This is a genomic window from Dactylosporangium sp. NBC_01737 (assembly GCF_035963215.1).
Lineage (GTDB): Bacteria > Actinomycetota > Actinomycetes > Mycobacteriales > Micromonosporaceae > Dactylosporangium.
In genome coordinates, this window is the sequence record NZ_CP109153.1 from 745,892 (window position 1) to 803,562 (window position 57,671).

Sequence of the window (57,671 nt, forward strand, 5' to 3'; positions counted from 1 at the left end):
TGTCCAACCTGGAGATCGCCTCGACCCTGTACGTGTCGGTCAACACCGTCAAGACGCACGTGAAGAACATCTACCGCAAGCTGCACGCCGGCCGCCGGCGCGAGGCCGTCGAACGGGCGCGGGAACTGCGGCTGCTGTGATGCTGGTCCGGGCCGTCGACGAGGGACCCGGACCCGCCGCGGCGGCGACCCATCGGTGCGTCTGGGGCGCGCTCGCGGCCACCGTGGCCTGGCCGGCGCTCAACGTCGGCGGGGTCGCCCACCCGCAGGCCGCCGCGGTCGGCGTGGGCCTGCTCACGGTCCTGCCGCTGCCAGGGCCTGCGCTGGGCGTGGCCCTCGCCGCCGGCCTGGTCCTGACGTCCGGCCAGCCCCTCGCGCCGCTGCTCGCCCTGGCCGCCGCGTCGCTGATCGCCCTGGTGGGTGTGCCGGCGCAGCACCTGCCGAGCTGGGTGGGGCCGCTGTCACTGCCGGTGCTCGTCGCGACGGCCCTGTTCGCCGGGGTCGTCGGCGGCCTGCCGGGGGTCCTCGCCGGGTTGCTGCTCGCGAGTGCCTGCTCGGCGCTGGTCCGGCGTGCTTGAGTACCTGCGCGGGCGGCGGACCGCGATCGTGCGCCGGCAGGCGTCCCGCGCCCTGGACCGGGCCGTCGACCGGGGACTGGCGGGCGCCGCGGAGCAGCCGCGCAGCGGGCCGTACTGGCCGGCCGACAACTGGGTGTTCGTGGCGTACGCCGCCGCTCTCACCTGCGCCGCGGTCGTGGCCCTGGGGATCCACTGGCTGGACCCGCCGCCGCTGGGCCGCGCCGTCCTCGCCGCCGTCGCCGCGACCGGGTTCCTGCTCGCCGGGCTGCACCTGGTGCGGACGCCGGCGAGCCGGGAGAAGGCGCTGCGGCAGTTCCTCACCGACCCGCGGGACCGGGTCGTGTTCGAGGAGGCCGCCGCGCACGCCGACCGGATCGTGCTGACATGGCCCGTGCTGGAGCGCCTCGGCGACCCGACGGATCCGCAGGAGACCCTGGAACGCACGCTGTGGGATCTCGCGCACGCCCTCGCCGAACGCGGCGAGCTGCGGGCCGCCGCGCGGGAGCTGCGCGCGTCGGTGGGCGAGCCGATCGGCGCCGGGCTGCTGTTCGCCGCCGTCACCGACCGGCAGGCGGAGCTCACGGCCCGGCTGACCGAGGTCGACGCCGAGGTGAGCCGGCGGGCCGGGCGGCTGCGCCACCTCGCCGGGCTGTGCCAGGGGTTCCTGGACCACCGCGCGGCCCAGTCGCGGGCCCGGATGCGGGTCAACGCCGCCGACGTGCTGCTGGGCGCGATCAATGCCCGGCCGGCCCGCGATCCAGAACCCGCTGAAACTCTGACGGAACGGACGGAAACGGTACTTGCCGCATACCGCGAACTGGCAGACGAGTTCGAATAGCCTGAGTGCGCAGCGCAGCGGAGCATGGGGGGTGCGGGGAGGCGCGGCCCCCCATGGAGCCACCGGCGAAGCCGGCGGAGCCGCAAACAGCTACCCTGCCGGGGTGCTGAAAACCAGGCGGTTGACCGGGGTACTGACCGGGTTCGGGATCGCCGTCGCGGCCGTCGGGCTGTTCTTCGCCTACCTGCGGATGGCATACGCGTTCCCGATCAACAGCGACGGCGCGAGCAACGCGATGCAGGCCTGGGACATGTTCCACGGCAATCCGCTGCTGTCGGACTGGACGCTGTCGGACGTCGCGTTCTACCCGAGCGAGCTGATCCAGTACGCGATGATCCAGGTCTTCACCGGCCCGACGGTGGCGCAGATCCACATCGCCGCGGCGATCACGTACACGATGATCGTGCTGCTGGCCGCGATCCTCGCCAAGGGCCGCGCGACCGGGCTGCAGGGCTGGCTGCGGGTCGGGGTGACGGTCGCGATCCTGCTGGTGCCGGTGCCCGGCACCGGATACCAGACGCTGCTGTCCTCGCCCAACCACACCGGCTCGGCGGTGCCGCTGCTGCTGGCGTGGGGCGCGATCGACCGGATGCGCGACACGAAGGCCAAGCCGGTCGTGGTGGCGCTGCTGCTGGCATGGGGCGCGTGGGGCGATCCGCTGGTCACGTTCGTCGGCGCCGTTCCCCTGGCACTCGTGTGCCTGGTGCGGGCGGCGCGGCTGCCCGGGCCGTACCGCAGCCGCCTGATGAGCATGGACTTCCAGCTCGCCGTCGCCGGTGGCGTCTCGGTCGTCCTGTCGCACCTGGCCACCTGGGGGCTGAAGGCCATCGGCGGCTACCACACGCCGAAGCCGCCGATCGAGCTGTCGCCGTGGGACGAGTGGTTCAGCCGGGCGCACATGACGGCCCGCATGCTCGGCGTGCTGTTCGGCACCCACCGGCCCGGCTGGCAGTCCAAGTGGATCCAGCAGGGCGTGTCCTACCTGCACCTGATCGGTTTCCTGGTGGCGCTGGTCGCGGTCGTGATCGTGCTGGTGCGCATGCTGCGCGGCACCGCGGACCGGGTCGAGGAGATCATGGCGATCGCGATCTGCTGCGACATCGGCGCGGAGATCGTCTCGACGCTGCCCGTCGACCTCATGGCGGCGCGGGAGATCTCGCCGGTGCTGCCGATGGCGGCGGTCCTCGCCGGCCGGATCATCGGGCCGCGGCTGACGGTCCGCTGGCGGCAGGGCGTCCTCGCCAGCGTCCTGGCGCTGCTGACGCTCAACCTCGTGGCCTACTCGCCGCCGCGGGCCGAGCCGTCGGAGGGGCAGGTCGTCGCCGACTGGCTGCGGGAGCGCAACCTCACCTACGGTCTCGGCGCCTACTGGGTGTCGAACAACATCACCGTCACCACGAACCGGAAGGTGACGGTCGTGCCGGTCCTCGGCGACGGCGACCGGGTCGCCCCGATGTGCTGGCAGTCCAAGACCAGCATGTACGACGCCGCGCACGACGCCCGGTTCATCGTCTTCGAGAAGGACCGGCCGTTCTACGGCACCCCGGCGCAGGCGGTGAAGATGTGGGGGCCGCCGAAGCAGCGCTTCGACACCGGCCGCTACGCCATCATGGTGTACGACATCAACCTGCTCGTCGGTTTCCCGCCACCCTGCTGACCGCGTGGCGTCGATACGATCATAGGCGTGCGCCGATTCGTCGTCTGGGGCGACAACGCCCTCGCCCGGCGCCTCGTCGGCGAGCTGATCAACAGCTACGGCGCGCAGGTGACGGTCGTCGTGCCGTCGCTGACGCAGAACCTGGCGCCGGAGATCACGGAGCTGTGCGCGCCCGACCCGTGGTCGATGGTCGTGGAGGAGCGGCGGCTCACGGCGGCCACGTTCCTGCGGGCGGAGCTCGCCGAGGCCGAGGCGATCGCGTTCGTCGACGCCGACGACGTGGCCAACGTCGACGCGGCGCTGATCGCCCGCGAGACGCTGCCCGACGTCAGGGTCGTGCTGCGGATGTTCAACACCGTCCTCGGCGAGGGTGTGGCGTCGCGGCTGCGCAACTGCGCGGTGCTGTCCGCGTCGGAGATCGCGGCGCCCGCGTTCGTCGCCGCGGCGCTGGGCGACAACACCCCGACGTCGATCCAGCTGAGCGACGGTCAGCGCCTCATGGCCGTCGACCGGGACGCCGCCAACCCGACCGACGTCCGGTGCGGCCTCGCCGTCACCGGTCCCGCGGACGCGGACCCGGTCAGCCTTCCCGCGCTCGACGACGACGCCGACTTCGTCCTCGTCAGCACCTACGGCCGGCCGGAGCCGGCGCCGCGCCGGGTCGGCCGGCACCCGCTGCGCACGACCCGGCTGGTGCTCAAGGGCGGGCTGCGCCGCGTCCTGGTCGGCGTCGCAGCGCTCATCGCCGCCGGCACCGTCGTCGTCGCCTCCGTCAAGGACCTGAGCCCGTGGCGCGCGCTGTACGTCACCGTCCTGACCACGCTCGGCGGCGCCAATGCCGACCTCGACGCGGGACGCGTCAGCCAGGCCGTCGATCTCGCGCTGGTCATCGCCGGGGTCGCGGTCATCCCGGCCGTCACCGCCGCCGTGGTCAACACGCTCGTCAAGGCCCGGCTGAAGATCGCCGCCGGCGGGCTGGCCGTGCCGGTCGGCAACCACGTGATCGTCATCGGCCTCGGCAACGTCGGCGCCCGGGTCGTCCAGGGCCTGCACGACCAGGGCATCGACGTGGTCGCGGTGGACCGCGCCCCGACCGCCCGCGGCGTCGCCGTCGCGCGGGGGCTCGGCATCCCGGTGATCCTCGGCGACGCCAGGGACCCCGAGACTCTGCAGGCCGCGTCGGTGACCACGGCCCGCTGCCTGGTCATGGTCACCACCGACGACGTCACCAACCTGGAGGCGGCGCTGCTGGCCCGCTCGCTGCGCGCCGACCTGCGGGTGGTGCTGCGGCTGTTCGAGGAGGACTTCGCCCGCAGGGTCAAGGTCGCGTTCGGCATCAACCACTCCCGCAGCGTGTCCTACCTGGCCGCGCCCGCGTTCGCCGCGTCGATGGTCGGCAGCGAGGTGATCGACACGATCCCGGTCGGGCGCCGGGTCCTGCTCGTCGCCGAGGTCCACGTCGGCGCCCGCTCCCGGCTGGAGGGCCGGCCCTTCCACGAGGTCAACGTCGCCGGCGAGATCCGGCTCGTCGCTGTCCAGACCGGCCGCCCCGGACTCGGCCAGGGCGTGCAGACGTTCTGGTGGCCGGAGCGCAACCGCGGGCGGACCCTCGACCGCGCCCACACGATGGTGGTCGTGGCGACCCGCGCGGGCCTCGTCGCGCTGCTGGCACGCGCCGCCGCGCCGTGACCCACCTCCCAGCTCATCCCTGGTCATCCTCTTCGGGTGCTGGCGGGTCACCTGCGGCAGGCGACCGTCTAAGGCATGGCTTACCCACCCATCGAGGGCCACGGCCTCATCGGTGACCTGCAGACCTCCGCGCTGGTCGCCCAGGACGGCACCATCGACTGGTTCTGCGCACCCCGCTTCGACTCGCCCAGCCTCTTCGGATCACTGCTGGACGCCTCCCGCGGCGGCTTCTGCCGGCTGCGTCCCGAACGGGACGACTTCGTGACGCGGCAGCTGTACCTGCCGGGCACGGCCATCCTCATCACCCGGTTCATGAGCCCGGAGGGCGTCGGCGAGCTGCTGGACTTCATGCCCGTCACCGGCGAGGTCGCCGCCGACCGGCACAGCATCGTGCGGATCATGCGGATGGTGCGCGGCCACGGCCGGTTCGTCTTCGAGTGCGAGCCCGCCTTCGACTACGCGCGCGCACCGCACGACACGTCGGTCACCCCGCACGGCGTCACCTTCACCAGCGACGGCGACTCGCTCACGCTCAACCCTGCCCGCACCGACCTGATGGACCGCATCGAGCACAGCGACCGCGGGGTCCGGGTCGTCGTGGAGGCGGGCGCCGGCGACAGCGGCGGCATGATCCTGTCCGCCGGGCCGGCGCACACCGCGACCAAGGTCGGCCTGGAGGAGATCTGGCGCCTGTACGACGAGACCCGCGACTTCTGGCGGTCCTGGGTGGGGCGCTCCACGTACCGCGGCCGCTGGCGGGAGACCGTCGAACGCTCCGCGATCACACTGAAGCTGATGACCTACGCCCCGACCGGCGCGCCCGTCGCCGCCCCGACCGCGGGCCTGCCGGAGCTGGTCGGCGGGGCGCGCAACTGGGACTACCGCTACACCTGGGTCCGTGACGCGTCGTTCTCGGTCCACGCCCTCGTGGGCCTCGGCTACCACGACGAGGCCGAGGCGTTCATGCGCTGGATTCGTGACCGTCTCCTCGCCGGCCACGAGAGGATCATGTATCGCGTCGACGGCAGCGTCGACCTGCCCGAGTTCACCCTCGATCACCTCGACGGCTACCGCGGCTCCCGCCCGGTGCGGGCCGGCAACGACGCCAACGGGCAGTTGCAGCTCGACATCTTCGGCGAGGCCCTGGACGCGGTGTACCGCGCCCACCAGAGCGGCCTGCGGCCCGCCTACGAGGGCTGGGCGGGCCTCACGGAGCAGGTCGACTGGCTGTGCGAGCACTGGGACGAGCCCGACGACGGCATCTGGGAGTCACGCGCCGGCCGCAAGGACCACACCTACGGCCGGGTGATGAGCTGGGTCGCCTTCGACCGCGCGATCCGTCTGTCGCAGGAGCTCGGCCTGCCCGGCAACGTGCCGCGCTGGACGGCCCAGCGCGACGCCGTCTACCGCCAGGTGATGGAGTGCGGCTGGGACCCGGCCGGGCAGACCTTCACCCAGCACTACGACACCTCCGTCGTCGACGCGGCGCTGCTCTACATGCCCCTCGTCGGCTTCGTCTCCCCGCGCGACCCGCGATGGCAGTCGACGCTGCGCGCCATCGACGAGCACCTCGTCTCCGACAGCCTCGTCTACCGGTACGACCCGCAGAAATCCCCCGACGGCCTCGACGGCGCGGAGGGCACGTTCTCGATGTGCACCTTCTGGTACGTCGACGCCCTGGCCCGCTCCGGCCGCCTCGACGAGGCCCGGCTCACGTTCGAGAAGATGCTGACCTACAGCAACCACGTCGGCCTGTACTCCGAGGAGATCGGCCCGACCGGCGAGCAGCTTGGCAACTTCCCGCAGGCGTTCTCCCACCTCGCGCTCATCAACGCCGCGATCCGGCTCGACGAGGCGCTGGCGTGACTACGTGGTCGTCAGGATGACCGGGCCGTCCTCGGTGATCGCGACCGAGTGCTCGGTGTGCGCGGCGCGGGATCCGTCCACCGTGGACACGGTCCAGCCGTCGGCGAGCACGCGGCTGCGGTTGGAGCCGCTCTCGATCACCATCGGCTCGATCGCGAGGACCAGGCCGGGGCGCAGGGTGAGGCCACGCCCGGCGCGCCCGGTGTTGGGCACGTGGGGGTCCTCGTGCATGGCGGTGCCGATGCCGTGGCCGCCGTAGCCCGCGGGCATGCCGTAGCCCGCACCGCGGCAGACCTGCTCCACGGCGAAGGAGATGTCACCGAGGCGGGCGCCCGGCCGGGCGGCGGCGATCCCGGCGGCGAGGGCCTCGGCGCACGTGCCGGCCAGGCGCTGCGCGGCCTCGTCGATCTCCCCGATGCCCACGGTCACCGCGGAGTCGCCGTGATAGCCGTCGATGTGCGCACCGAAGTCGATGGAGAGCAGGTCACCGTCGGCGAGCCGGCGCCGGTCGGGGATGCCGTGCACGATCTGGTCGTTGACCGACAGGCAGAGCACGCCCGGATACGGGATCGGCGCGAAGGACGGCAGGTAGTCCAGGAACGAGGACTTCGCCCCGTGCTCGGCGAGCATCGCTCGGGCCAGGTCGTCCAGCTCCAGCAGGGACACCCCGGCCTTCGCCTGCCCGCTCACGGCGCGCAGCGTCAGTGCCACGATCCGGCCGGCCTCACGCATCGTCTCGAGCTCCGCGGCGCTCTTCAGTACCACCATGGCCAAGATTCTAATACCAGGATTATCATCGTCGCATGGTGCGGAACCCGTTGACCGCAGACGAACGCCACCGGGGCCTCGTCCTGGGCAGACTCCTCCAGCAGGCGCGGGGCACCCGCAGCGCGGCGGCGGTCGCCTACGAGGCCGGCATCTCCCTCGACACGCTGCGCAAGATCGAGCGCGGCGCCATCGCGACACCGGCGTTCTTCACCGTCGCGGCCCTGGCCAAGGCGCTCGGGCTGGACCTGTCGGAGCTGGCCGAGACCCTCGTCTCCGCCGACGACCTCGTGGCCTGAGCCCCTTAGTCTGCGTTGCATGACGTATCTGCGAATCCCGGGCGGCGACCCCGCCGCCACCAACTACGAGCGGGTCTTCTCCCTCGCCCCGGAGGTCTACCAGCACTGGGGCGCGCTGTCGCAGTCGGTGAAGGCCGGCATGGACCTGCGCCGCTACGAGCTGGTCACCCTGGTCGCGGCGCTGCGCATCGGCGCCTCGTACTGCAGCCTCGCCCACGCCGGCGTCCTGCGCGACCGCTTCTACGACGACGCGACCCTGCAGGCGATCACCACCGACTGGCACGACGCCGGCCTCGAACCGGTCGACGTCGCCGTCATGGACTTCGCCGACCTCGTCGCCACCGACCCCGGCAAGGTCACCGCCGCCGACGCGGACCCGCTGCGCGCCCACGGCCTGTCCGAACAGGACATCTTCCACGTGATCCTCGCCGTGTCCATCCGCCGCTTCTTCGGCGGCGTCCTGCAGGCCACCGGCGCCGAGCCGGACCAGAACCTGTTCGACGCGCTCACCCCGGAGCTGGGACACTTGCTCGCGTGAATCCGAGGCGCTACGGGGCGATCGACGTCGACTATCCCGACACCGGCGGCGCCCGTGGCGCCCTGGTGCTCGCCGGCGAGCCGACGTTCGGCACCCTCCTCGACGAGCGCGTCACCTGGCTCGACGACGTCGCCCCGTATGAGCCGGGCGCCTTCTACAAACGCGAGCTCCCGGCGGTGCACGCGCTGCTGGACCCGCTGCCCCCGCTCGACCTGCTCATCGTCGACGGCTACGTCGACCTCGACCCCGACGGCCGTCCCGGTCTCGGCGCCCACGTCCACGACGAGCTGCGCATCCCCGTCATCGGGGTGGCGAAGACCGCCTTCCACAGCGCCACGCACGCGATCCCCGTCCGCCGTGGCGGCGCTGAGCGCCCCTTGTTCGTCACCGCCACCGGTGTACCCCTCCCCGACGCCGCGGCCCTCGTCGCCGCGATGGCCGGCCAGTTCCGCCTGCCCGACGCCCTGCGCCGCGTCGACGCCCTGGCCCGCGCCCGCGCCACCCCGTCGGCCACGCCGGCGGCCTGATCACCCGGCCGATTGCCCGCGGGGTCCGCGACCGGTCCACGGCCGTGGAGGACGCGGCGCAGAGCCGGATCAGCGTGTGGCTGGACGGGCAGGTCACGCAGCGGTTCGTGGTCAATGTGCTGCCGTCGGACGATCCGCGTGACGAGCTGGCGCGGCTGGCCGCGGGCGGGGTCACGAACACGGCGTACCGCGGCTACAACCGCCAGGGCTTCCGATCGATAGTCTTCATATGTAGAGTTTCAGGCATGCCGAGGTTGCCGCACACGTCGCCGCAGACGTTGCATGTCTTCGAGGCCCTGCTCGCCGCGCCTGAGGCCTGGCGGTACGGGTATGACCTGAGCCGGGAGACCGGCCTGGCGTCCGGGTCGCTGTATCCGATCCTGATGCGGCTCGCGGAGGGGTCGCTGCTGGAGACCAGGTGGGAGCCGGCGGAGCAGCCCGGCCGTCCACCGCGCCACCTGTACCGGCTGACCCCGGACGGCGCCGCTCTCGCCCGTTCGCGGCTGGAGCGCCGCGCGGCCGCCGCTGCGGCAGCGGCCCCGGCGCCGGTGGTCCGGCTGCACCCGCGGGCCGCGTCATGACCGCCGCGCACCGGCTGGCACGCCGGGTCCTGGCCGTGGCGTTGTTCCGCACCCGCAGCCCTTGGGGCGCCGCCGTCGTCGCCGAGCTCGACCACGTCACCGGCACCTGGGCGGTGCTGCGCTGGACGGCCGGCGGCCTGCGGGTCGCGTGGCGGGAGCGGCGCGGCGCCCGCCTCACCGTCGCCGCCGCCCTGGTCGCCGCCGCCGCGTTGTCGGCGTTCACGGTCCGCCCGATCCCGTCCGGTGCCATGGCGCCGACCCTGGGCATCGGCGACCACACGCTCGTCGACCGGCTCACGTTCCGGGTGACGGGCATCGACCGCGGCGACGTGGTCGTGCTGCGGGTGCCCACCGGTGACGGCGGCTGGTTCACCACCGTCGACCGGGTCATCGGCGTCGCCGGCGACAGCATCGACTGCGACGGCGGCACGGTCCGCCGCAACGGCCTGCCGCTGGACGAGCCCTACACGCACGGGGCGGCCACGGACTGCGCGCCGGTCACGGTGCCCGACGGGATGCTCTACGTCATGGGCGACAACCGCGAGGTCGCCCGCGACTCCCGCCACTACGGCCCGCAGCCCGCCTCGAACGTCGGCGGCCGCGTCCTCCTGTGAGCCGGCGCCGGTGGCACGTTTCGGGGATTCGACGGCCCGCGGCGTTGTCTAACGTTGGCTTCAACAGCGACAACGAAGCCACACCGGATACCTGGGAGTAAACAATGAGCGAGTGGGACAGCGGCGACAACGGCGGCGTCGACTACGGCCACGTTGAGGCCGGCCAGGAGCACGAGTCGCTGGACCAGCTGCACCAGGTCCACGCGGCGGAGAACGACTACGACTCGAACTTCGGCGTGTACGAGCAGGACCACGCGTCGGCGGAGTCGACGTCGTTCGACCAGGGCCACCACGTGGAGTACTCGAACCCGTCGGGTGAGCACTACGAGGAGTCGGACTTCACCTCGTACGACCACAACGAGGCCGAGACCGACCACGTGTTCGCCGCGGAGGGCTCGGAGTCGTCGCACGCGTCGGAGTACGACCAGCTCGACGCCCTGCAGGCCCGCTTCGACAGCGCGTTCGCCTCGGGCACCGAACTGCACACCGACGGTGGCAGCGCCGCCCTGGGTGTAGCCTCGAACTAAGCGTCCTATCACCGCTCCTCGGAGCATCAGATGGCCGGCACCCTGGCGGGGGTGCCGGCCATCGCCCGTTTCACCGGCGATGGCGCTCGCGTTCTGTGGGGAAACGACAGTAGCCCCAGCCGTGAGGCTGGGGCTACTGCGAAAATTTGTCCGGCGGCGTCCTACTCTCCCACACTCTCTCGGGTGCAGTACCATCGGCGCTGGAGGGCTTAGCTTCCGGGTTCGGAATGGGACCGGGCGTTTCCCCTCCGCTATGGCCGCCGTAACACTATGAACCTGTCAACCACCGCACACCCTGCCCGCCGTCGCCGGCTGCAGGGGTGCGTTCTGGTGTTGGTTCAGAATCACACAGTGGATGCGTTGTCTCATAAAGCTTTGTGTATGAGGTCAAGTCCTCGGCCTATTAGTACCGGTCAGCTCAAACCTGTTACCAGGCTTCCACTTCCGGCCTATCAACCCAGTGGTCTAACTGGGGGCCTTAACCCTCAAGGGGTGGGATACCTCATCTCGAAGCGAGCTTCCCGCTTAGATGCTTTCAGCGGTTATCCCTTCCGAACGTAGCCAACCAGCCGTGCTCTTGGCAGAACAACTGGCACACCAGAGGTTCGTCCGTCCCGGTCCTCTCGTACTAGGGACAGCCCTTCTCAAGTATCCTACGCGCGCGGCGGATAGGGACCGAACTGTCTCACGACGTTCTAAACCCAGCTCGCGTACCGCTTTAATGGGCGAACAGCCCAACCCTTGGGACCTACTCCAGCCCCAGGATGCGACGAGCCGACATCGAGGTGCCAAACCATCCCGTCGATATGGACTCTTGGGGAAGATCAGCCTGTTATCCCCGGGGTACCTTTTATCCGTTGAGCGACACCGCTTCCACCTGCCAGTGCCGGATCACTAGTCCCGACTTTCGTCCCTGCTCGACCTGTCAGTCTCACAGTCAAGCCCCCTTGTGCACTTGCACTCAACACCTGATTGCCAACCAGGCTGAGGGAACCTTTGGGCGCCTCCGTTACATTTTAGGAGGCAACCGCCCCAGTTAAACTACCCACCAGACACTGTCCCTGAACCGGATCACGGTCCGAAGTTAGATACCCAAATCCAACAGAGTGGTATTTCAAGCTTGCCTCCACAACCACTGGCGTGGCCGCTTCACAGGCTCCCACCTATCCTACACAATCGAATTCGAGTACCAATGTCAAGCTATAGTGAAGGTCCCGGGGTCTTTCCGTCCTGCCGCGCGTAACGAGCATCTTTACTCGTAGTGCAATTTCGCCGGGCCTGTGGTTGAGACAGTGGGGAAGTCGTTACGCCATTCGTGCAGGTCGGAACTTACCCGACAAGGAATTTCGCTACCTTAGGATGGTTATAGTTACCACCGCCGTTTACTGGCGCTTAAGTTCTCCGCTTCGCCCTCACGGACTAACAGGTCCCCTTAACGTTCCAGCACCGGGCAGGCGTCAGTCCATATACATCGTCTTACGACTTCGCATGGACCTGTGTTTTTAGTAAACAGTCGCTTCCCCCTGGTCTCTGCGGCCACCAACCGCTCCACCAGCATGTGGTCTCACCATCGGTGGCCCCCCTTCTCCCGAAGTTACGGGGGCAATTTGCCGAGTTCCTTAACCACAGTTCGCCCGATCGCCTCGGTATTCTCTACCTGACCACCTGTGTCGGTTTGGGGTACGGGCCGCTCGAAACTCGCTAGAGGCTTTTCTCGGCAGCATGGGATCACTGACTTCGCCTGAAACGGCTCCGCTTCACGTCTCACCCTCAAGCAGTACGGATTTGCCTATACTGCGGGCTACACGCTTGCCCCGGCACAACCACCGGCCGGGTCCAGCTACCCTCCTGCGTCACCCCATCGCTTGCCTACTACCACCCAAGTTCCCAACATCAACCCATCAACCCGAAGGTCTCAGAGCATCCGGAGGTTAGTACAAGCGGGTCCGGCATGGACGCTTCTACGCGGGTACGGGAATATCAACCCGTTATCCATCGACTACGCCTCTCGGCCTCGCCTTAGGCCCCGACTCACCCAGGGCGGATTAGCCTGGCCCTGGAACCCTTGGTCATCCGGCGGCAGGGTTTCTCACCCTGCTTTCGCTACTCATGCCTGCATTCTCACTCGCGTCACCTCCACGGCTGGATCACTCCGCCGCTTCACCGGTGACACGACGCTCCCCTACCCATCCACACACCTGGACCTCACCCCGAAAGGATCAGCCGGGTTATCATGTGAATGCCACAGCTTCGGCGGTGTGCTTGAGCCCCGCTACATTGTCGGCGCGGAACCACTTGACCAGTGAGCTATTACGCACTCTTTCAAGGGTGGCTGCTTCTAAGCCAACCTCCTGGTTGTCTATGCGACCCCACATCCTTTACCACTTAGCACACGCTTAGGGGCCTTAGCTGGTGATCTGGGCTGTTTCCCTCTCGACTACGAAGCTTATCCCCCGCAGTCTCACTGCCACGCTCTCACTTACCGGCATTCGGAGTTTAGTTGACTTCAGTAAGCTTGTAGGCCCCCTAGGCCATCCAGTGCTCTACCTCCGGCAAGAAACACGTGACGCTGCACCTAAATGCATTTCGGGGAGAACCAGCTATCACGGAGTTTGATTGGCCTTTCACCCCTAACCACAGGTCATCCCCCAACTTTTCAACGTTGGTGGGTTCGGCCCTCCACGCGGTCTTACCCGCGCTTCAGCCTGCCCATGGCTAGATCACTCCGCTTCGGGTCTAGGACACGCGACTGAACGCCCTATTCAGACTCGCTTTCGCTACGGCTCCCCCACACGGGTTAACCTCGCCACGTATCACTAACTCGCAGGCTCATTCTTCAAAAGGCACGCCGTCACCCCCGACCCCAAAAGGCCAGGACGCTCCGACGGATTGTAGGCGCACGGTTTCAGGTACTATTTCACTCCCCTCCCGGGGTACTTTTCACCTTTCCCTCACGGTACTCGTCCGCTATCGGTCATCAGGGAGTATTTAGGCTTACCAGGTGGTCCTGGCAGATTCACGGCAGATTACAGGAGTCCGCCGCTACTCGGGAACACACCAACACAGACCCAGGATTTTCGCCTACCGGACTCTCACCGTCTACGGTGCCGCTTTCCAGCGAACTTCGACTAACCCAGAATTTTCTGACTGTGCGACCGGTCAGCAGCCCGATCAAGACATGCCCCACAACCCCGCGCACGCAACCCCTGCCAGGTATCACACGTACACGGTTTAGCCTCTTCCGCTTTCGCTCGCCACTACTCACGGAATCACTATTGTTTTCTCTTCCTGCGGGTACTGAGATGTTTCACTTCCCCGCGTTCCCTCTACCTGCCCTATGTGTTCAGGCAGGAGTGACACCACATGACTGGTGCCAGGTTCCCCCATTCGGACACCCTGGGATCACAGCTCGGTTGACAGCTCCCCCAGGCCTATCGCGGCCTCCCACGTCCTTCATCGGCTCCTGATGCCAAGGCATCCACCGTACGCCCTTAAAAACTTGACCACAAAAAGCTTTAAAGATGCTCGCATCCACTGTGCAATTCTCAACCAACACCAAACCCACGCTCTTTTATCAGCCCCATCCTGCACCGAAGCCGGCACGGTTATGGAAGCGAACGTGGATCTCGTCTGAACCAACCCCAACGCTCGCGCGCTTTGGTTGTTTCAGGACCCAACAGGGTGCCTGTGTGCCTCACGAACCGCATCCTCGGACCGTTCCACTCCACTTGCGTGGCTGTACTAGATCATTGAGAACCGTTGTCCATGTGAACTCGCCAGTGTCTCCGCCATATGAGCACCCATCCGACGCATTCGGTCGAAAGTGGGCTCCTGCGCTCTTTCGAGCGAGGTTGCTCCTTAGAAAGGAGGTGATCCAGCCGCACCTTCCGGTACGGCTACCTTGTTACGACTTCGTCCCAATCGCCAGTCCCACCTTCGACGGCTCCCTCCACAAGGGTTGGGCCACCGGCTTCGGGTGTTACCGACTTTCGTGACGTGACGGGCGGTGTGTACAAGGCCCGGGAACGTATTCACCGCAGCGTTGCTGATCTGCGATTACTAGCGACTCCGACTTCACGGGGTCGAGTTGCAGACCCCGATCCGAACTGAGACCGGCTTTTTGGGATTCGCTCCACCTCACGGTATCGCAGCCCTTTGTACCGGCCATTGTAGCATGCGTGAAGCCCTGGACATAAGGGGCATGATGACTTGACGTCATCCCCACCTTCCTCCGAGTTGACCCCGGCAGTCTTCGATGAGTCCCCGGCATAACCCGCTGGCAACATCGAACAAGGGTTGCGCTCGTTGCGGGACTTAACCCAACATCTCACGACACGAGCTGACGACAGCCATGCACCACCTGTGAACGCCCCCGAAGGACACCACATCTCTGCGGTTTTAGCGCCCATGTCAAACCCAGGTAAGGTTCTTCGCGTTGCATCGAATTAATCCGCATGCTCCGCCGCTTGTGCGGGCCCCCGTCAATTCCTTTGAGTTTTAGCCTTGCGGCCGTACTCCCCAGGCGGGGCGCTTAATGCGTTAGCTGCGGCACAGAGAACCGGAGAGGCCCCCCACACCTAGCGCCCAACGTTTACAGCGTGGACTACCAGGGTATCTAATCCTGTTCGCTCCCCACGCTTTCGCTCCTCAGCGTCAGTATCGGCCCAGAGACCCGCCTTCGCCACCGGTGTTCCTCCTGATATCTGCGCATTTCACCGCTACACCAGGAATTCCAGTCTCCCCTACCGAACTCAAGCCTGCCCGTATCAGCTGCAAGCCCACAGTTGAGCTGCGGGTTTTCACAGCTGACGCAACAAGCCGCCTACGAGCTCTTTACGCCCAATAAATCCGGACAACGCTCGCGCCCTACGTCTTACCGCGGCTGCTGGCACGTAGTTGGCCGGCGCTTCTTCTCCAGGTACCGTCACTTGCGCTTCGTCCCTGTCGAAAGAGGTTTACAACCCGAAGGCCTTCATCCCTCACGCGGCGTCGCTGCATCAGGCTTCCGCCCATTGTGCAATATTCCCCACTGCTGCCTCCCGTAGGAGTCTGGGCCGTGTCTCAGTCCCAGTGTGGCCGGTCGCCCTCTCAGGCCGGCTACCCGTCGTCGCCTTGGTAGGCCATCACCCCACCAACAAGCTGATAGGCCGCGAGCCCATCCCAGGCCGAAAAACTTTCCACACCCCACGATGCCGTGAAGAATGAATATCCGGTATTAGCCCCCGTTTCCGAGGGTTATCCCAAAGCCTAGGGCAGGTTACTCACGTGTTACTCACCCGTTCGCCGCTCGAGTACCCCGAAGGGCCTTTCCGCTCGACTTGCATGTGTTAAGCACGCCGCCAGCGTTCGTCCTGAGCCAGGATCAAACTCTCCAACAAAACTTGTGGAAAACCTGTCCTGGCAACAAACAATCGTTTGTCACCAAAGGAATCCTCGGACACGAAAACCATCACTGGCCCGTGTCACGGGGTCATATCAATTGGCACTGGCTTAACAAGCACCCTGTTGAGTTCTCAAACAACCAACACACACCGCGAAACCGCCTCTTTGTTGAGGCGCTCTCTTGGGGCCTTCAATACTGTAGAACCATCCGGCCGATTTCGCAAAATCGCGATTCTCAAGAGATTCGCTTGCATCGCCCGAACACAGCCGCGCTGACGCACACCATTAGGTGATTGAAGTTGCGGCTGGCCTCGCACACCGGCCGATGGTCGCTAAGCAATCCATCCGCCCGGCTCGTGCTGGCTGTGCAAACTTACTCGCCCCCGCCTCCGGTGTCAACCACCGCCGAGCACCCGACGCATCGCCGCGAGGATTTCCGCAGGTGGGAAGCGCTCCAACGCGAGCTTCTCGGCCCGCGCGAGGGTGACCTGAAGCTGCGCGGCGGGCGTGGACCGGACGAGGGCGAGCAGCCACGCCTCCAGCAGTGTCCCGTCCGACGGCAGCTCCAGATCCGCCGGAGACGGAGCCGGCGGGACCGCGGATGTGGGCAGGGGCACACCCCCTGAGGCGTACAAGCCCGGTGGCACCCTCACCCGGAAGGCGTGCACGCACGTCGGCACCCCGGTGTCCGCGGCCACCCGGTATCCGAGAACGGGCGAGAACGGGATCGCCGGCGACGGCCGCGGGGCCACGTCGAACGCCCCGAGCGGCAGGCGCTGCCCCGGACATGCGACGCACGTCTCATCGAGGAGTTCCTCAGGGGACAGCATCGAGAGACCGCAGCGGGTCGAACAGCCCGATCGGGTGCGCCGTCGACCCGGTCAGCGCCAGGTCGGCGAGGATCTCCCCGACCACGGGCACGAACTTGAAGCCGTGACCGGAGAAGCCGCACGCGACGGTGACCCGCTCGTGCCCGGGATGCCGGCCGATGACGAAGTGGGTGTCGGCGGTGTTGGTGTACATGCAGGTCTTGCCGTGCAGGAAGCGGCCGGTCACGCCCGGCACCCGGTCGGCGAGGTGCGCCGTGACGGCCGCGATCTCCTCGGAGCGGATCGAGCGGTCGATCGTGGACGGCGTGGTCACCTCACCACCGCGGAAGAAGGCGACCTTGACCCCGCCGGAGGGGCCGTCCAGCGCGGGGAACCCGTAGACCTGCGTCCCCGGAGGACCTTCCCAGATGAAGATCGGCTGGCGGTCCGGCAGGTACGCGTCGACCCCGCCGACGGGCTGGAAGAAAAACTGCGCCTGCCGCTCGACGGAGAAGGCGACGCCCAGGTCGGCGAGCAGCGACGGCGCCCACGGTCCGGGGCAGATCACCAGCGCACCGGCGCTGTACGAGCCCTGTGCGGTCCGGACCGACACGCCGCCGGAATCGGAGGTCCACGAGAGAACGGGCTCCTCGAACCGCAGCTCGGCGCCGTGGAAGTGCGCCCGGTCGAGGTTGGCGCGGACCGTCTCCTCCGGGCGGACGAACCCGGCCTTGCGCTCGTACAGGCCGACCTCGTGCGGCGCCGGACGGAGGTTCGGGAACCGCCGGCGGATCGAGGCGGCGTCGAGCATCTCGTGCGGCAGACCCCACTGCTCCGAGCTGCGGCGGCTGCCCGCGACGGTGAGGCTGTCGGGCGCGCCGAGCATCAGACCGCCGCACAGGTTCATCAGGTCCCGCCCGGAGTCGCGCTCCAGGGCCTCCCACAGCTCATACGCCCGCAGCAGCAGCGGCACGTAGGCCGGGTCCTCGAAGTAGGACTGGCGGGTGATGCGCGATCCGCCGTGGCTGGCGCCCTGGTCGTGGGCGGGGGTGTGGCGGTCGAGGCCGAGCACCCGGCTGCCGCGGGCGGCGAGATGGTGAGCGGCAGAGCTGCCCATCCCGCCGAGCCCGACCACGATCACGTCATAGGTTTCCACTGCTGGCAACTGTAGGGGCTATCGGCTGTAGAACTCCACGATGAGCTGCTCGTCGCAGATCACCGGCACCTCGCGGCGCAGGGGCAGGCGGAGCAGCCGGGCGGTCAGTCCGGACACGTCGACGCTGAGGTACGGCGCGGTCCGCTCCCCCACGTGCGCGCCCGCCGCGGCGACGACGAACGGCGTCTTCTGCCGGCTGCGCTCCGCGACCTCGATCACGTCACCGGGGCGCAGCCGCGCCGACGGCCGGTCGACCCGGCGCCCGTTGACCGTCAGGTGCTGGTGGGTGACGATCTGCCGCGCCTGGTAGATCGTCCGGGCGAAGCCGGCGCGCAGGACCAGGGCGTCGAGCCGGGTCTCCAGGTCGACGATCAGCTCCTCGCCGGTCTTGCCCGGACGGCTCGCCGCCCGGTCGAAGGCGTGCCGCAGCTGGCTCTCCCGCAGGTTGTACTGCGCCTTCAGCCGCTGCTTCTCCAGCAGCCGCACCTTGTAGTCGCTGTGCTTCGGGCGGGCGCGGCCGTGCTGGCCGGGCGGGAAGGGCCGCCGCTCGAAGTACTTGACGCACTTGGGGGTCAGCGGCATGCCGAGCGCCCTGGACAGCCGGACCTTCGGTCGAGACTGGTTCATTCGTCACCTCTCTACTAAGGTAAGCCTAACCTTAGGAGGTTGCCATGCCAGGGATCAAGCTCCCCACCGCCGCGGAACGGCTCCGCACGCTGCTGACCGCGGCGTCGTCCCTGACGCTGCACATCCCCGGACACCGCTGCGACCTCATCGGCCGCCATCACGTCGACGAGGCCGGCCGGGTGGTCGTGGAGCTGCCCGCGGGCGGCCACGTCGCCCGGCTCGTCGAGGCCGAGCCCGACCTGGCCGCCGCGATCGAGATCACCGACATCGCGCCGACGCCGGTACGGTCCGCGAGCGGCCGGATCCGCTCCAGGGCGACGTTCTCCGGCTGGCTCCAGCCGGCCGGCGAGGCCGACGGCGACCTGCGGGCCGTCCTCGAGCTCGCCTCGGCCACCCTCGTGGACCCGATCCTCGGCGAGGTCGAGGTCGAGGCGGACGCGTTCGCCGCGGCGGACCCCGACCCCCTCGCCACGCAGGAGGCCGACCTGCTGTGCCACCTGACCGACGCGCACCCCGAGGCGATCGAGCACCTGTCCCGGCTGATCGCGCCGCACCACCTGCACGGCGTGCACCGGGTCGTGCCGGTGCGCATGGACCGCTTCGGCGTGGTCCTGCGACTGGAGTTCGCCAGCCGCCACCGCGACGTGCAGCTGCCGTTCAGCGCGCCGCTGCGCACCGCCGACGAGGCCGCACCCCGCATGCACGAGCTCCTGACCCGCGCCCGCTGCTGCCAGCGCAACCATTCAGGGCACTGACCGACTACCATCTAGAGATTTACATCTATCTCTAGATGGGGGCACCATGCGTCTCCGAATGCTCCTCGGCGTGGCGGTGGCGGCGGCGGTACTGCTGCCCGCGCCCGACGCGGCGGCCGCCGCACCCCTGCAGGCCTTCGCCGCGACCACCGGCACCGCCTGGTGGACCGACGGGCGGCTGACGGTCAGCATCGACGACTCGGTGCGCCCGTCCGTCGCCGCCGGCCTGACCAGGGCCGTCACCCGCGCGGGCGGCACGGTCCTGCGCGAGCCGGGCATCCTGGCCCCGCACATCGCCGGCGGCGACACGTTCAACGCCGGCGCGGTCGGCGGCCGGTGCCTGATCGGCTTCAACGCCAAGGCCGGCCTCACGTACTACTTCCTGACCGCCGCGCACTGCGTCCCGGCGGTCGGCGTCACCGTGTACGCGGGCACGGGGACCGGCACCGTCCTGGGCGTGGTCGCCGCCCGCGACACCAGCTACGACTACGCGCTCGTGCGGTACACCAACGGCGGCATCGCCAAGCCCAGCGCGGTCGACCTGTACGCCGGCGGCCTGCAGCCGATCACCTCCTTCGGCTCCGGCACGGTGGGCCAGACCGTGCGCCGCACCGGCCCGAACGGCACCCGGACCGGCACGATCACCTCGTTGAACGTCACCATCAACTACGCCGGCGGCACCGTGTACAACATGATCCGCACCACCGTGTGCAGCGAGCCCGGTGAAAGCGGTGGCCCGCTCTTCGCCGGCACGGTCGGCATCGGCATCAACTGGGGCGGCAGCGGCAACTGCGCCACCGGCGGCGCCAGCTACTACTCGTCGGTCCGCCGCGCGGCGACCGCGTACGGCGTCGCGCCCTACTGACTGTGTGGACCATGGTGGACCGCCCCGCCCCGTGCCACGTTTGAGGAGAAAGGATTTCGATCTACGAATAGGGGAAGCGGATGCAGCTCGGCGTGCAGTTGCCGACCGGGGGCGCTCTCGCGGGACCGGCGAACATCGCACGGGTCGCGAAGGAGGCCGAACGCCTCGGGTACCACTCCGTCTGGACCTACGAGCGGCTGCTGCGGCCGATGGCCGAAATCTCGATGTTCGGCGCCCCACCGGCGCGCATCCCGGAGACGTACCGGCTGACGTACGAGCCGCTCGAGACGCTGAGCTACGTCGCCGGCATGACCGACACCATCAGGCTCGGCACCAGCGTCATCGACGCGCTGCTGCACCCGCCGATCGTCCTGGCCCGCCGCTTCGCCACCCTCGACCAGTTCAGCGGCGGGCGGGTCGTCGCCGGGCTCGGGCAGGGCTGGATGCCGCAGGAGTTCGAGGCCGCCAACGTGCCGATGAAGCGCATGGGCGCCGGCATGGATGAGGTCGTCGCCGCGATGCGGGCCTGCTGGGGGCCGGACCCCACGCAGTACCAGGGCCGCTTCTACCGCATCGAGGCGGCCGAGGTGAACCCGAAGCCGGTCCAGCAGCCGATCCCGATCCTGCTGGGCTCCACCACCCCGGCGGGGATCGCGAGGGCGGCCCGGATCGCCGACGGGCTCAACCCGATCGCGTTCTCGGCCGAGCAGCTGACCGGGACGGCGGCCACGTTCCGGCGGCTCGCCCAGGAGGCCGGCCGGGACGCCGCCGCGCTCAGCGTCGTCGCCCGCGCCAACGTGCCGCTCACCGACGAGCCGATCACCGAGGGCCGGCCGTTCCTCGGCGGCGCGCCCGAGCAGATCGCCGAGGACATCGCCCGGCTGGAGGGCAGCGGCGTCGACACGGTGCTGATCGCCAGCATCCGGCAGACCGACATCGACCTGGAGCTGCGCCTGCTGGAGCGGCTCCAGGCGGCGGTGGCCAAGGTCGGCTGATATCAGGTCTTGCCGACGTGTGTAAGGATTTTCTTACAGGTGTCGGACGAGACTGACAGAGGTGCGTTGTGAAGGCGATGGTCCAGGACGCGTACGGCGCCCCGCAGGACGTCCTGCGACTGCGGGACGCCGACCCTCCACAGCCCGGTGAGCGGGAGGTGCTCGTGCGGGTCGCCGCCGCGTCGGTCAACCCGGCCGACGTCTACTTCACCACCGGCGTGCCGCGCCTGGTCCGGCTCGGCACCGGGCTGCGCCGGCCGCGGCGGGCGGTCCCCGGTGGCGACGTCGCCGGGGTGGTCGAGGCGGCCGGCGCCGGGGTCACCCGCTTCCGCCCCGGCGACGCGGTCTTCGGCCGGTGTGCCGCCGGCGGCGCCTTCGCCGAGCTGGCGGTCGCCGCCGAGGACGACCTGGCCGGCAAGCCCGAAGGCATGACATTCGAGCAGGCGGCGGGGGTACCCCTCGCCGGCGCGACCGCGTTGCAGGCGATCCGTGACGTCGCCCGGGTGCGCCCCGGGCAGCGGGTCCTCGTCGTCGGCGCCGCGGGCGGCATCGGCGGGTTCGCGGTGCAGCTGGCCAGGCACTACGGCGCCGAGGTGACCGGCGTGTGCGGCACCGGCGGCGTCGAGCACGTCCGAGGCCTCGGCGCGGAGCACGTCGTGGACTACACGCGGGAGGACTTCACCGCCGGCGACGTCCGGTACGACGTCATCCTCGACAACGTCGCCGCGCGGCCGCTGTCGCGGGTCCGGCGGGTCCTCACCCCGACCGGCATCCTGATCCCCAACAGCGGCCGGGGGCGGCTCGCCGGGCTCGACCGGATCATCGCCGTGCGGCTCATGGCGCTGACAAGCCGGCGGCGGGCGGGGACCTTCGTCGCCAGGACCCGCCGCGAGGACCTCACCACCCTCGCGGCGCTCTTCGAGGCCGGCAGCATCACCGTGCCCGTCGGCGCGACCTACCGGCTCGCCGACGCGGCCGCCGCCCTCGCACACGTCGCCGCCGGCCACGCCCACGGCAAGATCGTGGTCGTCCCGTGACGCAGCGCCGGTGAACCGGCGCCCCGTGGGTCAGCGGTCCAGGACGGGGACCAGCCTCGCCGGCGGCGTCGGGCGGCGGCTCCACTCCCGCGGATAGCCCACCGACACCTCCTGGTGCCGCACCCCGTCCTGCCAGGTCGTGCGGGGGATGTGCAGGTGGCCGTACACGACCTCCTGGGCCCGGAAGCGCGTCGGCCAGGCGGCGGTCAGGTCGGTGCCGCACCACAGCGCGAACTCCGGGTAGCGCAGCACGTCCGTGGGGTGCCGCACGAGGGGGAAGTGGTTGACCAGCACGGTCGGCAGCTCCTGCGCGGCGGCCTCCAGCCGCGGCTCGGTCAGCTCGACCCTGGCCCGGCACCACGCGTCGCGCCCCGTGTACGTGTCGAAGTGCAGCAGCACCTCGTCGGTGCCGACGATCCCCGCCGCCTGCGCCTTCGCCATCGCCTCGTCGGTGCTCGCCGTCCCGGCCGGCCACCACGAGTAGTCGTAGAGCACGAACAGCGGCGCCACGATCACCGGGCCGCCGGCGCCGTCCCACACCGGATACGGATCCTCGGGCGTGACGACGCCGATGTTGCGGCACATCGCCACCAGCCGCTGGTAGCGCTCCTCGCCCCGGGACTGGTCCGGGTCGTCGCGGGTCGTCCACAGCTCGTGGTTGCCCGGCACCCAGATCAGGTTGGCGAAGCGCTCCCGCAACGTCCGCAGCGCCCATGTGACGTCGGCGACCTTCTCCCCGACGTCGCCGGCCACGATCAGCCAGTCGTCGTCATGCGTCGGCTTCAGCTGATCGACGATCTCCCGGTTCTCTTGGTACGACACATGCAGATCACTGATCGCCAGCAGTCGTCCGGTCACGATTGGACCTTAACCGCTGCCATCGCCCGATGACGATCCGAGCAGCGACGGCGGCGGGGCCGCTTCCGTGCGGCCCCGCTGCGGTTGTCGCCGTCAGCCGACGGTCGGGATGGGCACCGCCGTGTCGGTCGGCGCCGGTACCACGGTGTCGGTCGGTGCGGGCATCATCGTGTCGGTCGGCATTGGCGCCGCCGTGTCGGTCGGGGCCGGCGCCAGCGTGCCGGTCGGGATCGGCACCGGGACGGTCGCGCACGACGGCGTGGCACCGGGCACCGGTGTCGTGTCGTCGCTCGGCGTCGCACTCGGCGTGGCGCCGTTCATGCCGGGCGGGATGATGACCGCCGGTCCCGTGCCGGACGGCACCGCCCCGGTCGGGTCGGTCGGCCCGGGCACGATCGGTGTCTCCTCGGCGCCCCTCGCCACGGCCTGCGCCGTCGGCGGGGCCCACCATCCGGGCGGCGGCGGAACCTCGCCCGGGTCGACGGGCGTCCCGGGGTCGACGGGCGTCCCGGGGTCGACCGGCACGCCCGGGTCCGTGGGCAGGCCGGGATCGACCGTCCCGCCCGGGCTGACGCTGGGACTGGCGCTGGCGCTGGCGCTGGCGCTGGGACTGGCGCCTGGCGCCGGGCTGCCGAACGGGCCCGCGGTGCCACCCGGGTCCGTGGCACACGGAGCCGGGGTCGAGAACGCCCCCGCGCTCTGGGACGGGTCCGGCGGCATCGCCGTGCTCGGGTCGGCGCCCGGCGGCATGGTCTCCGCGACCCTCGTCGTGGCGTCACCCCCCGTCGTGTGCGCGCCGGCCGTCTGCACGATCCCGCCGGTCAGCGCGACGAGGAAGCCCGCCGCCCCGACCACGACCGGTATACGGAGCCGGCCACCCTTCAGACGCTGCTGCCGTGTCTGAGCCATCTCGTAGAAACCCCCGTTGGTCTCGTTGCACGTGACCTTCACTCTACGTATTTGACCAACTACACACAGCTCAAACGCGAAGATCGCGCGGCATTTCGGCAGGTCGCGATGAAAAAAACGTGCCAACGATGTCATCGCCGTTGACCTGCGGCTACTGATACTCATAGTTTTCACATCCTTGAATGGATGGAGGCACTATGAGATCAACTGGAGGCGGGCGGGCGCTCGTCGCGGTCGCGATGCTGGTGGGCGCCGCCGCGGCGCCCCTGGCCGGGGCGGCGCCGGCCCTCGCGGTCACGAACCCCGCCGGCTACGTCAACACGCTCGTCGGGACCAACGGCGGGGAGACCTTCCCGGGCGCCGACACGCCCTACGGGATGGTGCAGTGGAGCCCGGAGAACACCGCCGGGAACCAGACCCGGACCGTGCGGCCCGGCGGCTACGGGTACAACACCACCCGCACGCGAGGCTTCAGCCTGACCCACATGTCCGGCACGGGCTGCGCCGGCGGCTCCGGCGACATCCCCTTCATGCCGCACGTCGGCACCGTCGCCTCGTCGCCGTCCGCGGACACCACCGACGCCACGTACGCCAGCGGCTTCTCCCACGCCGACGAGACCGCCACCGCGGGCTACTACCGGGTGCGGCTGAACTCCGGCGTGAACACCGAGCTGACCGCGTCGACCCGCACCGGTGCCGGCCGCTTCACGTACCCGACCGGCAGCACCGCCTCGATGCTGATCCGCACCTCGAACTCCGAGGTCGGCAGCAGCGCGGCGACGGTGAACATCGACGCCGCGAACCGCACCATCAGCGGCTCGGTGACCAGCGGCAACTTCTGCGGCTACATCAACGCCGTTGGCCGGCGCAGCTACTACACGCTGCACTTCACCGCGGTGTTCGACAAGCCGTTCAGCAGCGTCGGCACCTGGCAGGACAACGCCCTGCGGCCCGGCACGACGAGCGCGTCGGGCGGCACGACCTACGGCACCGACGGCTGGCCGGTCGCCGGCAAGGGCTCCGGCGGCTACGTCACCTTCGACCTGAGCCAGGGCGCGACCGTCGGCGTCCGGGTCGGCATCTCCTACGTGAGCCAGGCCAACGCGCAGGCCAACCTCGCCGCGGAGAACCCGGCCGGCACGACCTTCGACACGGTGCGCCAGCGCGCCACCGACGCCTGGAACACCGAGCTCGGGCGCATCGACGTGACCGGCGGCAGCACCGCGCAGCTGCAGACGTTCTACACCGCGCTGTACCACGCGCTGCTGCACCCCAACGTGTTCAGCGACGTCAACGGCCAGTACGTCGGCATGGACCAGCAGGTGCACACGGCGGCGAGCGGGCACGCCCAATACGCCAACTTCTCCGGCTGGGACGTCTACCGCGGGCAGGTCCAGCTGGTGACGCTGCTGCGCCCCGACGTCGGCGCCGACATCGCCCAGTCGCTGCTCAACCAGGCCAACCAGAACGGCGGCGTCTGGGACCGCTGGACCCACAACCAGGGCGGCACCCACGTGATGACCGGCGACCCGGCGCACGCGGCCGTGCCGAGCATCTACGCGTTCGGCGGCACCGGCTTCGACGCGACCGGCGCGCTCAACTCCATGGTCCACGCCGCGACCACCGTCACCGCCGCGGACCTGAGCCGCGACGGCTGGAACGTCATGGTCGTCGGCGAGCGGCCGTCGCTGGACAAGTGGCTGTCGATCAACTACATCCCGACCAACGGCAACGCGTGGGGCGGCGCCGGCGAGACCCTCGAGGTCTCCGTCGCCGACTTCGGCGTCTCGCAGCTCGCGCAGCGCCTGGGCAGCACCAGCACCGCCGCGCAGTTCCTGGCCCGCTCGCAGTACTGGAAGAACGTCTACAACCCGGCCAACGGCGGCTACATCCAGAACCGCAACGACAACGGCACCTGGCCGTCGTTCAGCCCCGGCAGCGACAGCGGGTTCGCCGAGGGCAGCGCCGCCCAGTACACCTGGATGATCCCGCACAACGTCCGCGGTCTGTTCGACAGGATGGGCGGCAACGCCACCGCCGTCAGCCGGCTCGACAGCTTCTTCCACAACAGCGACGGCAGCTGGGCCCTCACCGGCGCCGGCGGCACCAAGTCCGAGATGGACAACGAGCCGTCGATCTGGGTGCCGTGGCTCTACAACTTCGCCGGCCGCCCCGACAAGGCGCAGCAGACGATCCGCCAGACCCTCAACGCGCTGTGGGCGCCGACCCCGTCCGGCATCCCCGGCCAGGACGACCTGGGCGCGATGTCCGCCTGGTACGTGTGGTCCGCCATGGGCCTGCACCCGCTGACGCCGGGCCGGTCCGAGCTGCTGCTGTCCGCGCCGCTCTTCCCGGGCGTCACCGTCAACCGTGGCAACGGCAAGACGATCAGCATCACCGCCCCGGGCGCGGCCACCTACGTGCAGAGCCTCACCGTCAACGGCGCCGCCTCCAACCGGGCGTGGCTGCCGGAGTCCTTCGTCGCCAACGGCGGGACCCTGGCCTTCACCGTCGGCACCACCGCCAACCCATCCTGGGGCAGCGCCGCTGCCGACGCCCCGCCGTCGTTCGACACCACCACGACGCCACCCGCCACGAACCTGGCGCTGAACCGGCCCGCCACCGGCTCCGCCGCCTGCAACGCCAACGAGGGCCCCGCCAAGGCCGTCAACGGCAGCGTCTCCGGCGGCACCAGCGACAAGTTCTGCTCCACCGCGGCGACCAAGTACCTCCAGGTCGACCTCGGCGCCGCCACCACGGTCCGCTCCGTCACGCTGCGCCACGCGGGCGCCGGCGGGGAGAGCGCCACCTGGAACACCCGCGACTACGACCTGCAGGTGTCCGCCGACGGCGCCGGCTGGACCACGGTCGCCCAGGTCCGCGGCAATACCGCCAACGTCTCCACCCACCCGTTCACCGCCACCACCGCCCGCTACGTCCGCGTGAACGTCCTCGCGGCCGAGCAGGGTTCCGGCGGCGCGACGCGCATCTATGAGTTCGAGGTGTACTGACGCTTGTCCGGCCGGCCCCGCCCGTTGCGCGGGGCCGGCCCTTATAGCGGCCTTATACCGGTCTTTCGTCGGCCTTTGGCCGGTTGGCTTCCAGTTGACCCGGCGGCAGTGATGGGCTTAGTTTTCATCCACATCGATACTCGATGAAAATTCCGACCGCCAACGGAATGCTTCGGGAGGCACCGCCATGCCCATCAGCCACACCCCGCCACGGCCCGTCCTGGCCGCCGCCGCGCTGGTCCTCGCGACCACGCTCGGCGCGGTCGCGGTCACCGCCGCGACCACGAGCCAGGCCGACGCGGCCGCGAACAGCTGCGGCAACGTGTTCGACGACTTCAGCTACGCCTCGTCCGCCGACGGGAACTTCACCGGCCACGGCTGGGTCCCCCGCGGCAACGCGGGCGGCCCCGGCGTCCCCGGCGCCACCTGGTCGCCGGCGCAGATCACGTTCCCGTCCTCCGGCGGGCAGAAGGTGATGCAGCTGACCGCGTCGACCAACGGCACCGGCGCCGGCACCAGGCACGCCGAGGTGTACTCATCGCAGAAGCGCTACTTCGAGGGCACCTACGCCAGCCGCATCCGCTTCACCGACACCCCGGCCGCCGGCAACGACGGCGACCACATCAACGAGACGTTCTTCGCCATCAGCCCGCTCAACGGCAACATGGACCCGACCTACAGCGAGCTGGACTTCTCCGAGTATCTGCCCAACGGCGGCTGGGGCGAGACCGGCCCGATCAACTACCAGACGAGCTGGTACACGTATCAGCCGGACCCGTGGATCGCCGACAACACCCACTCCGAGCAGCGGCGCAGCTTCGACGGCTGGCACGACCTGGTCGCCCAGGTGTCCGGCGGGCACGTCAAGTACTACATCGACGGCGCCCTCGTCGGCGACCACTCCGGCAAGTTCTACCCGCGGCAGACGATGACCGTGAACTGGAACCTGTGGTTCATCGACACCGCCACCCACACCGGCGGCACCTCCACCTACGTCCAGCAGGTCGACTGGTTCCTGTTCGCCCGCAACCAGGTCCTGTCGCCGGCCGCGGCGACCGCGCAGGTCGCGGCGTACCGCGCCGCCGGCAGCGCCTTCACCGACACGTTCGACACCGCACCGCCGTGCGGCGGCACCGGTGCCGGCGCCATCATCGGCAACGGCAGCAACCGCTGCATCGACGTGCCGTCCTCCAACGCCGTGGACGGCAACCGGCTGCAGATCTGGGACTGCAACGGCACCGGGGCGCAGCAGTGGACGTTCAACAGCGACGGCTCGGTGCGGGCGCTCGGCAAGTGCATGGACGTGTCCGGCGGCTCCACCGCCGACGGCGCGGTCGTGCAACTGTGGACCTGCAACGGCACCGGCGCCCAGAAGTTCACCCTGACCGCCGCCGGCGACCTGGTGAACACCCAGGCCAACAAGTGCGTCGACGTGCAGAACGTGGCCACCGCCAACGGCTCGAAGCTGCACATCTGGACGTGCAACGGCGCCAGCAACCAGAAGTGGCACCGCTAGAGGTTCGTGGCCCGGCCCTGCTCCGCGGCGGTCTGCGCGACCGCCGCGGAACGGTACCGCCGTCAGGCCTCGCGGGCCGCGCCGTCAGGTCTCGCGGGCGGCGCCGGCGGGCCAGCGCACGTCGACCGGCACGTGGCGGGCACGGGCCTCGACCACGAACGCGCCGGTGCCGCCCCGGCGCTCGGCCGACAGCCCGTCCCACACCGCGATCAAGCGGTCGCAGGAGTTGAGGATGTACCGGTTGGCCGCCTCGTACGCATCGCGACCCGGCCTGCGGAACGGCATCTCGCGGACCGTCGCCGCGGCCCGCAGCAGCTCGTCGAACCGGCTGCGGTGCTCCGGCCGGACCATGGCGTCGCCGTAGCCCGCGCACGGCAGCACCACCTCGAGGGCGCCGCCCAGCGCGAGGACCACCTCGGCGAAGATGGTGTCGGCGCCCCGGGCGAGGCAGCTCACGCCGACGAACCCGCTCTGCCGCAAGGGTTGCAGCGCCTGCCGCAGGTCGTCGCGGACCAGTTCGACGGAGCTCGCCGTCAGGTTCATGTGACCGGTCACCCCGATCCTCTGCACCACCACCGTCACAGGGTGCCAGGCCAGTCATCGCGATGTGGACCTGTCCCCCACGGCCACGGGTGCCGAAGCATGGGCTGCGGGAAGGGAGCCCACTGATGATCATTTCGGAAGCGACGACCCTGCTGGCCCGCACCCCCGACGCGCTGGGCGCGCTGCTGCCCGGCCTGCCCGACGAGTGGCTGCACCGCGACGACGGCGAGGGCACGTGGAGCGCGTACGCCATCGCCGGCCACCTGCTGCACGGCGACGCCACCAACTGGCTGCCCCGGATCCGGCTGATCGTGGAGCACGGCACCGGCCGCCCGTTCGCGCCGTTCAACCGGGTCGCGATGCTGGACTGGGAACGGGAGCCGGTCACCGCGCTGTTGGACCGTTTCCGGGTGGCCCGGGCCGGCAGCCTGCGGGAGCTCGCCTCGCTCGGACTCACGCAGGACGACCTGACCCGGTCCGGCACCCACCCGGAGTTCGGCACGGTGACCCTCGAACAGGTCCTCGCCGCCTGGGTCGCGCACGACCTGACCCACCTGGCGCAGATCGGCGAGGTCCTGGCCGGCCGGTACCGCGACGAGGTCGGCCCGTACCGCCGCTACATGCCTGCCCTGGAACGCACCGCCCCCGCCGAGTGAGCCGGCGCCTTTACGCCGGCGCCTTCGCCGGCGCTCCGGCCGTGGCGCGCTGCCCGGTGACCGGGCGGCGGCGGGCCGGCAGGCCGAGCAGCGGGTTGGCGACGGCCCAGGCCGCGCCCTTGCAGACCCACTCCTTGTAGACGGCGGCGAACCGGCCCGTCAGGACCGCCCGCACGGCGCGGTCGTCGGCGGTGACGTACTGGATCAGGCCCTCCCTGCGGCCCAGGGAGATGCACTGGTTGAAGTAGCGCAGCGGCGTGTGCGGCAGCTTCCCGCCGGTCAGGCGCGCCGCGATCGCGTCGGCGGCCTGCCACGCCGTCGGCATCCCCGACGCGCATGACATCCGCAGCGGCTTGTCACCGGGGCCCATCACCATGGCGGCGTCGCCGACGGCGTACACGTCCGGGTGTGAGACCGACCGCATGGTCCCGTCGACCACGATCTGGCCGGCGGCGGTGACCTCCAGGGTGGTCGCCTTCGCGATCGGGTGCACCGCGAAACCGGCGGTCCACACGGTGACCGCGGCCGGGATGGCCGTGCCCCCGGTCGTCACGACCCGGCGTGCCTCGACGGCGGTGACGGTGGCGTGCTCGTACACCGTGATCCCGAGCCCGCCGAAGACCTTCCGCAGGTGCTCGCGCCCCTTGGGCGACAGCCAGTCACCGAGCGCGCCGTGGGTGGCGAGGGCGACGTCGAGGTCCGGGCGGGCCTCGGCGAGCTCGGTCGCGGCCTCCACGCCCGTGAGCCCGCCGCCGACGACGACCACGGCCTGCCCGGCGTCGAGCCCGGCGAGGCGCTCGCGGAGCCGCAGCGCCCCCGGGCGGCTCGCGATCTGGTGCGCGTGCTCGGCGGTGCCGGGGACCCCTTGGTCGTTCCAGCCGCTGCCGAGGGCGTAGACGAGCGTGTCGTACGCGAGTTCCGTGGTGCCGTCGGCGCCGGCGACGGTGACGGTCCTGCGGTCGGCGTCGACGGCGGTGACCTTGCCGAGCCGCAGCTCGACGCCCGTGCCCGCGAACATCGCGCTGAACGGCCGGGGCTTGAGGGCCTGCCCGGTCGCCAGCTGGTGCATGCGGACCCGCTCGACGAAGTCGGGCTCGGCGTTGACGAGGGTGATGGCGACGTCCTCGCGGCGCAGCCGCCTGGCGAGCCGCCCGGCGGCGACGGCTCCGCTGTACCCGGCGCCGAGAACGATGATGCGGTGCTGCATGGCAGTGCTCCTGTCCTGCGTGGTGTGCCCCTTGAACCGGGCAGCCCACCGTTTCCTGACAGCACCGCCGTGTGAAGCACCTCACACGGCGGTCAGAAGGCGTTGAACAGGGGTTTCCCGTGGTCGCCGGCCGCCGCCCAGACCGCGGTCGCACGCTCGAGCTTGTCGGGGTTGACCTGGTTGCGGACCCCGGCGATCCCTTCGGCGGTGACCTGCAGGCACATGACCCCGATGACCCGCCCGTCCACGACGGCCACGACGGCGGGGCCGCCGTTGGCGGTCCAGGCGTAGATCTCGGGCGTCCCACCGGCGTAGGCCCGCTTGGCCTCGCCGGGGGTGAACAGCCCCCGCAGGAACTTCGCGACCGCGAGCGCACCCTCGAACGCCTTCGCCCGCGCCGGGACCTTCCCGCCACCGTCGCCGATCGACACGGCGTCCCCGGTGAGCAGCCGCACCAGCGGCTCGGTCCGCCCACTGGTGGCGGCCGCCAGGAACTCCTCGACGATCCGCCGCGCGGCTGCCTCGTCGATCTCCGTGCGCGCCTTGCCGTCCGCGACGTGCTGCTTGGCCCGGTGGAAGATCTGCTGGCTGGCACCCTCGGTGATGTCGAGGATCCCGGCGATCTCCCGGTGCGGGTAGTCGAACGCCTCCCGCAGCACGTACACCGCCCGCTCGCTGGGCGTGAGCCGCTCCATCAGGGTGAGCACCGCGTAGGAGACGGACTCACGCTGCTCGGCGGTGTCGGCCGGGCCGAGCATCGGGTCGCCGGCCAGCAGCGGCTCGGGCAGCCACTGCCCCACGTAGACCTCGCGGCGCGCCCGCGCCGATGCCAGCTGGTTGAGGCACAGGTTGGTGAGCACCTTCGTCAGCCACGCCTCGGGGACCTCGACCCGCTCGACGTCGGCAGCCTGCCAGCGCAGGAACGTCTCCTGCACCGCGTCCTCAGCCTCGGCCGCCGACCCGAGCAGCCGGTAGCCGATCGCCTCCAGCCGCCCCCGGACCGCCTCGAACCGCGCAACGTCCTCCCCGGTCAAGGCCATACCCGATCCTAGCCCCGGCACCAGGGACATCGACGCCGCAACCGTCCGTCCGTCAGATCACGGGTACGGATGGAACGAACGTGGGATCCCGGCGGAGGAACGATGGCGGCGTTTGGCATTGATCTGGGCACAACCTACTCGTGCATCAGCCGGGTCGACGGCTCGACCGGCGAGCCCGTGATCATCCCGAACGAGGCGGGCGAGGACACCACCCCCTCCGTCGTCTACTTCGAGTCGGCGTACAAGGTGCAGGTCGGCGCCGACGCGAAGAACGTCGCCCGGACCGACCCGGACCACGTCGTCGCGCTGATCAAACGGGACATGGGTCGCAAGAACGTCCAGCTGAACTTCCACGGGCTGCCGTACACCCCGGAGAGCGTCTCCGCGCTGATCCTCAAGGACCTCGTCAAGTCCGTGAGCCGGACCACCGGCGAGACGGTCGAAAGCGTGGTGATCACCGTGCCTGCGTACTTCGGCGTCGCCGAGCGGCAGGCCACCCGGGTCGCCGGCGAGATCGCCGGGCTGGATGTCATCAACGTGATCGAGGAGCCGGTGGCCGCGGCGATGTACTACGGCCTGCTCACGCCCGGCGCCAACCGGACGATCCTGGTGTACGACCTGGGCGGCGGGACCTTCGACACGACGGTGATCAAGCTGGTCGACGGCGACGTGACGGTCGTGTGCACCGACGGCTCCCACAGCCTCGGCGGCGCCGACTGGGACGAGGCCGTCGCGACGTACCTCTTCGACTACTTCGTCGCCGAGGAGCCCGGCGCCGGTGCCGAGGACAGCGAGGAACTGCTGCAGGATCTGATGCTGGTCGCCGAGAAGCTCAAGATGTCGCTCTCGGTGCGCCAGACCGCCGAGCAGGCGATCAGCTTCCGGGGCCGGACCGTGCGGGCCCAACTGAGCCGGGCCGCGTTCGAGGAGATGACGGCCGACCTGCTGGAGCAGACGCTGGAGATCACCGACCGCACCCTGCACACCGCCCGCGAGAAGGGCGTCGACAAGATCGACGAGGTGCTGCTGGTGGGCGGGTCGACCCACATGCCGATCGTGTTCACCCGGCTCGCCGAGCGTGTCGGCGTCACGCCGAAGCGCAAAGAGCCGGACCTGGCCGTGGCCAAGGGGGCCGCGCTGTTCGCGGTGCACGAGACCGCTCGGACCCGGCTCACCGCGGCGGACGGCAACGGCCGCGGGAGAAGGGCCGCGGTGAGCGCGGAGCGTCTGGCCGACGAGCTCGGCGTGCCCGTCGGCACCATCGAGAAGATGCAGGGCAGGAAGGTCACCACGGTGGTGCCGCGCGCGTTCGGGGTCATCGTCCTGGAGGACCTGCCGCCGGAGCCGGGAAAGCCGGAGCCGGAGGAACCGGCGATGCACCTGGTGGTTGAGCACCTGCTGCACGCGAACACGCCGCTGCCGACCGAGCGGGTCACCAAGCAGTTCGGCACGGCGGTCGACAACCAGCGTGAGATCCGGATCGAGATCTGGGAACAGGCGGGCGACGTCGAGTCGCGCCAGCCGACCGACAACACCAACATCGGCGAGGGTCTCATCAAGCGGCTGCCGCCGCTGAAGAAGGGCTCGCCGGTCGACGTCACGTTCCAGATGACGGAGGGCGGCAAACTGTTCGTCGAGGCGAAGGAGCTGCACACCGGGCTGACCCTGAATCTCGAGCTGCAGATCGGCGAGATGACCCCGGGCCAGGTCGCCGACGCCCGCGACGCCGTCTCCCGGCTCAGCTAGGCCTGGTCCCTCGCCGGACCCGGCCCACCTGCGGCGCGACCACCGCCGGCACCCCCTGCACGAGCGACGAGCGGGGGGTCATCTCCTGCACGATGCGGTCGACCGACGGGCCGAGGTAGCGGGCCTGGGCGCCCACGAAGGGCGTCTCGCCGTTGATCGCCAGCAGCCGCCGCGACCAGCGCAGGTCGTGCCAGGCCCGCGTCGCCGACACATACAGCGGATGGTGCTCGGCCCGCATCGGCCGGGCGCTGCGCAGCTTGAGCAGCTCGGCGACCTCGGCCCGCAGCCGCGCTGCGCGCTCCTTGTCGCCGCCGGTCTCCTCAAGGTCGGCGACGAGCAGGACGGCGACCCCGGTGAGACGCTCGTCGCCGAGCTGCCGGGCGGCCGTGACCGCCTGCCGCAGCGTCGCATCGGCAACGGGCGTACCGGCGTCGCGCAGGGCCCGGCCGCACTCCCGCAGCGCGTGCGCCAGCGCGATCCGGTCGCCGATCTCCCCGGCCACATACGCGGCGAGGTCGAACCGCTCGGCCGCCTCGGCCGCCGCTCCGGCCGCCTGCGCCAAGGCCCCGAGCTGCCACGCCGCGTCGACCGCCTGGTTCGCCGCCGCGCGCCCGCAGTCGCGGGCCATGGCCAGCGCACCCTCGTAGTGGGCCCGGGCGGCGTCGCGGTCCCCGGCCTCCTCGCCGCTCATCGCGCCGTCGCCGGCGCAGAGCAGGCCGACCGCGGCGTACGGCCCGGCCGGCAGGGCCGCCGCGGCCTGCGCGCACCGCCGTGCCGTTGCCCGGGCCCCGGCCTCGTCGCCGGTGCGGTGCTGCGACCACATCAGCCGCACCAGGCACCACAGTTCCGGGGCGGGCTGCCCGGTGCCCTCGACGAGCGCGACCGCCTTGCTCAGCGCCGTAACGGCCCCCGAGTGATCGCCGCGGTCGGCCCGGCACCGGCCGATCTCGCGCCAGGCGCCCCAGACGAGATCGATGTGCCGGTGCTCGTCCGCGATCTCCAGGCAGTTGTGGCAGAGCTCCTCGGCGAGCACGGTGTTGCCGCCGTCGGCCTCGATCCGGGCCAGGTGCAGATCGCACTCGGCGATCGCGCGCCGATGGCCGATGTCCAGTGCGCGGTTCTGGGCCGCGTGCAGCCACTGCCGCGCCGTCGTGTCCTCGCCCCGCTCCCGCTCCAGCAGGCCCCGGACCAGGCAGCACGCGACCAGCGCGGTCGCGTTGCCGGCCAGCCGCGCGCGCTGGAGGCCGGCCATGGTGAACGCGACCGCCTCCTCCGTCCCTCCGTACGTCTCCGCCAGGGTCGCCAGCTGGATGTTGCAGGCGATCCAGAGGGTGTCGTCGCCGGCCGTGACCGCCTGCTCAAGGCCCGCGGTCAGGGCCTGCGTGGCCGCGTCCCGATCGCCGAACGCCGCCATGCCCCGGTACAGGTGCGTCGTGCCGATGAGGCGCGCATTGCCGAGCCGCTCCGCAAGCGCCAGGGCGATCCGGAAGTACTCGGCGGCGCCGGCCGGGTCGCCCAGCGCCGCCGAGACCCGGCCCAACTGCTGGTAGACGACGACGAGCCCGGGCTGGTCGTCCAGCTCGCGCAGCAGCCCGAGCACCGACTCGTAGGCCGCCCGGGCGTCGCCGTGGTAATGCAGTTCCGAGCACATGTCGCCGTGCAGTTGCAGGCACCGGGCCTGCAGGGGGACGTCCCCCAGCTGCTGGGCCAGGTCGATCGCGTGCTGCAGCAGCTCGCCGGTGTCCTCCGGGCGGTCGCTGACCATGTTCACCGCGCCGAGCTGCAGTGACGCGGTCGCGGCCAGCCGCATGATGTCCGGCTGGGTCGCCTGAAGCTCCCAGGAGTCGAGCAGGTGTTCGTCGGCCAGCGCAGTGTCGTCGAAGGCCAGCGCTAGCCGGGCCAGGTCGTCGTCGGTCGTGCTGAGCACCGACTCCTCACCGAGCCGGTTGACCAGGTCCAGCGCGCCGACGCTCCACCGCTGCGCGTCGTCGGGGTCGCCCCGGTCGAGCGCGAGCGCCCCGAGCTGCTGATACGAGGCGGCCAGTACCGCCTCGGCCCGCGGGCTGTGGTCGAGGTCGGCGCCGTTCAACGTGCGCACAGCGGTGCGGTACCACTCCTCTGCCGCCGCCGGGTCGCCGCGCAACTGCGCGATGACGCCCATCTGCTGCTGGCTCGTCGCCACCCCGACCTGGTCGCCGGACCGCTCCGCCAGTTCGAGGCAGCGGGTCTGCCGCTGCGCCGCCGTCTCGTGGTCGCCGCGCAGCGCCGCGATCTGTGCCCGTGACTGCAGGAACGCGGCCGCCTGCGGAACGTCGCCGGGCAGCCGGGCAAGCGTCTGCCCGCACAGCGCGTCCTCCTCGTCGTACGCACCCCGGGCCCGCAGACGGGCGCACAGCTCGGCCGCGGCCGCCACCGCGGCGTCGGCGTCTCCGGCAGCCCACAGGTGGAAGTGCGCCTCCCGCAGGTCGGTCAGGTCGCCGAGCCCGTAGATCTCGGCCCGCCAGCGGTGGTAGGCCGCCGCGCGGGCATGCAGGTGCGGCCGCTCGGCCGGGTCGGCCAGACCGGCCAGCGATCCGGCCGTCCAGCGGTGGACCAGGAACCGCTCACCGTCGTCCTCGCCGGAGTGCGCCGGCGAGAGCAGGCTCAGGTCGAGCAGCGTCCGCCGGGCCGCGTCGAGGCCCGGATCGCGGGCGGGGTAGCGGGACCCGAGCAGGTCGCGGTGGAGCTGCTCCTGCTCGGCGCCGGGCAGCGGCAGCGTGTCGAGGGTGCCGCCGGGCCGGGCCCGCAGCCGGTCATACACCGCGCGGAGCCGGGCTGCCCGCGCCGGGTCGGCCGGCCGGTCCGGGGCCATCACCCAGTTGAGCCCCTGCTCGTCGACCGGCGTCCGGAACACCGACGCGGCCATCAGCAGCCGCTGCGCGGGCATGCCGTCGAGGCGGTGGAAGAGGGCGTCCAGGAGTACCTCGGCCGCACTGGTCGCCTTCACCACGTCCAGCGCGGCGCTGAGCGAGTGGGTCGCCGCTGCCGACCGGTGCACGCCGCGCGCCTCGAGGGCACTGGTCAGCCGGGCGCTGACGGTGTCGAACGCCCGGCCCCGCTGGGCCGAGCGCCGCGCGCCCGGCGCCGGCTCCTCCTCGCCGTGCCCGGCGCTGAGCAGCGCATCGAGGTATTCCAGGCAGCGCGGGTGCCCGCCGATCTCGCGATAGGCCCGCTCGCGCTCGGCCGGGCCCAGGTTGTACACCCACGGCAGCCGCCACAGCAGCTTGCGCGCCTCCGCGCCCGAGAGCTGGCCGAGATGGAGCTTGGCCAGCCGGCCCGGCTTGCGCAGGTCGCGCAGCGACTCCGCCATCCGCAACGTGATGATGAGCAGCGCGCCGGGGCCGAGGTCGAGCCAGCGGTCGAGGAAGTCCAGCAACTCGGCCCCGGCGACCGGCACCGCCGCGGCTTCGGCCAGCGTCTGCCCGGGCTCGAGCCCGCCGAGCGGATCGCCCAGGGGATCGTCGAGCAGCAGCACGACGCGCTGCCCGTCGTTGAGCACGTCCGCGAGCGTGTCCAGCCGATCCCGCCAGGACAGCGTCTCGTCGGCGAGCTCCCCCACGAGCTCCAGATCGGCGCCGGGGCGCCGGCGCAGCTGCCGGGCCACGAGCCGGAGGATCTCGCCCGGGCTGTTCGGGCCGTGCAGGGTCACCACGGCGCGGTCATCGGCGCCGATCTCGTGCAGCATGGCCCCGGCGAGGGTGCTCTTGCCGACCCCGCCCATCCCGTGGATGAGCACCCCGCCGCCACGTCCCCGGGCCGTCTTCAGCAGCTGCCGCAGCTCCCGCCGGCGGCCGACGAAGTCCCCGAGGTTCAGCGAGCTGATCTCCCGGTGGATGACCGGCCTGCGGGGGCGGCGGACCGGTTCGGGCGCGCCCGGGTCGAACAGCACGAGGGAGCGCACGCGTGTGAACAGCGCCGGGGTCGCCCACTCGACGACGTGGTGGCGGGGGTCGTCCTTGGGCAGTTTCTGGCGGTCGGCCTCGCAGGCGCGCCGCGCCTCGCTGAGCGCCGCCAGCGGGTCCGGGGCCTCGGGTTCCCGCGCGAGCTGACGGTACATGCGGGCCAGCAGGTCGGTCGCGTAGAGGTCGTCGACGGGCTCGGTCATCGCCAGCACGGCCGGGACGCCGTGCTCCAGCAGCGTCTGGGCGTAGCTCGGCAGTGCGTTGTTTCCGGCACGGGCGGTCGAACAGCCCGCGAGCACGACCAGCGGGACCATCCGGCCGGGCACCAGGACCCGATCGAGGAACGTCGCCGCGTCCACCTCGTCGACGTCCCCGTCGGGCTTCTCCAGCTGCAGCAGGCCCCCGTTGGCGTGGCACGAGATGTGCAGGACGTGGAAGCGCTCCTCCTCCAGCGCCTCGCGGATCGCGGACACCGAGCCCCAGTTGAGGATGCGCACGTACGCCTGCTCCTGGCGGGCCGATTCGACCTGCTCAAGGATGGTCGCCAGCTCGTGCTCGTAGTCCAGCAGCGCGCCGCCGCCGTGGTCGGGGCTGGCGATCACGGCCAGGATCCGCAGCGGGCCGGGCACCCGGGCCTCGACCGTGTCGCCGAGCCCCGGGACCGCGCGGTGCAGCAGCACGTTGCGCAGCAGCACGAGCGGGCTCTCCTCCCCGACGACGCTCAGGCTCTCCCAGGACACCTCGTTGAGCGGGGAACCGGCGGCGATCTCCACGCCGAGGCGCAGCCGGCTGCCGCGCCGGTCGCAGGCCCGCACCAGTTCGCGCAGCGCGTCGCCGACGGCGCCGTCCAGCATGATGCGGGCGGGGGCGGGGACACCCTCGGTGGACAGGTCGCGCATCTGGCGGTGCCGCCGGCCGGTGGCACCCGGGTCCTGCAGCAGCGTGACGATCCGGTCGCCCGGGGCGGAGGCCTGCGCCGCCCACGGCGTGGTGAGCGTCAGCCGCGGGCCTTCGGCGTTGGCCTCGACACGCAGCGTGGCCAGCACCGGCCCCTCGGGCACCCGGTCGAACTGCGACGCCGTCGGCACGGCCGAGACGCCCGCCCGGCGCGGCGCGTCCCGCACCGTGTCGAGCAGTTCGGGCAGGCACCGGTCTACGTCGGCCCGGCTGCCGACACCGATGAGGTTGATCGGCTTGAAACGGTCCAGCAGCGCGGGCATCCGCGCGGCGGACACCAGGACCGGGATCAGCCGCAGCCTGCGCTGGTCGGCAAGGCGGATCATCGCCGCGTACTGCGGATCGCGCTCGAAGTCCGCCCCGTCACTGACGAAGATCAGGCCGGTCCGGGCCCGGCGCAGCGCACTGTCCAGCTCGACGGTGGTGTCGTCGCCGGGCCGCAGGTCCGCCTCGGAGCGGTACGTGGACAGATCCTCGGTCCGCAGTCGGCTCTCGAGGTACACGGCCAGCTCCTGCGCATCGGCCGCGTGCGCCAGCACCACGTCGATCGGGCTGCCACCGATCCGCTGATCGTCCATGCAGGGTCCGTTCGGCTCGACGTCGTTCGATCAACGCGCGAGGGCTCGGTCACTCGCGGTGGCGACGCTACCACCAGCAGGCACGGCATCCGGTCCTGCGCGAGGACGGGTCCGGGGACCGTCCGTCCGTCAGTACCGGACCAAAGGCACCGGCCGTCCGGCTCGTCGACCGGAGATGAGGACGCATGACCACATTCGGAATCGACCTCGGCACCACCTATTCGTGCATCGCGCACATCGATGCCGACGGTCGCACCGTGATCAGCAAGAACGCGGACGGGGACGAGGTCACCCCGTCGGCGGTGTTCTTCGAGTCGGCCAGCAACGTGATCGTCGGCAAGCAGGCGAAGCTCGTCGCGAAGATCAGCCCGGACCAGGTGGTGACACTGATCAAACGCAGCATGGGCCAGCCCGGCGTCACGCTGACCTTCCACGGCGTCGCGCACACACCCGAGTCGATCTCCGCGCTGATCCTCAAGGAGCTGGTGCAGGCGGTCGAGCAGACGACCGACGAGAAGGTCACGGACGTGGTCATCACGGTGCCCGCGTACTTCGGGATCCGGGAGCGCGAGGCGACCCGCAACGCGGGCGTGATCGCCGGGCTCAACGTGCTCAACCTCGTGCCCGAGCCGGTGGCGGCGGCACTGCACTACGAGGCCCTCAGCGCCGGTCAGGACCAGACCATCCTGGTCTACGACCTGGGCGGCGGGACCTTCGACACGACCGTCATCCAGATGCGCGGGCACGACATCAGCGTGGTGTGCACCGAGGGCGACCACGAGCTGGGCGGCGCCGACTGGGACGAACGGATCGCGGGCTGGCTGCTGGAGCGGTTCATGGCCGACAACCCCGAGTCCGGCGCGCAGCAGAGTGAGGAGTTCCTGCAGCAGCTGGCCAACGAGGCCGAGGACATCAAGCGCTCGCTGAGCCGGATGGAGGCCAAGGGCCACAGCATGAGCTTCGACGGCGGCAAGGCCCGGGTCGAGCTCACCCGGGTCGAGCTCGAGCGGATGACCGCCGACCTGCTCGACCGCACCTTCCAGATGACCCAGCGCACCATCGACACGGCCCGCCAGAAGGGGGTCACGACGTTCGACCAGGTCCTGCTGGTCGGCGGCTCGAGCCGGATGCCGGCGGTCGTGGCGGGTCTGCGCGAGCGGTTCGGCTTCGAGCCGCGGCTGACCGACCCGGAGTCCGCCGTGGCCAAGGGGGCCGCCCGGTTCGCGCTGATCGAGTCGGTGAAGATCGCGCTGCCCGATCGCGACGACAGGACCGACGCCGAGCCGGCCGCGGTGAGCGTGGTCGCCGCGCAGCTGGGCATCTCGACCGAGCAGGTCGAGACGCTGGCCGCGAAGCGGGTCACCAGCGTGGTGCCGCGGGCCTTCGGGGTGCAGGTCCAGAACAAGCGGCACCCGGACGCGGATGGGGACGGCAACATCGTCGATCACATCCTGCGGGCGAACGACGCGTTGCCGGCCAAGCCACCCACCCGGCAGTACTACACCTCGTCCCCGGACCAGACCGAGATCGAGCTGCCGGTGTACGAGCAGGCCGGTGAGGTCGAGTCGGCCCGCGTGGACGCCAACCGCCAGATCGGCACCGGGCTCATCTCCGGGCTCCCACCGCTACGGCAGGGATCGCCCATTGACGTGTTCGTCGAGATGGGCGAGACCGGAGCGCTGCGGGTGCGGGCGGTGGAGCTCACGACCGGCCGGGAGGCGCTGGTCGAGCTGCAGGTCGACGGGCTCACGCAGGCCGAGGTGGCGCAGGCCCGCATCGCCGTGGCGCAGTACGCCGTCGGGAACTAGACGATGACGTTCGACCGGGACTCCTACAAGACGTCGGTGCTGGACCCTGCCCGGCGCGCCGGCAACGTGCCGCCCGCCGACCTCCTCGTCCGCTACGGGCTCAACCGCTCCGAGCTGAGCTCCGATCAGGTCGTGACCGCCCGGATCGCCGAGGTCTGCGGCTACTGGAACTCGCTGCGGGCTGGCAACAACAAGTTGTACAAGACGCTCGTCGATGCCCTGCTCGGGGCGCACGCCGATCTGGAGCAGCGCGGTGAGCTGACCGCGGCGGCCTTCAGGGCCCAGCGGGACAAGGCCGAGACCGAGGCCCGCAAGCGCCTCGCGCTGCGGGTGGGCTCGATCGCCAAGTCGCTGTCCTGCGTGACGCTGGAGACCCTGGCCCGGCTCGTCGAGGACGGCGCCGGGATGCTCAGCGAGCGCGAGGTGCGCAACGAGCTCGGCAAGCAGGGCATCCGCATCATCGAGGCGCCGTGGGCGATCCCGGCCGCGCCGCCGCTGCCCGCGGCACGCAAGCTGCCTGACCATCTCACCGTGCTTGGGCTGCGCCTGTCGGTCGAGATCGTCCTCGGCGCCGACGGGCTCCGTGCGGGTTTCTCACTCAAGCAGGGCTTCCGCGCCCAGGGCGGCAAGGTCCTCGGCAAGGACACGCTCGACAGCGTCCGCGAGCGGATGGCGACCCGCGGGCACGACCAGCGCAAGACGGCCTCGAACTCCATCATCACCGTGCTGCAGCTCGCGCTGGACACCCCGGGCAAGCTCGACGAACTGCTGATCTGGGAGCTGTCGGCCATCCTCCGCCGCGATGTCGCGGCCGGGCTGCCGGTCAGCGCCGTCGCCGACTCGGCCATCGAGCTCGGGCTCGACCCCGCGGAAGCCCAGGAGCTCGCGGTCACGCTGATCTCGGCCGGTGCACCGGCCGCGCCCGACACCGCACCTGACGCCGGCGAGCAGGTCGAGGAGCTGATCCGGGCCGGCGACCTGCGCGGCGCCGAGGAACTGGTCCGGTCGCTGCCGGCCGACGCCGTGCGCCAGCCGACCCGCGACCTGCTCGACCGGTCGCGGGCGGAGCTGGCGAAGCTCGTCGCCGAGGCCGACGCCGCCCATGCCGGCGGCGACACCGAGCGCGAGGCGGAACTGCTCGCGCAGGTGATGCTGCGCGACACGGACGACGACCTCCGGCGGCGGCTGGACCGGATCCCGCCACCGCCGCCGAGCGACGTCGCCGTCATGGCCGACGGCGACCGCATCGTCGTGAGCTGGCGGCACAGCCAGACCCGCACCGGCAGGACCCGCTACCGGGTGCTGCGGTCGGCCTCCGGCCCGGTCACCTCGGCCGAGGCACACGGGCTGATCGGCGAGGTCGAGACCGACTCCGCCGTCGACCCGCGACCGCCCGTCGGTGTGCCCAATCACTACACGGTGTTCGCGCGCCGGGGTGACGGCGCCTGGTCGGCCGGGGTCGCCGGCGGGCCGGTCGCCATCCTGCCGGAGGTGGGCGGCCTGACACTCGACGCCACCGCCACGGCGGTCAGCGGGGCGTGGACCGTCTCGCCGGAGGCGATCGACGTGGAAGTGGAGCGCGCCGACCCGGCCACCGGGGCGACCGAGCGGGTGGCCCTGCTCCCGGGCGGTAGGGAGGGCTTCCTCGACGAGGCCGTCCGGACGGGCGTGCTCTACGAGTACCGGGTGCGGGCGATATACCGGGGCGCGACCGGCGACCGGCTGGCGACGGTCGGCGCCGTGGCCACGATCCGGCCGCAGGACGAGCCGGTCGCGGTCGCGGACCTCAGCGCGGAGTCGCTGATGACCGGCGGCTCCCCCGTCATCGAGCTGCGCTGGACCGAGCCGGCCGCCGGGGTGGTGGAGGTGCGCTCGGCGTCGGTGGCCCCGTCGTGGGCCGCGGGCGCCGCCGTCCCGCTGGAGGTCGTGCGCTCCTACGGCCGGCGCCACTCGGGGGTGCCCGCCCGGACCGCGGACGGCCGGTCGGCGCTGCGGGTGCCGGCCCGCGACGGCACCACGTACTTCACGGTCGTCAGTGTCGGGCTGCGCCACGCGATGGCCGGCAACGTCGTGCGGCACACCGGCACCCGGCCGGTGTCCGACCTGCGCGCCAAGCGCCTCGGCACCCGGATCCGGCTGAGCTGGATCTGGCCCGACGAGGCGGCCACGGCCCTGGTGACCTGGATCGGCGAGGACGGCCGGGGCGAGCAGGAGTGCCTGCGGCGGGAGTTCATCGACGACGGCGGGTTCACCCTCGACGCCGGCACCGGCGCCGTCGAGGTCTCGGTGATGACGCTGACCCGCGACGCGGGCGGCCGGGTGCTCTCCGCGGCCGAGACCCGCCGGGTCCCTGCGCGGCGGCCGCACGTGCGTTACAGCTTCGACCGCCGCGGGTTCTGGCGGCGGCGCACGGTGCTGGTGCTCACCGCCGACGATGCCTGCGAGGTGCCGCCGATCGCGGTGGTCCGCGGCCGGACGCACGCCCGGCCCGAGGCCCTCGACGGCGGAGAGGTGATGGCGCGGATCCCGCGCAGCCGCATCGCGCCGGACCAGCCGGTCGAACACCCGCTCGGCTCCAGCCGGCAGGTCGGGCCCGTCCCGGTGCTGGCCTGCTTCATCGACACCACATCCGCGCCCGACGGCGGGCCGGACGGCGGCCCGGTCTTCGGACCGGCCTGAGCACAGGTGGGAGCGCAGATCCGATGGCGAAGTTGTACTGCCCATACTGCTACGACGAGTTCGCGGAGAAGGCGATCGAGTTCCGCTGCGCGGGCCGCGTGTCGCCGACCGGCAAGCCGGCCTGCAAACGGACGGTGGACCGGATCGCCCGCGACGTCCTCGGCGACGCCGAACTGAAGTTTCCCGCGTTCGCGGCCGACGGCCGCAAGCTCAAGGCGACGCACAAGGACGCCTGCGAGGTGGAGACGTTCATCCGGCTGTGCCCGAAGTGCCACTCCCAGCTGCCGAACCACTTCGGCAAGGTGGAGTCCCGGATGATCGCGCTGATCGGGGCGAAGGAGTCGGGCAAGACCGTCTTCGTCACGGTGCTGCTGCACGAGATGATGAACCGCGTCAGCCGCCGCTTCGGTGTGTCGGTCCTGGGCGCCGACGACGAGACCCGCAGCCACTATCGGCGCGACTACGAGGATTCGCTGTACCACCAGGGCCAGCTCCCGGACATCACCAGGTCGGCGACCGCCGGGCGCCGCCGCCGGCCGCTGGTGTTCAGCTTCGCCATCAACCAGAAGCGGTTCGGCCGCAGCCGGGTCGACCGCAGCGTGCTGTCGTTCTTCGACACCGCCGGCGAGGACCTGACCAGCGCCGACAGCGTCGAGCTCAACACGCGCTACCTCAACAGCGCCGACGGCATCATCCTGCTGCTCGATCCGCTGCAGATGCTCGGCGCCCGGCCGCTGATCAACGACGACGCCGAGCTGCCGGCCGTGGCCGAGGTGAGTGACCTGCCGGAGCACGTCCTGGGCCGGGTCATCAACCTGCTCGAGCGTGACCTGCGCCCCTCGGGCCGCGGCAAGATCAAGAAGCCGATCGCCGTCGCGTTCTCCAAGATGGACGCGCTCACCTCGGCACTGCCCGAGGACACGCCGCTGCTGGCCGAGCCGGCCGAGGTCCCGCAGTTCGACGAGGCCGACAGCCTGACCGTGCACCGCCACATCGAGCAGCTGCTGCACAAGTGGCAGGGCGGCAATCTCAACGAGACCCTGAACCTCCACTTCGAGCAGTACCGCCTGTTCGGCCTGTCCGCGCTCGGCAACAGCCCGGTGACCGCGGACGGCGCAGGGGGCGGCCGCCGCGTGTCGCACCACGGGATCCAGCCGATCCGGGTGGCCGACCCGTTCCTGTGGCTGATGAGCGAATTCGGCGCGATCCCGAAGAAGCGAGGCTGACGTGGCGCTGGGCCAGCTCTACTACACATCGTGCCGGACCGGCATCACCGGCTACCCCGGCTACCAGTTCAACGCGGTCACGCCGGGCATCCCCCTCGACGTCATGCGCGACGTCGAGGGCCTCACCGCCTACGAGCCGCCGCGCTCGCTGACCGCCGCCGGCGTCGACCTCGACCGGTACCCGGTCAACCTCTGCCACCTCCCCGGCGACACCACGGTGGTGGCCAGCGTCGAGTTCGTCGGTGAGGACTACTCCCGCCGGTCCGGCAACTACTTCGCGCACGCGCTGGTGGCCGCCGATCCGGAGCACGACCTGGCAGGGTGCCGGCCGATCGAGCTGTGGCGCTCCCACGGCTGGGTGACCGAGCCGGTCGAGCACGCCGACCTGCCGGAGCTGCCGCAGCCACCGAGCCCCGGCCCGCTCACCCCGCAGCTCGTCGGCGACTCCCTCACCGGCGGCGGCAACGACCACCATCTCGGCGCGATGCTCACAGCGGCCGAGGCGGCGATCCAGCGGGGCGAGCGCAAGCTCGTGATCATCGCCGACGACTGTGACACCGTGGCGCACTGGATCGCCGCGCTGACCTACCTGCTGCCGCCCGCGCTGGCCCGGCAGATGTCGTTCATGACGTACAGCCGCCAGCCCCGCTACAGCCGCACCACGGTCGTCGGCGCGCTGCCCGAGGTCGACATCGAACGCACCGCGGACGGCTTCGAGAGCTACTACCTGTTCGACCTCAGCGCCGACCGGGCCAGCGACCTGACCGTGCACCCGCTGGCCCGCCTGCTGGCCGAGGTCGGCCCGGCGGCCGGGCCGATGCTGTGGGAGCGGGCCGAACGGCACGCGACCGGCACCGAGCGCGACTTCGACGACCTGTACCCCATCGCGGTGGCCGCGACCGTCGGATGGTCCGAGGGCCCGCTGGAGCCGGAGCTCGACCCGCTGCCGCTGATCGACTGGCTGCACCGCAACGCCGCGACGCTCGACCCGGACCTGTTCACCGCGGTCGGCGACGCCGCGACGGCGGCACTGCGGGAGGCGGCCGGGCGGCCCGGCGGGCCCGGCCCGGAGACCGTCGTGGAGCAGCTGGGCCGGCTGGCGGAGGCCGCCGACGGGCGCGGGCTGCCGCAGCTGGTGCCGCAGATCGAGGTGGCGCTGGTCGGCACCATGCTCGCCGCGGACACCCGGCCGCCGAAGGACCTCGCGCTGCGCAGCGAGATCGGCCGCCGCAACGCCACCGACCAGCTGACGCAGCGCCTGCTCGGGATGCCGGTCGACAGTGCCGGCGCGTACCTGCTGTGGGCCCGGCGGATCGGCCTCAAGCTCGACAATGCGGCCCTGCTGCGGGTCGGTACCCAGACGATCGGCCCGGCCCTGCTGGCCGGCGGCGGATCCGAGGTCCTCGATGTCATGCGGGCGTGGCTGCCGGTGCGGGAGGGCGCGATCCGGCACCTCGCCATCGTCGCCGGCAAGGACCCGGATCCGGTCATCGCCCTGATCGCCGCACGGTCCGGCGACCTCGAGCTCGACGACAACGACCTGGACGCCAGCCCCGCGCTGGCCGAGGCGGTCGTGCTCGCCGACGTGCGCGTGGGGCGCGTGCGACCGGTCGAGGCGCTGCTGACCCTGACCGCGGCCCGGCGGGCGCAGGGCCTGGAGCCGGCGGTCGACGAGGACCTCCTGCAGCGGCTGTGGCCCACCGACGGGTTCACCTGCGGACAGGCTCTGGCGGTGCTCGACCGGCTCCACGAGCACGACCTGGCCGACCCCTGCGTCGTGGACCGGCTCGGTGCCGCCGCGCAGCTGCAGCCGCCGCTGGATGAGCGGGCCGCGTACGACCTGCACACCGACCTGGTCAACCGGCTGGCGGAGTCGGCTGTCTTCGGCGACCTTCCGCCCAAGGCGCGCAAGCACATCCAGGAGCTGCGCCTGGCCGACACCGCGGCGGGACGCGTGGTGGGAGCGTCCAGCACCGCGCGATTCGAGGACGCGTTCGAAGAGCTGCGGGGCCTGCTCACCGGCCGCAGCGCAACGGCCGCGCGTCGGCAGCGCGTCGAGGACGAGCTGCTACGTCAGCACAAGAGGATCAACCTCACCCGCCTCCTGATACCGATCAGGAGGCTGCCGAACCTGCGCCAGCGGCTCGTGGCCGAGCTGGCCGGCGAGGCGGGGCGAGTCGATCTGGAGGCCGCCGCCACGCTCTGGTACTGGCACTACGAGCTCGGCCGGGACCCGGACGCGGCGGCCCGCAACGCGCTCGACGACATCGACAAGGCACTGCTGCCGGTGCTGAAGGGCTGGCGGCGGCGAGATCTCCAGTCGCTGTCCGAGCAGCTGCGCGATATGCGAGCGCTCGGCTCCGCCCACACGTTGCAGACCTGGATGGACGGTGACGGGTCGGGGCTCCTACGCAAGATCGCGCGCACGGTCGTCGGGCGCACGGTCGGCGGCAAGGGCGGCCGGCCCGACAAAAGCGGCAAGAAGGATTGATCCCTCCTCACCCCCGGGAGACAAGTTGGACGCCGGCCAGGTGGCAAAGATCGTCGCCTCCATCTTCTTCGCACCCGTCCTCGTGGCGCTGTTCACCGTCCGCTACTTCGTCGTGGCACTCGTGCAGTACGGCCGCGGCCTGACCTCCGGTCTCGGCATCGGCCGCAACGCGGAGCCGGTGCCGCTGCCCTCCGTCTCGAAACAGCCCTCCGACGGGCGCGAGCCGGCCTACAAGCAGTACCTGTTCGGGCAGATGTGGGCCGACGTGCGCCAGATCGGCAAGCTGGTCTGGCGGTATCAACGCACCAGCATGCACGGCGCGTTCGAGAAGAAGGCCAAGCCCCAGTTCGTGCCGGAGCAGCCCTCCACCGACCCGAACGTGCCGTTCGGCGTCGCCTACGCGGTCGCGATCGGTCTCGGCTTCCTGCTCGCGACCGTGGTGCTGGCCGCGGTCGCCGCGCTCCAGGCGACCGCGTTCGGGCTGCTCCTGGTGCTGTCCATCGGGCTCATCTACCTGCTGCGGGTGGTCGACACCGGGCTGTTGCAGCTGCGGGGCATCCGGATCACCTGCTCTAACCCGAACGACTACGGGCGGGTGCCGTACCCGTCGTACAAGTGCGCGACCTGCGGTGCCATGCACCACGACGTGCGGCCGGGGCGCTACGGCGTGCTGACCCGGACCTGCGCCTGCGGCAACAAGCTGCCGACCCTGCTCATGCTCGGCAGTCACCGCATGCCGGGCTACTGCCCCAAGTGCCACGAACCATTGCCGCCCGGCTCCGGCCAGGCCCCGGAGATCGTCCTGCCCGTCTTCGGCGCCAGCAACGCCGGCAAGACGCAGCTGATGGTGCTGCTCGCCCTGGCCGCGCAGGAACGCTTCGAGCGCAGAGGGCAGAAGGTCGAGCCGGCCGACGACTACACCCGGGACTGGATCAAGGACCAGAGCCAGCACATGTCGAAGATGGGCATGCCGCAGAAGACCGCCAAGGAGCTGCGGGCCCCGTACGTCCTGCACATCCGCTCCGGTCGGCGCGGCAGCCGGACGCTGAAGATCTTCGACGTGGCCGGCGAGATCTTCGACACCAGCGAGCACATCGACGGCCTGCGGTACGCGATGGCCGCCCGGACCTTCGTCTTCGTGCTCGATCCGCTGGCCATCGAGCGGTTCTGGACCTCGCTCGACGACAAGCTGCGCACGAAGCTGGCCAGCGTCCGGTCGGTCCGGGAGCCGGCCAGCATCTTCGAGAACGCGACTGTGGCTTTCGAGCAGATGGACCTCACCCTGACCCGGACCCGGCTGGTGGTCGCCGTGAGCAAGGCCGACCTCGTCGAGGCGGAGCTCGAACAGGCAGGCGTCAGCAGCGACGCCTCCCTACGGACCTGGCTCTGCGAGGACCTCGACCAGATCAACATGGTCAACGCCATGGAGCAGCGCTTCGCGAGCGTCGAGTTCGTGCTGACGTCCGCGGTCCGCCGCGACGACACGGTCGACGACAGCGTCGTCCGCTTCATGGACGCCGTCCTCACCAACGAGGGCGTCAAGCAGCACCGCTGACGAACGGAGAAACAACGATGATCCGGGTGTACCACCGCTGGCGTGTCGGCATCCTCTGCCTGTGGGGCGCGTCAGCCCTCACCGTCCTGGCCGCACTGGTCCTGATGGTCACACGCGCTTCCGCATGAGCCACGTCATGGTCAGCAGCCGACCATGCCCTTCCACCCAACGGCGCCGACGAAGATCGGCCGCGGATGTCGGTCCATGACGGCCACAGGCTGCAGATCGGTGACCACAACACGCAGGCGAACGTGGGTACGGAAGGGTCGAGACTGCCGGCACAACGGGTCGCTGCCGGCACGGTGGTAGACAACCTGCCGGCGCCGTCGTCCGGGGATGTTCGTCGGCCGAGACCCTGACGGTGCTGGCCGAGCTGGTGTGGTGGGTGAACGCGGACTCGGTGGAGAACGTGGGCCTGGCCTGGCGACGTCAACGGCGCGGTTGCATCCCGTGGCGGCCCTCGCGGACGGTGCAGGCGTTGGGCGGTCGGGTGGCTGCCTTCGCGGCCCTTCGGGATCAGCTACGAGAATTCAGGCAGATCCCGCTGACTGAACACGACAAGCGCCACCACCCGGGAGGGCAGCGGCTGTCGGCCACACAGCCCGGCGCACGACGTACACCACCGAAACCGAGACCCCAGCGCTGCTGAGACCGAGTCGGGCAGCCAACCGGTTTTGAGGGGGTGTGGGTGGAGCGAAGCTCCCCCACTGGGGAGCACGGCGAAGCCGTGCGCGAAGAACCAACTCCACGCCAACGCGAAGCGGCGCAGCCCGCTGAGCAGACTGCGCCAAACGTGGGCCGGAGGTATCGCGATGCGAACCCTGCTCACGTGGTGGTCGGTGACCCTCTGCCGCTGACTCTTCGCAGGTCACGCGGGCAGAGTGAGGCCCGATGACCGTCCCGATGAGCCGCATCGAAGCTGCACTTGCTCGACTCGGCAAGCATGATCCGTTCTCCACTGCCCTTTGGGCGGGGCCGCCGCTGCCCACGCCGAAGGCGGTCCGGATTCGGTTCGTCGTGGAACTCGTCGCCCACCTGCACGACTCACTGACCGACAGCCTGGTCACGGAGCCGGAGGCGTATCAGACCTTCGTGCGGGCCGTCTCGATGCTCAACACCTTCCTCCCTGAGGGGAGTCGGCGATGACGGACGAGCATGGCTGGCCGCCGGTCCGGTTCTTTGACGCCGAAAAGGTCAACCCGTTCCAGGTGTTGCTCGAACTACACAGCCACGCGATCGGACGTCCCGCCACGCCGAGCCAGCACGACGTCCTCGCGGAGCTGGCGCTCGCCGCGGCGGTCGTGTCGTGGTGGAGCCGATGGCAGCCGATGTCCATCCACGCCGCCCTACGAACGGGGGCGGACCTGGCGGACGTGGCCGCCGCGACTGGGCTGGACCCGGCGGACGTGATCCGGAGGTGGCTGCGATGGGCCGAGGTCCAGACCCGGTTGACCATCGGCGGACGTCCGGCCGTGGACGTCGAGGAGGTCCGGACCATCGGGCGGCGGCTGCGGATCGAGGTGGACCTGTGACACCGACCCGTCTCGCCCGAAACGTCAGCACGGCGGCCGTCGCGACGATCGCGGCGTGGTCCTCCTGGAGTCACATGGTCCACGTCGCGCTGCGGTACGGCGAACGTCCAGAGGTCGCCTACGTCCTGCCGATCTCGGTCGACGGGATGCTGATCGTGGCGTCCGCCGCGATGATCGAGGACAAACGCAACGGGCACCGGGTCCGCTGGTCAGCGCGGATCGCGTTCATAGCTGGTGTGGCGGCCAGCGTGGCCGCGAACATCGCCGCCGCTCAGCCTACGGTCGGCGCGCGCATCGTCGCGGCGTGGCCCGCCGTGGCGATGCTGCTCGTGGTTGAGATGCGCTCGCGTGCCAAACCAGCCAACCCCGGTACGGACACCGCACCACCAAACGAGGACAACGCCGACAACCGCACAGACGGCATGGCGTCCACGACCCTCAACGAGTCGCTCGCAGGCCCCGCTAAGTCATCGTCCGATCCCGCCCCCGAGCCGCCCACTTTGGTCCAGGACAAGCCGCCTGCCGATACGTCGCACAGCGTCCGTCGTCCACGCCGTCCAGGTCCGACAGCGGACGTCATTGCAAGGATGCTGGCAGAACATCCGGACGCCCGTCCCGCCGACATCGCCAGAGAGGCCGGCGTATCCGAGAGACATGTCCGTCGCCTGTTGACGTCCGGTGCATCCACGACCGGCTCAGACCAGAATCCGACGACAAGCTCCGACAACAGCGGTAGGACGTCTATCGAGCGCAATAGGTAGCAAACTACCCTTCCGCGTTAACCTTCCAGCTCCAGATACGACAACGCCGCCCGACATGCGCCGTAGCACTGATGATGCCGCAGCGGAGGCGCACCACGGCAGTCGTCGCCAGCTCGAATCCCGACCCTGCGGATTAAAAGTCCGAATTCCGAGCATTGAGCTATTTTCGGACGGTAATCGGCGAGCGTCCGCGTCCGGGCGACAAGCGTCCTGGTGCATCCGCCCTGGTCCTGGCACTGGTCACTCTGCGCAGCAAGTCCCCGAGGCGGCAGCTCGAGGACTTTTCCGTGCCTGTCCACGTGCGTCCGTCCAGCTTGGTGAACATCCGAGCAACCACGGAGCAACTACGATCGCAGTACTGCTGGGGCCGTGCACGACGGGTCGAGGTTCCTGGCTGGCCCCGCGCACACCCGGTCCTCTGGACCAGCAAACGGGTCGAGCAGTGGTAGCGGCACGGCACCCAGGAGAGGGTTGCCGTCTGGACCGCTGAGTACCTCGCGACGTTCCTGAACCGGGTTGCTGCCGACTGGCTCTACGCGCTGTGGTGGCTTGTCGCGCCATGCCCGCCGCCACCGACAGCACCGGGCTGCTGCCGCCGGTCGCGCCGCAGTCGCCCTCGACCCTGTACCCGACCGTGAACAACCGGTCGGTCACCGGCGACTTCGACAACGACGGCCGCTCCGACGTCGCGATCCTCAAGCAGGGTCAACAGCAACGTCGAGCTGACCGTCCAGCAGTCCGACGGCAACGCGCTGCTCGGCACCACGACACTGCAGACGCTGACGGGCTGGTCGGTCGGCAACATCAAGCTCCTCGCCAGCGACGTCAACGGCGACAGCCGCGACGACCTGATCGCCAACTACCTCGTCTCGTCCACGAGCTGGGACATGCGGGTCCTCCTGGCCACCGGGTCGCCCGGCACCATCACGTTCGCGGGACCGATCACCTGGTGGACCAACACCGCCTCGGAGTTCAGCCGGATCAAGCTCGTCGCCGGTGACTTCAACCTCGACGGCCGCGCCGACGTCGTCGAGTTCTACGACTACGGCGGCGAGCGGACCGCCATCTTCATGCACTACGCGAGCGGCACCGGCTTCCCCGGCGGCACCCAGCAGTGGGACTCCGGCGCCGGCAACTGGGCCTGGAGCCACGGCAAATACGTGGTCGGCGACTTCTCCGGCGACGGCCGCCCGGACATCGCCGTCCTCTACGACTACAACAACTCGCAGGTGAGCCTGCTCGTCTTCCCGGCCAACGCCAGCGGCAGCTTCGCCGGCGGCTGGCAGTCCTGGTGGGGGGCCGGCGCCGCCTGGCGCTGGAACTTCGACGCGACCGAGGCCGTCCCCGGTGACATCAACGCCGACGGACGCTCCGACATCTCCCTGGTGCACCACTGCTGCGGCGCCCTGCAGCCCGACCAACCTGGCCGGGCAGGTGACCCTGCAGGTCAGCGGCGGCGGGCAGTATCTGGTGCGGTTCGCGCACACCAGCGACCGCTGCATCGGCGTCTGGGCGGCCCGCTGGGCAACACGCCACCGATCTCGCAGACCAGCTGCGGCTACGGCTGGAACCCGATGCTGCTCAAGTACGAGTCCGGCGGCATCGGCGGCATCGACGCGACGGTCAGCATCCGCCCGATGTACAGCGGCTACGTGCTCGACGTCTCCGGCTACGGCACGGCGGACGGTTCGCTGATCTGGCAGTACCAGTGGCTGAATGGCACCAACCAGAAGTTCACGCTGCGCCCGGTGACCTGACCGGCCCGGTTGGAGGGAGCCCGGTGCCACCTCGGCACCGGGCTCGCCGGCTGTCAGCGGCGAGCCGTCGTGACACCCAGCGCCGCCGTGCGGCCGGAAGGTCTGCGTTGTGGGCCACCGCGCCACCGCGCAGTCGCGCAGTCGGGCAGCCGGCGTCGTGGGACCTGGCGCCGCCGCACGGTCGCGCCGCCGGAAGTCTGGGTCATGGGGTGCAGAAGCCGCCGCTCGATCTGCCGCCACGCAGCCGGAACGTCCCACGTCGTGGAGACCTGCCGCCGCGCGTTCGGAAGGTCTACGTCGTGGGACCTGACGCCGCCGCACAGTCGCGCAGCCGGAAGACCAACGTCGTGGGGCCTGGCGGCGCCGCGTGGCCGGGCAGTCCGAAGGTCTGCGTCGTGGGAGCTGGCGCCGCCGCGTGGTCGCAGGTCTGGGTCGTGGTGTTGCGGAAGCCGCCGCTCGATCTGCTGTCGACTATTTTGGGATTGCTCGTCGTGGGGTGTTCTGTCCGTTTCGGCCGTGGGTGGGGGGATAATTTTTGGCAAGGTCGTTGTGATACGTGATATTCACGATCAACTTCGTGCGGGGCGGGTGGTGGTGGGGGCGGGGTTTGCGACTGTAGAGTCGCGATCACCGATTTCTTGGGGATTCGTGGCTTAGGCCGCGGCGGAGCGAGGCGGCACCTGGTCATGTCTCATGCCTATCTGGAAATTCATGTGCTCAACGTCAGTCAGGGCGATTCGGTGCTCATCATCAACCGGAACCTGGACAAGGTTAAGGCGAGAATCGCCAGTGCGAAGAAGGCCAACCCCACACTGACCCCACCGATCGAGCCCATCGACTGGGTGCCGTATGCCATTTCACAAAATATCAACCTGACCAATACGGTCAAGAAGGCACTGCTCATCGACGGGGGCACTGACGGTTACGGCGGCAACGTGCTCGCCTATCTCCTCGCCCACGGCGCCATCAACCCGGAACTCGAGCATCAGCCGCTGCTATCCGTCATGATATCCCACTACCATGCCGACCACATGGACGGCCTGAAGAGCATCGTCGCCAAGCTCAATCCGGCGGGGAAGGGACTCCTGCCCCTCTACCGGCCGGCGGTCATCTATCAGCCCGTATTCGACGGGATGAAGGCGGCCGCCGGGTTCGTCGACCTGGAGAAGTACTTCGAGATCGCCGCGACCGGAAAAGCGGCCACCCGCGGCAAATCGACGAAGCTGGTCTGGGTCTATCCGGGTGGTCTCACGTCGATGCCCCAGCGCATCCAGGTTGGCAGCGAAATCGTCAAGCAAGGCGGCGAATCCTTGGTCATCGACCTGGGCAAAACCCCCGACGATCTGCCGATCACGTTCACGGTCATCGCCGCCGGCCAGAGCGTGTCCGGCCAGGAAAACTACACCGACGTCGCCTCGAAATCCGCAGCGATCGACCAGAACGACCGCTCCATCGTGGGCGTGCTGGAGCACGGTTCCTTCCGAGCCTTCTTCGGGGGCGACATCGCGGGTACCGGCGGCGACAGCGGCGGCAACTTCGGCGACCAGCACATGAACACCAAGCTCCTGCCGTACGAAGGCAACAAGAAGTCGTTCACCTCGCACGCCAACCTCGAGACACCCGTCCGCGAGGCCATGGAGCAGCGCTTCCCCAAGACCTGGATGGCGCAGGCCGGCCGGCCGAAGTTCCGGCACGCTGGCTACGTCACGCTGATGAAGGCCAACCACCACGGCAGCAATTCCAGCAACGACGTGCATCTGCTCGCGCAGCTCAGGCCCACCCTGTTCGCCGTGAGCTGCGGGTTCCGGACGAACTTCCACGGCCACCCCACGCAGCAGGTCATCAACCGGCTGGCGAGCGCCCAATGGAGTCAGGCGGGAAGCAGCGAGCCGGTCAAGAACACCATTCAGCAGGTGTACTACACCGAAGTGCTGGACGTCATCGACAAGGATGACAAGAAAAAGACGATCGAACAGTTCGGCGTGCACCTGCGCGGCGGCAAAATCCTGGGCTGCATCGTCATCCGGCCGGTGCACGAGTCGCTGGTGAAAATCCAGCAGGCGCCGAACTTCGGCCAAGAGCTGGCCGTCCAGGTCTACGGCAACGCTGGCTTCTCCGACGTTCCCGCCGCCAAGGCGCTGCTGCCCCCGGCCCATCCGCCGCAGTACGGCCATATCTATCCGCTCGGCCCCTGGTACCACACCGACCTCCACTGAAGCGCGAGCCCTCATGACACTCAAGGCTTTCCAGCGGTCCGACGGGCGGTGGGCGTTGCAGGGGGTGACCAACGATCCCTCCGCCCCCGGCCTTCTCGGCCGGAAGTACTTCCACGTCGGCCCGCACTGGTTCGGGGTGGACGACAGTTTCACCGATGCGGTGAGCGTCCGGGCATATTTCGATCCGGTCGAGTACCGCGCCATGTTCCAGGTGGACCCGGCACGGTTCGATTTCATCGGCTATACGCAGTGCGCGCAGCTGTCCTTCTGCGGCATGCCCGTGCCGCCGCAGGTCTACGGCGGCCGGCTGGCCGACCGGGAGCCGTACGTCTTCTCTCCGGTGCAGCACTTCCTCGACTTCATGGGCCCGTCCGACTCCCTCGCCGCGAGGGTCGGGCTGCCGCTCTATCCGTTCAACAGCCGCTTGTTCGGCCTCAAGAACGAGGACCTGTTCAGCGACCTGGTGCCGAACGGCGCGCTGTGGTCGCCGGCTCCACACGGCGATCGCCAGTCGCTTGTCGCGTCGCTGGCCGCCAACGTGGCACCGGGCCTGGTCACCCGGGACCGGCTCGGCGAGGCGGTCGCGGGCCTTCCAGAGCTGGCGAGGATCACGCCGAAGGGGGAGCTGACGCTCGAGTATCCGGCCTATCAGATCGCCCTGGAAGCTCTGAGCAACGTCCCGCTGAAAGGCAGCACGGTTCCCTGGCTCAACGGACTGAAGCCCGCTCAGGTCGAGGCCGAGCTCATCGGCGAGCTGGTGGTGCTGACCCTGCCGGACCCGGAGGAACTCGGCGACGCGCTCGTGGTGCACACCGACAGGGGCCCGGCCGGGGAGCCCGTCGTCGTGGTGCGGGTCCTGCCGGCCTACGACTTGACCGTCCTCAAGACGGACACCGGCAACGACCTGCTGTGGAGAATCCAGGGCCACGCCGACCGGACCGGTATGAGGCTGCCCTACCCGCCGGCGCGGCGGGGCTGGGGCACGAGCGGGCTCCACTCCCCGCCGTTTCGCCCGCCCGCCGAGCACTATCCGCTCCAGCTCCGGTACTGGACCGCCACGATCGGCGTCAGCGGCGGCGGCTCCCGGGTGCTCAGTTGCTTCACCTGGGCGTTGCTGTTCCAGTACGAGGAGATCGGCGGCCGGTTCATCGCGTCCGCACTCGACGAGCCACAAATGGTGGACGGATTCGACTGGCACGCGGCCGTGACCGGGCTGCACAAGGCGCAGCACACCTCGCCCGGCGCCGTCATCGACCCCACGAACTTCACCGCGGCCGCGCTGTGGCGGCAGCCCTACACCGGCGGCCCGAAGTTGCAGTTCCCGAGCGACCGGCAGTGAAAGGGACCACCTTGTCCGGATCAGACGAACCCCGGCCCGCCGACATCCTGGCGGCGCTGCACACCCGGCTGCTGGCCGCCCGCACGGGTCCGGACCTGTACCGGATCGACGGCACCGTGCTGCCCGGGCCGGCGTTCGCGGTGCTCGCGGCCGCGCTCAGCCAAGGACCGGAGACCGCGCTGACGGTGACGGCGGTGGACGAGCCCGTCCTGACCGAGGATGCCGTGTTGCTCAGCGGTACCTCGCCGCTGCTGACCGGCCTGCCCGAGACCGCGGTGACGGTGGTGTTCACGGTGTCTCCGGCCGGTGACCTCGACGCCACCTGGACGTCCCGGCCGCCCGCGTCGTGGGATCTCGGCCGGACGTTCCCCACGCTTGCCGCATCGCCGATGGCGTATCTGCCGATGCGCGAGCCGCGGTTCATCGCGGCCACCCGCCCCCACGATGACGGTGACGTGTTCTTCCCCGTGCCGGCCGGGCTGAGCTTCCAGGCGACGCTGCGGGTGCGTGAGGATCTGCGCCCGGCCTACCGCGACGACGAGCCCGCCCGAGCCGTCCGGTTCGGCGGTCCGGTCGAGGTCGCCGAGGACAGCGGCGACAGCGGGCCGCGGCTGTCGTGGACCGGCGAGTCCGCCCTGCGCGCGCTGAGTCTCGCCCGGACCGGCCAGGACCCAATCGCGATCCGCGACGCCGTCCTCGGGTTTTCCGGAACGCCGTTCGCCGGAGTGGAAGGCAGTGCGGGGGCGGACGTTTCGGGCACCGTGACCCTGGACGGCGGTGTCTTCGCGTGCGTGGCGAACCTGCCAACCGCGGTGTCCCCCGGCGTGACGCTGCGGCTGACCGGTGGCGATGCAAAACAGTCGGCCGACGCGGTCCTGCGGGCCTGCGGGGTGGCCGACGTGCTCGGCACGGACCTGCCACGGTCGCTGCTCGACCTGGCGGGCGCCGAGATCACCGGATTCGAGGTCCGGGTCTCGCCGGCCGGCGACGGGCCGGCCCGGACCCGGGTGACGATCGGCTTCCCCGGCACATGGGCGCCCGTGCCCGGCCTGATCGCGGTCGGCGACGTCGAGCTCGAGGTGAACGTGACCCGCGCGGCGGGCTACGGGCCCGAGGTCGTGACCGGGTACGGCGTCGAGGTCCGGGGCCGCATCGACCTGGGCAGAACCCGCTACGCCGTGCGGGCCGCGATGCCACAGGCGGGACCGTGGGCCGTGGAGATCCTCGACGCGGGACCGGTA

42 protein-coding genes and 3 rRNA genes (2 of these 45 running past the window's edge) are annotated in these 57,671 nt (G+C 70.4%); 32 read left to right on the forward strand and 13 right to left on the reverse strand.

Annotated features, from left to right (window positions below):
• The 6 genes from OHA72_RS03375 to OHA72_RS03400 all read left to right on the forward strand — a co-directional run.
• A protein-coding gene (locus OHA72_RS03375; RefSeq protein WP_327006390.1) for a winged helix-turn-helix domain-containing protein crosses the window boundary here: on the forward strand, positions 1-140 show its end. It extends 3,070 nt beyond the left edge of the window; 140 of the gene's 3,210 nt are visible here — the last part of the coding sequence; its start codon lies off the left edge, out of view; the stop codon is at positions 138-140.
• Positions 140-577 carry a hypothetical protein gene (locus OHA72_RS03380; protein ID WP_327006391.1) on the forward strand — a complete coding sequence of 146 codons (438 nt, stop codon included), beginning with the start codon at positions 140-142 and terminating at the stop codon, positions 575-577. The genes OHA72_RS03375 and OHA72_RS03380 overlap by 1 nt, the downstream gene beginning before the upstream one ends.
• Positions 570-1,415, forward strand: a complete 846-nt coding sequence (locus OHA72_RS03385) for a hypothetical protein (RefSeq protein WP_327006392.1) — start codon at positions 570-572, stop codon at positions 1,413-1,415. The genes OHA72_RS03380 and OHA72_RS03385 overlap by 8 nt, the downstream gene beginning before the upstream one ends.
• A 103-nt stretch (positions 1,416-1,518) precedes the next feature.
• Positions 1,519-3,072, forward strand: coding sequence for a hypothetical protein (locus OHA72_RS03390; RefSeq protein WP_327006393.1), 1,554 nt, complete (start codon positions 1,519-1,521; stop codon positions 3,070-3,072).
• A gap of 27 nt (positions 3,073-3,099) precedes the next feature.
• Positions 3,100-4,761 (forward strand): potassium channel family protein, encoded by a 1,662-nt coding sequence (locus OHA72_RS03395; protein ID WP_327006394.1) that lies wholly within the window; start codon positions 3,100-3,102, stop codon positions 4,759-4,761.
• 75 nt (positions 4,762-4,836) lie between these two features.
• A complete protein-coding gene (locus tag OHA72_RS03400; RefSeq protein ID WP_327006395.1) occupies positions 4,837-6,627 on the forward strand; it encodes a glycoside hydrolase family 15 protein in 1,791 nt (596 codons plus the stop codon).
• Here OHA72_RS03400 and map read toward each other — a convergent pair whose 3' ends face one another.
• Positions 6,628-7,395 carry a type I methionyl aminopeptidase gene (gene map, locus OHA72_RS03405; protein ID WP_327006396.1) on the reverse strand — a complete coding sequence of 256 codons (768 nt, stop codon included), beginning with the start codon at positions 7,393-7,395 and terminating at the stop codon, positions 6,628-6,630.
• Positions 7,396-7,430: 35 nt separating this feature from the next.
• Between map and OHA72_RS03410 the strand changes: the two genes are divergently transcribed.
• From OHA72_RS03410 to OHA72_RS03435, 6 genes are all read left to right on the forward strand, one after another.
• On the forward strand, positions 7,431-7,691 hold the full coding sequence (locus OHA72_RS03410) for a helix-turn-helix domain-containing protein (RefSeq protein WP_327006397.1): 261 nt from the start codon (positions 7,431-7,433) through the stop codon (positions 7,689-7,691).
• Positions 7,692-7,710: 19 nt separating this feature from the next.
• Complete coding sequence (locus OHA72_RS03415; protein WP_327006398.1) at positions 7,711-8,229, forward strand: carboxymuconolactone decarboxylase family protein; 519 nt, start codon at positions 7,711-7,713, stop codon at positions 8,227-8,229.
• Positions 8,226-8,756: an endonuclease V gene (locus OHA72_RS03420; RefSeq protein WP_327006399.1), complete on the forward strand. Its 531-nt coding sequence runs from the start codon at positions 8,226-8,228 to the stop codon at positions 8,754-8,756. The genes OHA72_RS03415 and OHA72_RS03420 overlap by 4 nt, the downstream gene beginning before the upstream one ends.
• A 245-nt stretch (positions 8,757-9,001) precedes the next feature.
• Positions 9,002-9,337: a PadR family transcriptional regulator gene (locus tag OHA72_RS03425; RefSeq protein WP_327006400.1), complete on the forward strand. Its 336-nt coding sequence runs from the start codon at positions 9,002-9,004 to the stop codon at positions 9,335-9,337.
• Complete coding sequence (gene lepB / locus OHA72_RS03430; RefSeq protein ID WP_327006401.1) at positions 9,334-9,951, forward strand: signal peptidase I; 618 nt, start codon at positions 9,334-9,336, stop codon at positions 9,949-9,951. The genes OHA72_RS03425 and lepB overlap by 4 nt, the downstream gene beginning before the upstream one ends.
• 104 nt (positions 9,952-10,055) lie before the next feature.
• Positions 10,056-10,478 (forward strand): hypothetical protein, encoded by a 423-nt coding sequence (locus OHA72_RS03435; RefSeq protein WP_327006402.1) that lies wholly within the window; start codon positions 10,056-10,058, stop codon positions 10,476-10,478.
• A 148-nt stretch (positions 10,479-10,626) separates the two neighbouring features.
• Here the strand turns inward: OHA72_RS03435 and rrf are convergent.
• From rrf to rpsD, 6 genes are all read right to left on the reverse strand, one after another.
• A 5S ribosomal RNA gene (gene rrf / locus OHA72_RS03440) occupies positions 10,627-10,743 on the reverse strand.
• 118 nt (positions 10,744-10,861) lie between these two features.
• Positions 10,862-13,983, reverse strand: a 23S ribosomal RNA gene (locus tag OHA72_RS03445).
• Between the two features lie 357 nt (positions 13,984-14,340).
• Positions 14,341-15,856: ribosomal RNA gene (locus OHA72_RS03450) — 16S ribosomal RNA — on the reverse strand.
• The 16S, 23S and 5S rRNA genes sit together here, the layout of an rRNA operon.
• A gap of 399 nt (positions 15,857-16,255) precedes the next feature.
• Positions 16,256-16,690 (reverse strand): hypothetical protein, encoded by a 435-nt coding sequence (locus OHA72_RS03455; RefSeq protein WP_327006403.1) that lies wholly within the window; start codon positions 16,688-16,690, stop codon positions 16,256-16,258.
• Complete coding sequence (gene solA, locus OHA72_RS03460) at positions 16,677-17,825, reverse strand: N-methyl-L-tryptophan oxidase (protein ID WP_327006404.1); 1,149 nt, start codon at positions 17,823-17,825, stop codon at positions 16,677-16,679. Before solA ends, OHA72_RS03455 begins: the two co-directional genes overlap by 14 nt.
• An 18-nt stretch (positions 17,826-17,843) precedes the next feature.
• Positions 17,844-18,452: a 30S ribosomal protein S4 gene (rpsD, locus tag OHA72_RS03465; RefSeq protein WP_327006405.1), complete on the reverse strand. Its 609-nt coding sequence runs from the start codon at positions 18,450-18,452 to the stop codon at positions 17,844-17,846.
• A gap of 44 nt (positions 18,453-18,496) precedes the next feature.
• Between rpsD and OHA72_RS03470 the strand changes: the two genes are divergently transcribed.
• From OHA72_RS03470 to OHA72_RS03485, 4 genes are all read left to right on the forward strand, one after another.
• The gene (locus OHA72_RS03470) at positions 18,497-19,207 is read left to right on the forward strand and encodes a DUF2470 domain-containing protein (protein ID WP_327006406.1); all 711 of its coding nucleotides are present in this window, start codon (positions 18,497-18,499) and stop codon (positions 19,205-19,207) included.
• A gap of 46 nt (positions 19,208-19,253) precedes the next feature.
• On the forward strand, positions 19,254-20,072 hold the full coding sequence (locus OHA72_RS03475) for a S1 family peptidase (RefSeq protein ID WP_327006407.1): 819 nt from the start codon (positions 19,254-19,256) through the stop codon (positions 20,070-20,072).
• A 92-nt stretch (positions 20,073-20,164) separates the two neighbouring features.
• A complete protein-coding gene (locus tag OHA72_RS03480; RefSeq protein WP_327006408.1) occupies positions 20,165-21,067 on the forward strand; it encodes a TIGR03619 family F420-dependent LLM class oxidoreductase in 903 nt (300 codons plus the stop codon).
• A 77-nt stretch (positions 21,068-21,144) separates the two neighbouring features.
• Positions 21,145-22,104 carry an NAD(P)-dependent alcohol dehydrogenase gene (locus OHA72_RS03485; protein WP_327011443.1) on the forward strand — a complete coding sequence of 320 codons (960 nt, stop codon included), beginning with the start codon at positions 21,145-21,147 and terminating at the stop codon, positions 22,102-22,104.
• Positions 22,105-22,134: 30 nt separating this feature from the next.
• Here OHA72_RS03485 and OHA72_RS03490 read toward each other — a convergent pair whose 3' ends face one another.
• The gene (locus tag OHA72_RS03490) at positions 22,135-22,962 is read right to left on the reverse strand and encodes a metallophosphoesterase family protein (protein ID WP_327006409.1); all 828 of its coding nucleotides are present in this window, start codon (positions 22,960-22,962) and stop codon (positions 22,135-22,137) included.
• 93 nt (positions 22,963-23,055) lie between these two features.
• Positions 23,056-23,871, reverse strand: coding sequence for a hypothetical protein (locus OHA72_RS03495; protein WP_327006410.1), 816 nt, complete (start codon positions 23,869-23,871; stop codon positions 23,056-23,058).
• A 197-nt stretch (positions 23,872-24,068) separates the two neighbouring features.
• On the opposite strand from OHA72_RS03495, the gene OHA72_RS03500 reads away from it, so the two are divergent.
• Both OHA72_RS03500 and OHA72_RS03505 read left to right on the forward strand, forming a co-directional pair.
• The gene (locus OHA72_RS03500; protein WP_327006411.1) at positions 24,069-26,882 is read left to right on the forward strand and encodes a GH92 family glycosyl hydrolase; all 2,814 of its coding nucleotides are present in this window, start codon (positions 24,069-24,071) and stop codon (positions 26,880-26,882) included.
• Between the two features lie 187 nt (positions 26,883-27,069).
• Positions 27,070-28,398: a ricin-type beta-trefoil lectin domain protein gene (locus OHA72_RS03505; RefSeq protein ID WP_327006412.1), complete on the forward strand. Its 1,329-nt coding sequence runs from the start codon at positions 27,070-27,072 to the stop codon at positions 28,396-28,398.
• 84 nt (positions 28,399-28,482) lie between these two features.
• Here OHA72_RS03505 and OHA72_RS03510 read toward each other — a convergent pair whose 3' ends face one another.
• Entirely contained in the window at positions 28,483-28,974 is a 492-nt protein-coding gene (locus OHA72_RS03510) for a hypothetical protein (protein WP_327006413.1), read from the reverse strand.
• A gap of 92 nt (positions 28,975-29,066) precedes the next feature.
• On the opposite strand from OHA72_RS03510, the gene OHA72_RS03515 reads away from it, so the two are divergent.
• Positions 29,067-29,597 carry a DinB family protein gene (locus OHA72_RS03515; protein ID WP_327006414.1) on the forward strand — a complete coding sequence of 177 codons (531 nt, stop codon included), beginning with the start codon at positions 29,067-29,069 and terminating at the stop codon, positions 29,595-29,597.
• A 10-nt stretch (positions 29,598-29,607) separates the two neighbouring features.
• On the opposite strand, the gene OHA72_RS03520 is transcribed toward OHA72_RS03515, so the two are convergent.
• A complete protein-coding gene (locus tag OHA72_RS03520; protein WP_327006415.1) occupies positions 29,608-30,804 on the reverse strand; it encodes an NAD(P)/FAD-dependent oxidoreductase in 1,197 nt (398 codons plus the stop codon).
• Between the two features lie 92 nt (positions 30,805-30,896).
• On the reverse strand, positions 30,897-31,844 hold the full coding sequence (sigJ, locus tag OHA72_RS03525; RefSeq protein WP_327006416.1) for an RNA polymerase sigma factor SigJ: 948 nt from the start codon (positions 31,842-31,844) through the stop codon (positions 30,897-30,899).
• Positions 31,845-31,946: 102 nt separating this feature from the next.
• Between sigJ and OHA72_RS03530 the strand changes: the two genes are divergently transcribed.
• Complete coding sequence (locus OHA72_RS03530) at positions 31,947-33,590, forward strand: Hsp70 family protein (protein WP_327006417.1); 1,644 nt, start codon at positions 31,947-31,949, stop codon at positions 33,588-33,590.
• Here OHA72_RS03530 and OHA72_RS03535 read toward each other — a convergent pair.
• Positions 33,583-39,066 (reverse strand): CHAT domain-containing protein, encoded by a 5,484-nt coding sequence (locus OHA72_RS03535; RefSeq protein ID WP_327006418.1) that lies wholly within the window; start codon positions 39,064-39,066, stop codon positions 33,583-33,585. The genes OHA72_RS03530 and OHA72_RS03535 overlap by 8 nt on opposite strands.
• A 185-nt stretch (positions 39,067-39,251) precedes the next feature.
• On the opposite strand from OHA72_RS03535, the gene OHA72_RS03540 reads away from it, so the two are divergent.
• The 12 genes from OHA72_RS03540 to OHA72_RS03595 all read left to right on the forward strand — a co-directional run.
• A complete protein-coding gene (locus tag OHA72_RS03540; protein WP_327006419.1) occupies positions 39,252-40,874 on the forward strand; it encodes an Hsp70 family protein in 1,623 nt (540 codons plus the stop codon).
• A gap of 3 nt (positions 40,875-40,877) precedes the next feature.
• On the forward strand, positions 40,878-43,553 hold the full coding sequence (locus OHA72_RS03545; RefSeq protein WP_327006420.1) for a fibronectin type III domain-containing protein: 2,676 nt from the start codon (positions 40,878-40,880) through the stop codon (positions 43,551-43,553).
• 23 nt (positions 43,554-43,576) lie between these two features.
• Positions 43,577-44,779 carry a TRAFAC clade GTPase domain-containing protein gene (locus tag OHA72_RS03550; RefSeq protein WP_327006421.1) on the forward strand — a complete coding sequence of 401 codons (1,203 nt, stop codon included), beginning with the start codon at positions 43,577-43,579 and terminating at the stop codon, positions 44,777-44,779.
• 1 nt (position 44,780) lies between these two features.
• Positions 44,781-47,270, forward strand: coding sequence for a GTPase-associated protein 1-related protein (locus OHA72_RS03555; protein WP_327006422.1), 2,490 nt, complete (start codon positions 44,781-44,783; stop codon positions 47,268-47,270).
• A gap of 40 nt (positions 47,271-47,310) precedes the next feature.
• Positions 47,311-48,825 carry a TRAFAC clade GTPase domain-containing protein gene (locus tag OHA72_RS03560; RefSeq protein ID WP_327006423.1) on the forward strand — a complete coding sequence of 505 codons (1,515 nt, stop codon included), beginning with the start codon at positions 47,311-47,313 and terminating at the stop codon, positions 48,823-48,825.
• Positions 48,826-49,716: 891 nt separating this feature from the next.
• The gene (locus OHA72_RS03565; protein ID WP_327006424.1) at positions 49,717-49,971 is read left to right on the forward strand and encodes a hypothetical protein; all 255 of its coding nucleotides are present in this window, start codon (positions 49,717-49,719) and stop codon (positions 49,969-49,971) included.
• Positions 49,968-50,357 (forward strand): hypothetical protein, encoded by a 390-nt coding sequence (locus tag OHA72_RS03570; RefSeq protein ID WP_327006425.1) that lies wholly within the window; start codon positions 49,968-49,970, stop codon positions 50,355-50,357. Before OHA72_RS03565 ends, OHA72_RS03570 begins: the two co-directional genes overlap by 4 nt.
• Positions 50,354-51,118: a DUF2637 domain-containing protein gene (locus OHA72_RS03575; protein ID WP_327006426.1), complete on the forward strand. Its 765-nt coding sequence runs from the start codon at positions 50,354-50,356 to the stop codon at positions 51,116-51,118. The genes OHA72_RS03570 and OHA72_RS03575 overlap by 4 nt, the downstream gene beginning before the upstream one ends.
• Positions 51,119-51,969: 851 nt before the next feature.
• Positions 51,970-52,875: a hypothetical protein gene (locus OHA72_RS03580; protein WP_327011444.1), complete on the forward strand. Its 906-nt coding sequence runs from the start codon at positions 51,970-51,972 to the stop codon at positions 52,873-52,875.
• 686 nt (positions 52,876-53,561) lie between these two features.
• On the forward strand, positions 53,562-55,091 hold the full coding sequence (locus OHA72_RS03585) for a ComEC/Rec2 family competence protein (RefSeq protein ID WP_327006427.1): 1,530 nt from the start codon (positions 53,562-53,564) through the stop codon (positions 55,089-55,091).
• 13 nt (positions 55,092-55,104) lie between these two features.
• The gene (locus tag OHA72_RS03590) at positions 55,105-56,430 is read left to right on the forward strand and encodes a hypothetical protein (RefSeq protein WP_327006428.1); all 1,326 of its coding nucleotides are present in this window, start codon (positions 55,105-55,107) and stop codon (positions 56,428-56,430) included.
• Between the two features lie 11 nt (positions 56,431-56,441).
• A protein-coding gene (locus OHA72_RS03595; protein WP_327006429.1) for a hypothetical protein crosses the window boundary here: on the forward strand, positions 56,442-57,671 show its start. 5,742 nt of this gene lie beyond the right edge of the window; only the first 1,230 of its 6,972 coding nucleotides appear in the window; it begins with the start codon at positions 56,442-56,444; the stop codon falls past the right edge of the window.

Excerpts from the sequence above, each read along its gene's own strand:
- OHA72_RS03410 (WP_327006397.1), top strand. The coding sequence starts at position 7,431 with ATGGTGCGGAACCCGTTGACCGCAGACGAACGCCACCGGGGCCTCGTC.
- OHA72_RS03380 (WP_327006391.1), top strand. The coding sequence starts at position 140 with ATGCTGGTCCGGGCCGTCGACGAGGGACCCGGACCCGCCGCGGCGGCG.
- OHA72_RS03425 (WP_327006400.1), top strand. The coding sequence starts at position 9,002 with ATGCCGAGGTTGCCGCACACGTCGCCGCAGACGTTGCATGTCTTCGAG.
- OHA72_RS03520 (WP_327006415.1), bottom strand. The coding sequence starts at position 30,804 with ATGCAGCACCGCATCATCGTTCTCGGCGCCGGGTACAGCGGAGCCGTC.
- OHA72_RS03470 (WP_327006406.1), top strand. The coding sequence starts at position 18,497 with ATGCCAGGGATCAAGCTCCCCACCGCCGCGGAACGGCTCCGCACGCTG.
- OHA72_RS03515 (WP_327006414.1), top strand. The coding sequence starts at position 29,067 with ATGATCATTTCGGAAGCGACGACCCTGCTGGCCCGCACCCCCGACGCG.
- OHA72_RS03475 (WP_327006407.1), top strand. The coding sequence starts at position 19,254 with ATGCGTCTCCGAATGCTCCTCGGCGTGGCGGTGGCGGCGGCGGTACTG.
- OHA72_RS03530 (WP_327006417.1), top strand. The coding sequence starts at position 31,947 with ATGGCGGCGTTTGGCATTGATCTGGGCACAACCTACTCGTGCATCAGC.
- lepB (WP_327006401.1), top strand. The coding sequence starts at position 9,334 with ATGACCGCCGCGCACCGGCTGGCACGCCGGGTCCTGGCCGTGGCGTTG.
- map (WP_327006396.1), bottom strand. The coding sequence starts at position 7,395 with ATGGTGGTACTGAAGAGCGCCGCGGAGCTCGAGACGATGCGTGAGGCC.
- OHA72_RS03570 (WP_327006425.1), top strand. The coding sequence starts at position 49,968 with ATGACGGACGAGCATGGCTGGCCGCCGGTCCGGTTCTTTGACGCCGAA.
- rpsD (WP_327006405.1), bottom strand. The coding sequence starts at position 18,452 with ATGAACCAGTCTCGACCGAAGGTCCGGCTGTCCAGGGCGCTCGGCATG.
- OHA72_RS03415 (WP_327006398.1), top strand. The coding sequence starts at position 7,711 with ATGACGTATCTGCGAATCCCGGGCGGCGACCCCGCCGCCACCAACTAC.
- OHA72_RS03545 (WP_327006420.1), top strand. The coding sequence starts at position 40,878 with ATGACGTTCGACCGGGACTCCTACAAGACGTCGGTGCTGGACCCTGCC.
- OHA72_RS03565 (WP_327006424.1), top strand. The coding sequence starts at position 49,717 with ATGACCGTCCCGATGAGCCGCATCGAAGCTGCACTTGCTCGACTCGGC.
- OHA72_RS03485 (WP_327011443.1), top strand. The coding sequence starts at position 21,145 with ATGGTCCAGGACGCGTACGGCGCCCCGCAGGACGTCCTGCGACTGCGG.
- OHA72_RS03585 (WP_327006427.1), top strand. The coding sequence starts at position 53,562 with ATGTCTCATGCCTATCTGGAAATTCATGTGCTCAACGTCAGTCAGGGC.
- OHA72_RS03535 (WP_327006418.1), bottom strand. The coding sequence starts at position 39,066 with ATGGACGATCAGCGGATCGGTGGCAGCCCGATCGACGTGGTGCTGGCG.
- OHA72_RS03455 (WP_327006403.1), bottom strand. The coding sequence starts at position 16,690 with ATGCTGTCCCCTGAGGAACTCCTCGATGAGACGTGCGTCGCATGTCCG.
- OHA72_RS03435 (WP_327006402.1), top strand. The coding sequence starts at position 10,056 with ATGAGCGAGTGGGACAGCGGCGACAACGGCGGCGTCGACTACGGCCAC.
- OHA72_RS03505 (WP_327006412.1), top strand. The coding sequence starts at position 27,070 with ATGCCCATCAGCCACACCCCGCCACGGCCCGTCCTGGCCGCCGCCGCG.
- OHA72_RS03540 (WP_327006419.1), top strand. The coding sequence starts at position 39,252 with ATGACCACATTCGGAATCGACCTCGGCACCACCTATTCGTGCATCGCG.
- OHA72_RS03550 (WP_327006421.1), top strand. The coding sequence starts at position 43,577 with ATGGCGAAGTTGTACTGCCCATACTGCTACGACGAGTTCGCGGAGAAG.
- OHA72_RS03400 (WP_327006395.1), top strand. The coding sequence starts at position 4,837 with ATGGCTTACCCACCCATCGAGGGCCACGGCCTCATCGGTGACCTGCAG.
- OHA72_RS03500 (WP_327006411.1), top strand. The coding sequence starts at position 24,069 with ATGAGATCAACTGGAGGCGGGCGGGCGCTCGTCGCGGTCGCGATGCTG.
- OHA72_RS03590 (WP_327006428.1), top strand. The coding sequence starts at position 55,105 with ATGACACTCAAGGCTTTCCAGCGGTCCGACGGGCGGTGGGCGTTGCAG.
- OHA72_RS03495 (WP_327006410.1), bottom strand. The coding sequence starts at position 23,871 with ATGGCTCAGACACGGCAGCAGCGTCTGAAGGGTGGCCGGCTCCGTATA.
- sigJ (WP_327006416.1), bottom strand. The coding sequence starts at position 31,844 with ATGGCCTTGACCGGGGAGGACGTTGCGCGGTTCGAGGCGGTCCGGGGG.